We start from the raw sequence: 56,910 nt of genomic DNA, 5'->3' as shown, positions 1-56,910 counted from the left end.
GCGACGCAGCACCAGATACATGAGGATGCAGGCGACCGAAGCCAGAAACGAGGCCGAAATCTTCTCCATCATTTCGGCTGCCCGCCCAATGTGCGGTTGGTCCCAACCATTCGCATCCAGCCAGAAAACGGCAGGCAGATATAGTGGCGCCACCAGCAATGGGGTGACTACTGGATACAATGAGGCGAGTTGATTCTGACGCGTGCGGACAATCCAGTAAGCCCAAGGCTCGAAGTAAGTGATTTTGTTTTCAGTGCCTGCAGGCCGGTTCCGCGGTGCAAACATTGAATGACCATGAGCAACCAAGGGGGCGTTTCCGTCAAGTTTTAGGGTGCCTTTGCTCCAAAGAATCAGGGGGAGATATCGAGCAGGAAGGGTATCCCCAGCACCAATCTGCCGGAAATTTGCATTATAAACCAAAAGACAAAGTAATCCCAAAAGGATCGGTGCGGTAATGCGCTGTAGGGTGCTGGGTTGGATCGATTTTCTAAACAGGGAGGGCATGAGAATAGAGGTGAACAACATCGCGGACAGGTCTGATGTCCCGATGCGATTCGAACTCGACTGTTCATCGCCCGTTGAAGCCATGCAAGGCAAAGCCGTCACACAAATACACTTTAACCCACTGCGTAGACTAAACTTAGCCGACGGAAAGGCAGCAATTTTAATCGCCAGTCAATGATGCCGTGCCTTCGTAAGATTTTGGCTGATTTTCCAGTCTTGGAAGCTCAAGAGGTTGACGTGGTATTCGACGAATGGGGATTACTTGTTCTCTCTTGCGGGAAGCTATCCGGCGGTGCGGTCTCAGCCAAAATGTCGACCAGCAGGCGGCGATTGTTCCAATCGCGAACCCCGTTTTCAATGGGCATTAGTTCCCCGCCCAGCATGTAGATGCCGAAGCCTAAATATTTTGCATGGCTCAGCTGGGTGTTGCTCATGGTTGCGATGTCCACCCAAACCTGGCCCTGCCTGATGAAGCGGTTGTTTTCATCCTGTGGATGGTCTGCCCCTCCCAAAAGTTTTCCGTCATCTGCAACAAAGTGGATTGCCTGAATGGCATTCAGGCGTTGATCCAACAAGCTCTCCCAAAGGCAGATCAATCGCAGACTATCCGCAGCCCACTTTGGGATGATGCCTTTGAGCAAAAAACGATCTCCCACACGCACATCACGGCTGCCGGAAATTGTCTCATTGACCAGATCATCAAGAAGCGGGGGAGCGATGGTCTGCCCCTGTTTCATCGTGTGACGGTCTTGAGCAATTGGGTTCCCGGCGTATCCACCGTGCTCAACAGGCTGCGGACTCTGGCCATGCGTGGTCGAGGTTGTCAACAATTCCCCCCTGAGCCGATCATTTTCATCAGACAAGCGGCGGACGCTGGCAGTGAGGTGCGCCGAGTTTCTTTTCATCTCTGCCAGTTGCTTGATCAATCGGGGTTGATAGAGCTCGTAGTGTTTCTCGATCATGGCCGCGAACAACCTTTCAACCAACGCTGCATCATCAACCATTGATAGCAACGATTCAGGTCTTATCCGGTAGTCAAATGTGACTAGAGTAAGACGATGGAAACGCCACCCCTTTTCAGCTGCGCCAATCCACAGATCCCAATCTTCCAGGGGTGACATGTTTTGATCATAACCTTTACAATCGTCCCAGACCTGCCGTCTGAACACCGCGCAGGCGTCGATGTAATTAAATTTCAGCATTTCCTCCAAATTAAACTCCCCGACTTCATCGGTCCCTGTTTTCAACCCGAAGAATTGGCGGTAGCCATAAACGACTCCTGTAGTTGATGACGATTCGAGTTCTTTGATGGCAGATTCGATAAAACCAGCCCGCAGTCGGTTGTCGGCATCGAGAGGAAGAATGTAACACCCCGAAGCCTGGTGAATTCCCGCATTTCTTGCGGCTGAAAGCCCAAGGTTTTCCTGGTTGAGGATGCGATATCCTGTCTCTGCGAGGGTTTCGAGGATCTCCAATGTTACTTTTTCGTTTGAACCATCGTTTACTAAGATGAGTTCACAATTTTCAGGGGCAAACCTTTCAACGCTTGCAATGGCATCGATTAAAAATCGACCGTCATTAAAACAGGGGATAATAACCGACACCTTCACAGGAATGGAAGAGAGTTGGTCCTGGCTTGTCCCGGATATGAACTTCAGTGGATTCACCCGCCAAAGTCCATAACTCGAGAGATCGGCGAGATCATCAAGTTGCTCCAGCAAATTCGTGCATTGCGGATAGGTGGCTGCCACAAGATCAATCAGTGGATCTTCCGCATCGGTGCGGGCAAGCAAATCCTTTTCGTATAGGCCCGTCAAATCAACTGAGGACAACTCAAGTTTGAATTTATTGTGAATCAGGGTCGCCAATTGATTAGGATTCTGCTGAAGGGCGTTCACAGACACAAGCAGGCACTTGGACGAGTTCTTCCTATAAAAATCGAGAAGGTGTTGGTTATAAAATCTCCATATCCGATAGGCGTAATCCGGGTGACGAGTAAAGAGCGGTTCTCCTATCCTCTGGAGTGAGTCGGCCACATCCCATGGGAAACGATAGACTAGAATGTAGACAGCGTTGTCCAGCAAGGCGTTCCAGAAGTCGAGAAGAAGCGTCGTGCGAGGATCTTTCCAGCCCCATAATCCCCGACCCTCCGTTTGAGTAATCAGCAATTTTCTCGCGTATTCGCCATAAGCCTTTATGCCTTGTTGGTCCAACTGCTCACTCTCTGTCCAGCCCCAATCAGGATGACCGTTATCGTCTGGCAGACAATGGTCGGCAAGAAGTCTGCGCTGGAAATCAAGAAAATCCACATCCTCGAAATAGCCGCGAGGATTGCGCTCATCTGCTGCCAACAATTTCTGCCCCATGTTGGCACCAAGAGCAGATAATAGAGATGCCACCAACGAGGTTCCTGATCGATGCATTCCCGCTACAATGATTGGCGTGGATTTATTGGTCATATTTATAAGGATAAGGTCAGCAATGCCAGTTAGGTTTTATGTTTCGGCTGGCGGTGGTTTGGCTAAAGCCAGCGACCTATGCCGTATTTCAGAATAGCCCAAAAGGCATGGGCTCCGTCTTGCCAGACAATTTTTTTGCCTTCAGCATAACTCCGACCATAATAGGATATTGGCACTTCATAGACCCTCACCCCCAAGCCCGCCACTTTGGCAACCATTTCTGGCTCGATGCTAAAGCGAGATTCCTTTAGATCCAACCGCTCCAATACGTCTCTGCGGAACAACTTCATGCCACTTTCCATGTCTGTGAGGTTCAGGCCGGAAAAGCAATTGGACAGCAAAGTAAGAAGCTTGTTGCCCACGTAGTGCCAGAAGTAATGAACCCGGTGGGCCCCGCCTCCAAGAAATCGCGATCCAAAAACGACATCGGCGTGTCCCTGAAGAATGGGGCGGAGAACCTTTTCGTATTCGATGGGATCGTATTCGAGATCCGCGTCCTGAACGAGAACCACCTCACCAATAGCCAGGGCAAACCCTGTCCGCAATGCCGCTCCTTTGCCTTTGTTATGGAGGTGACGTTCCAACCGCACAGCAGGATATTGCTTGACAATGCTCTCCACTACAGACGCCGTCGAGTCCTGGGAGGCATCATCCACGACAATAATTTCTTTCACTGATGGTTCCCGGAGAACACGAAGAAGACATGCGTAGATGAAACGTTCTTCGTTATAGGCTGGCATGACCACGCTCAGCGAGCCGATGAGGGGAATTTCATTTTCGGGATGACCAGACATGGAAGCAGTTAATCCAGTTTGCGACGACCCGACAAGTCCTTTAGTCTCAGTAGGAAAAACGCCCCCAAGGGGGATGAAACCTGCGGTGAAATGATCATCAGAAAAGCGGGAAAGCGCTGATGTCTCCATGGACATTTTGAGGTAGAAAATCGGAGCTGAAATCGCCCAGGGTGACCGGGGTGAACAAGCTGGTTTGACGGACAGTGACAATCCAGGCGTTACGACCGACGTGATGGACGCAGAACGAGAAGACGCTGCTGATCGGTGCTTTAAATTCATTGGGTCCGATCCATTTAGCGACGAATTGGATCGATGCTTGCACCGGATGTTCTTTGACTGTGAATATAAAAAAGCCGGATAACCAGTCCGTCCCCTTCGCACACCGATAAACCTATGGACCAAGACATTGCCCGCCTGAGCCGCTGGTCCGAAGGCCGAAGGCCGCGCCCGCCACACCACCCGCCAGTTGGAACTGTGATTGCCTGGACAGACCAACACGCCACACAAAATCGCCCTTCCGATAATGGGAGGGCTTTTCTTTGGCCATCCCTTCATGCCACCTATGCCGTCCGCTCAAGCATCCAGCATACCCTTCTTCCGCGATTCTGAGACGTTTGTAGCGAGTCTGCGAGAAAGCGCTGACATCTTTGCTCCCTTCCCGCCTGAGAGACGGCGACGGAGGGGGCGGCAAAGTGCTGAATTGCCTTGCCAGGGCGACCACCTGACGTAGCGAGCTTTTTCTTTTCCACAAGAATCATGTTGTGGTAGTGCTCATCGCATGTTTTCCCGCATCGTTTTTGGTCTCGGCCTTTCCATGGTCTCTTCGCTGCATGTATGCGCTCCATTTGCCCGCGCGGGCGATGAGGATTGGTCGATTTATCTGGGTGACAAAGGGCGCAGCAACTACTCCCAGCTAAAGCAGATTGACCGCAGCAATGTGGCGCAACTCAAAGTCGCGTGGACTTACGAGACGGGGGACAAGGGCGAGTATCAGGCGAACAACCTCATCGTCGCAGGCGTGCTCTACACGGCGTCCCCGACCCGTAAGGTGATCGCGCTCGACGCAGTCACGGGGACTAAAATTTGGGAATGGAACCCGGCGGGCGAACGCTCCGGTGCTGGCAAGAGCCGGCAGCGCGGGCTTGTGTTCTGGCAGAACGACGAGGGCGGCGAGCAACGGATTTTTACGGCGGTGGGGAATTACCTTTTCGCCATTGATCCGAAGACGGGAAAGACGCTTGCCAGCTTCGGCGATAATGGGTCGATTCATCTAGGCACCGGACTCGATACCGAAAAACCGCCTGCCGTGGGACTGAACACGCCCGGGATCATCTACAAGGACACGATGATCATCGGCGGAATCGGCGGTCCGGGGGCCGTGCGGGCGTTGGATGTGCGGACTGGCGCGCGGCGCTGGATTTTCCATCTCATTCCGCGGCCAGGTGAAGCGGGTCACAACACGTGGCCGCCGGAGGCCTACAAGACAGCGACGGGGCTGATGCCATGGCCTGGACAGGCGCTCGATGAAAAGCGTGGGATTGTTTATGTCGCGACGAAGACCGCTGAGCCGGATTTTTATGGGGCAGATCGACATGGACAAAATCTCTTTGCCAATTCCATCGTCGCGCTCGACGCCACCACGGGCAAGCGGCTTTGGCATTTCCAGATTGTGCATCACGACTTGCTCGACAAGGACCTTCCTTGCCCGCCGATTCTTCTCACGGTCACGCATCAAGGCAGGAAGATCGACGCCGTGGCGCAGGGCACAAAGCACGGTTATGTCTTCGTCTTTGATCGCGTGACGGGTGAGCCGCTTTGGCCGATCGAAGAGAAACCCGTGCCAGCTTCCGAACTGCGCGGCGAACAGGCATGGCCGACCCAACCTTTCCCCACCAAACCTGCCCCGCTGATGCGGCAGAATTATACCTTGGAGGATATTTCCACGATCTCGCCCGAGGCTGCCCTACTTACGATCAACAAAGTGCAGAGCTCTCCGAATCACGGTCCATTCCCTGCGCCTAGCATCAAGGAGACGATCATGTTTCCCGGCTTTGATGGCGGCATGGAATGGGGAGGCGGCGCGGTCGATCCCGATGGCGTCTATTATGTGAACGTCAACGAGATGCCGTGGATCATGCAGATGGTCGAGACGCGCAACGCCGACGGCACACCGCTTCCACGTGGCAAAAAGGAATACATGCTGAACTGTGCTGCCTGCCACGGGCTGGATTTCACCGGTAATTTGCAGAGCGGGTTTCCACCACTCGTCGGGGTGCTCCAGCGCAAGACGCGCGAGCAGATGATGCAGGTCACCAAGCTCGGTGCCGGTCGCATGCCGGCCTTTGATCGCCTCTCGGAAGGCGAGCGTGAAGCGATTCTCGATTACATCCTCGGCATCGCTCCGCCACCCGCCACCGGCCGAAGTGACGAACCAACCGCAGCGACTCCTGCCAAGGCCCGCAAGGATCCACCTTATGCGTTTGCAGGATTCAAACGGTTTCTGGACAAGGAAGGCTACCCCGCCATCAAACCGCCGTGGGGCACGCTCAACGCCGTCGATCTCAACACCGGCGAGCTGAAATGGAAGGTGCCGCTCGGCGAATACAAGGCGCTCACCGAGCGCGGCCTGCCGCCAACAGGGACGGAGAATTATGGCGGTCCGGTGGTCACCAGCGGCGGCGTGATTTTCATTGCTGCAACCGCCGACGAAACGATCCGTGGTTTCGACAAGGACACCGGCGAAATCCTCTGGCAAGCTCCACTGCCGTTCAGCGGCAATGCGACGCCGAGCACCTACATGGCCGGCGGTCGACAATTCGTCGTCATCTCCGCGGGCGGCGGCAAATCCGGTCGCCCTGCGGGTGGCAGCATCGTTGCTTTCGCGCTTCCAGAACAGCCATCGGCGAGTGCGAAGTAGTTGGTCTACCCCCACACTAGAAGACTGCATGGAGGAAGATGAATTGATTCGAACCGCTGTAGAAGAGATGGATCGGGTTCAACATCACTTCCGGCAATGAAGATCTGCGTGCACCTTCGAGCACAATCGGGCCCCTCCTTCCCGAAGAATGGCAAGGTCGTGATCGAGGTTTGTTTCACTCGATCCCCGGGAACAACGGCCTTCGGCATTGGCAAGCAGGCTCCACAGGTTAAGTTTTCGCTCTTCCTGAAGACTGAGATGATAGTCTCGCCGATGACCGTAGAAGGCGAGAGTCACCAGGAGGAACGGAGAGGATCGAAGCACCGGGCTGTCGACACGAATTCCATACCCCGGCAGCAGCGCTTCCATGCACCTTGGAGAATAGGCAGAGGAAGACCGGCAACCGTCTGAAACCTCGATTGCCCCGTGGCAAAAGCGATGAGGTTCCTGAGGTGGATGCCCAGATCGAGATCAAAGCCATCTCTGCGGAATTGTTTTTTTTGAACTCGTGGAAGGTCGCCAGTGAATGACGCCACTTTGCCGTGATCTGAGCCAACGCCAGATCGGCACTACGCAACTTGGCTCCGAGAGAGTTCAAGCGGACGAAAATCTCCGTCACTTCGTCGTAATCTTGCGTGCACTCCAGCACATCAATGCGGCAAGCATAACGCCGAATCTCCCTCAATTTTGCGAGCCGTTGAGAACATTTCTCGTAACGGGGATCGTCAAAACCACTGATACCTTCCTTAGGGCTGATGAACTGATGCCTAAAGCGGTCGTAATTAGCGTGGTGCGCAGAGAGGGGATCGAACCCCCGACCAACTCGGTGTAAACGAGCCGCTCTACCGCTGAGCTATCTGCGCGGAATTAGAACAACATCTAACATCGGGTGTCCGGAAATGGCAAATGGCAAAATTCAGGAGTTGCATTAGAGGCATCTGACAGAACCTGGGGAAAGGGCCATCGTGAGTGACGGCATGCGACCAAATTGTCGCAGTTGATGAATTGACGAGAGAGCCATTCGAGCGTTTCGAAGGCTTGATTTCACGACCACAAACAAGTGCTTTGCATGCCCGAAACAGTTTTTCCAAACACGAACACAATGAGGCTAGAAACCGCATGGCACGGCGCTTGTGAAAAATTTCACAAACTTTTTGCACATTAACCTTGCGTGTTGTAGTCACTCCTATTAAATCAGGGTCCCGTTTCGCTGACCGCCGACTTTTCCGACTCCATGACTGGCTCTATTGATCACGTTCTCGCCCCGCTCCAAGTGCTCGCAGCCGTAAGCGGATCCGCGATGCCGTTGTTGAGCCAGGACAACCTGCTCTCCTTTGTCACCAACTCAACGGTGGTTGCTCTGGTGGTGTTGGGAGTGATCCTGTGGTTTTCCCGCAAGGCCACCACCAACATGCAGTTGGTGCCGCACAAGGCGCAGAATTTTTTCGAGTTGGTCATCGAATTTTTGTATGCCCGCGTGGAGGCGATCGTGGGCTCCAAAGTGGCTCCAAAGGCATTTCCGTTGCTGGCCACCCTGTTCATCTTCATCCTGATCTCCAACTGGTTTGGATTGTTTCCCGGCATTGGCACCATTGGCTGGGGCGAGAGTCACGGTTTCTTTTCCGTCAGCTACGTGGAACGACCACTGTTGCGCCCGCCAACGGCTGACATGAACATGACTCTGGGCATGGCTCTTTGCTTTGTGTTGATCTGGCTGGCAATCACCATTGGTGAGTTGGGCGTGTGGGGTTTCATCAAACACACCTTTGGTCCTAAGGGCGGCCTGCGAGGTCTGATCGGGATTTTCGTTGCCTTGGTGTTTTTTGTGGTTGGTGTCATTGAGGTGGTGTCGATGGTGTTCCGTCCAATGTCCCTTTCCCTCCGTCTTTACGGCAACGTGTATGCCGGTGAAACGCTGCTTCACACCATGGGCGGTCTGCTGGACGGTAAGGGTCCTGTGCTTGAAATGCTGGGCTCGATCCTGTTTCCGATTCCCTTCTATTTTATGGAACTGCTGATCGGCCTGTTGCAGGCGGTGGTGTTCACCCTTCTCTGCGCGGTCTACATCCAGCTTTCCACCACCCATGACGAGCACGAGCACGAAGGCGAGCACGCACACGACGAAAAACATTGATTGCTGAACCCTTTGCCGCTGTGACCATGGCTATGACTGTGGGCGACGGTAGAACAACGAAACACCAAATACACTACTACTACTAATATGATGATGGACCTTATCTCGATGGGCGCAGCTGCAGCAGCTGACGCTCCGGTTGTCGCCCAAGGCATTAACGGCTCCCTGACCCTCGCGGTCGCTGGTGCTGGTGCAGCCATTGGCATTGGCATGATCGGCGGCAAAGCCGTTGAAGCGGTTGGCCGTAACCCGGGTGCTTTCGGTAACATCCTTACCCTTGGCATCATCGGTATGGCGCTCGCAGAAGCGGTTGCCATTTACGCTTTGATCATCGCTTTCGGCGGTCGTTAATTTAATCTGTCCCTCTTCGGGAGGCGGTGCAAGCAATTCGCCGCCTCCCCACTCTCATCTTTCACCACTTCACATCATGACGGAAATCGCAGGACAATTCGGACTTCAATGGGGCAAACTGATTGCTCAGGTCATCATTTTTGCTCTGGTGTATTTTGTCCTCAAGCGCAACGCCTTCGGTCCCATCCAGGCCATGCTTGAAGCACGCCGTAAGCGCATCGCTGATGGTGAAGCCAAACTCGAAAAAATCGCCCGCGACCTCGCGGCTGCTGAAGAGAACGCGAAAGCGATTCTTGAGAAGGCCAATGCCGAGTCCACCCGTTTGATCAAGTCCGCCAGCGAAGACGCCGCGTCTTTGGCCGAGAAGAAAAAGCAGGAAGCTGTCGCCGAAGCCAATGGCATCATCGCCAAATCCCGCGAAGCTTCCAAGCTCGAACAGGAGCAGTTGCTTTCCCAGCTCAAGCGTGAGTTCGGTCGCATGGTGGTCGACGCCACCAGCCGCGTCACCGGCAAAGTGCTCACCAACGACGACCAGGACCGTATCAACCGCGAGACGGCCGCCCAAGTCGCCCTTTAATCTTATTTTCGTTCCGACTCCACCCACCCGATGAAAATCAGCAAAGATGCCCTTCGCGCCGCCCGGCAGTTGTTTCGCGCCTGTTCCGACGCAAACGGCAAGATGCATGGCAGCCGCATCAAGCGCGTGGTGAAATTGGTCGGAGAGAAAAAGCCTCGCAACTATCAGGCGATCCTCACGGCGTTTCTTCGCCTGGTGCGCTTGGAAGTCGAAAAACGCTCGGCCCGTGTCGAGAGCGCGGTTGAGTTGACCACGCCGGTCCGCGACCAGCTTCGCGCCGATCTTCAGCGCAAGTTTGGAGACGACCTGTCCATTGAATTTTATCTCAACCCGGCTCTCCTCGGCGGCATGCGCGTTCGCGTTGGCAGCCAGGTCTGGGACGGCAGTGTCCGCGCCAAACTTGACGCCCTGCGCGAAAAAGTCGCCTAAGTCGAATCGAGTCGAATCGACCCCATTTAAACAATCATCAACATCCCACACCTTATTAGCACACCATCATGAGCAGCATCCTCCAGGAGATCGAAACCGAGATCGCAGGCCTGCGCACCTCCGTCACCAAGTCCAACGTCGGCGTCGTCCGCGAAATTGGTGATGGCGTCGCCAAAGTGGAAGGCTTGAGCGATGTCATGCTCAACGAAATGATCGAGTTCCCCGGCGGTCTCTACGGTCTGGCACTCAACCTTGAAGAAACCGAAGTCGGTTGCGTGCTTCTTGGCTCCGGCGAAACCATCAAGGCAGGTGACGAAGTCAAAACCACCGGTCGTCTTCTTTCCGTTCCCGTTGGTAAATCGCTGCTTGGCCGCGTGGTCAACGCACTTGGTCAGCCTATTGATGGCAAAGGCCCAATCAAAGGTGAAGCCGAATACCCCGTTGAGAAACTCGCTCCTGGGATCATTACCCGTAAGTCGGTTTCTGTTCCGGTGCAGACCGGCATCATGGCCATTGATGCGATGATTCCGATTGGTCGTGGTCAACGTGAGTTGATCATTGGTGACCGTTCCACCGGCAAAACCACCATCGCGGTCGACACCATCATTTCTCAGGCCCAGCAGAACAAAGCGGCTGAGCAGGGCAAACTCGAAGGCCATAAGCCTCTCTATTGCATCTACGTCGCCATCGGCCAGAAACAATCCAACGTCGCCCGTGTCGTCAAGACCCTCGAAGACGCTGGCGCCATGGAATACACCGTCATCGTCAGCGCCTCGGCTTCTGACTCCGCGGTGAACCAATACCTTTCCCCCTACACCGGTTGCGCCATCGGCGAATGGTTCATGGATCAAGGTCAGGACGCCCTGATCGTGTTTGATGACCTTTCCAAACAAGCCGTTGCTTATCGTCAGGTTTCCCTCGTGTTGAAACGCCCATCCGGTCGTGAAGCTTATCCTGGTGACGTGTTCTATCTCCACTCCCGCTTGCTGGAGCGTTCCGCTCGTGTGAACGAGAACTACGGTGGTGGTTCTTTGACCGCTCTGCCGATCATCGAAACCCAGGCGGGTGACGTTTCGGCCTACATTCCTACCAACGTGATTTCGATCACCGATGGTCAGATCTTCCTTGAAACCGACCTTTTCTATCAAGGCATCCGCCCTGCGATTTCCGTCGGTCTTTCGGTGTCCCGTGTGGGTTCCGCTGCACAGACCAAGGCGATCAAAAAAGTGTCCGGCACGACCAAACTCGATTTGGCCCAGTTCCGCGAACTTGCTGCTTTCGCCCAGTTCGGTTCCGACCTCGACGCCGCCACCAAAGCCAAGCTTGATCGTGGCGCCCGCATTGTGGAACTCTTCAAACAGCAGCAGTATCAGCCGAAGAGCCTTCCGATCATGGTTGCTTCCTTGTTCGCGATGCAGAACGGTTACTTCGATGACGTCGCTGTCGACCGCATCAAAGAAGCGCAAGCCGCTCTTGAAGACTATTTGAATACCCGCAAAGAGCCGCTCCTTGCCAAGATCGCCAACGAGAAGTCCCTTGATAACGTCACCGACGATCTCAAGTCAGCCCTCGCCGATTTCAAAGGTTCCTGGAAGTAAGTAACTGAGTTTTGAATCTCAGCTTTAAAGTTTCTAATTTCAAATCCTAAGCGATGCCTTCCACCCGCGACATCAGACGTCGAATCAAATCGATCAAAAACACGGCCCAGATCACCAAGGCCATGCAGATGGTTGCGGCTGCGAAGATGAAGAAGGCTCAGGATCAGGCCACCTTTGGTCGTCCTTATGCCGAGCTTCTCAACAAGGTGCTGGTCAGCCTTAAGGACGGTGTTGAAGAAGGCACCCATCCTTTCTTCGGAGAGAACGAGTCCAAAAAAACGCTCGTTCTGGTGATCGCCAGTGACAAGGGTCTTTGCGGTGCGTTTAACACCAACCTTATCAAGAAGCTGATCGCTGAAAATCTCGGCGAAGAAGTCGATTATGTGACCATTGGTCGCAAGGCCGCCCAGTCGCTAAGCCGTTTGCGCAAGAAACTGGTGGCAGATTTCACCGTCAAAGATCCCGCCAAGTTTGCGGAACTTCGTCCGGTCGGCAACTACGTGCAGGAAAAGTTCCTCGCTGGCGAATACAAACGCGTGCTGGTGGCCTTCAACAACTTCGTCAATACCGTTACCATCGTTCCAACCGTTGAGCAGGTGCTTCCGGTGAATCCAGTGACTCTTGGTGGCAAACGCGATTTCGAAGGCATGGGCAGCGCGCTCACCGTTGAGGAAACCTCGACTGAAGTCACCGAATACCTTTTTGAACCCAGCGCGAAGGAAGTCTTTGCCGTCATTCTGCCACAATACGTGAACAACACCATCTGGCAGATGTTGCTTGAAGCCCGCGCTTCCGAACATTCCAGCCGGATGGTGGCGATGAAAAACGCCACCGACAATGCCAAGCAGATTCTCAAGGATCTTACCCTGGAATACAACAAGCTGCGTCAAGCCGCCATCACCAACGAACTCCTCGAAATCACCACCGCCAAGATGGCACTCGAATAACTAAGTTTCGGCCATCAACCTTCAACCAATATCAATCAACCCAGTATGAGCAACATCGGCAAAATCGTCCAAGTCATCGGTCCAGTGGTGGACGTGGATTTCTCCGCGACCGGCAAACTTCCAGAAATCTACAACGCGCTGGAGATCATCAATGACATGGGCGGCAAATCCGTCCGAGTGATTTGTGAAGTTCAACAACACCTTGGCGACGGCTGGGTTCGCAGCATCGCGATGACCTCCACCGACGGCCTTCGTCGCGGCATGAGCGTTGCTGACACCGGCGAAGCGATCACCGTTCCTGTGGGTGAAGAAGTTCTTGGTCGTATTTTCAACGTCACTGGCGATCCCGTGGATGACCAGGCGGCTCCCGTGGTCAAAAAACGTTATCCGATCCACCGCAAAGCTCCTTCGCTTACCGATCAGGATCCTTCTGCGCAGATTCTTGAGACCGGCATCAAGGTGATCGACCTCATCTGCCCTTTCACCAAGGGTGGTAAAGTCGGTGCGTTCGGTGGTGCGGGCGTCGGCAAGACCGTCGTCATCATGGAACTCATCAACAACATCGCCAAAGGCCACGGTGGTTTCTCCGTGTTTGCCGGTGTGGGTGAAAGGACTCGTGAAGGGAACGACCTTTACTGGGAAATGATTGAGTCTGGCGTTATCGCGACCGAGAAAGTCAAAGACGCAGAAGGCAAAGAAACCCATGACGTTCTTAAAGACGACAAGGGCCGCCCGGTGCTCAAAGAAGGTTCCAAAGTGGCGTTGGTTTATGGACAGATGAACGAGCCTCCAGGTGCCCGTCTTCGTGTCGCTCTTTCCGCCCTTTCGATGGCCGAATACTTCCGTGATGAGAAGAATCAAGACGTGTTGTTCTTCGTGGATAACGTGTTCCGTTTCTCCCAGGCCGGTTCCGAAGTGTCCGCACTGCTTGGCCGCACGCCTTCCGCCGTGGGTTACCAGCCAACGCTGGCGGCTGAAATGGGCGCGATGCAGGAACGTATTACTTCCACCAAGTCCGGTTCCATCACTTCCTTCCAGGCCGTTTACGTTCCTGCGGATGACTTGACTGACCCTGCTCCTGCCAACACTTTCGCCCACCTTGACTCCACCGTGGTGCTTGAGCGTTCACTTGCTGAGTTGGGCATTTACCCTGCGGTTGATCCTCTTTCCTCCGTGTCGAAGGCGCTTGCTCCTGAGATCGTTGGTGAAGAACATTACCGCGTCGCCCGTGGCGTGCAGCGTGTGCTTCAGCGTTACAAAGATCTTCAAGACATCATCGCGATTCTCGGGATGGATGAATTGAGCGACGACGACAAACTGATCGTGTTCCGCGCTCGTAAACTTCAGCGTTTCTTGAGCCAGCCGTTCACCGTTGCGGAGATCTTCACCGGCACCAAAGGCGAATACGTTCCCGTTAAAGACACCGTTCGCGGTTTCGCAGAAATCCTTGATGGCAAACACGACGATGTGCCTGAGTCCAACTTCTACATGAAGGGTGGCATCGACTCCGTCAAGAAGGCCTAAAGTAGCAAAGGTTTCAGGGTTCAGTTTTCAGTGTTCAGGGAATGCCCTGGCTGCGGAAACTACCCGAAACCTGAACACTGAAACCTGAACACTTTTATTCCATGTCCCTTCAACTTGAAATCGTCACTCCAGAAAAACGCGTGCTCTCTGAGACCGTGGATATCGTGGTGCTTCCCGGTAGTGAAGGGGAACTGGGCATTTTGACCAGTCACGTGCCCTTGGTCACCGCGCTCAAGCCTGGTGAGCTGTCCTACACGAAAGCCGGCAAGACCGAATCGCTCGCCGTTGGCACCGGATTTGTGGAAGTGTCTGGAGACAAAGTTTCCGTGCTGACCGACATGGCCATGGGTGAAGGTGACATTGACGAGAAAGCCGTGGAAGAAGCCCTTGCCCGTGCGCAGGAGCGTTTGGAAAATCTCAAACACGACACTGGCAGCGAAGAGCTGGCGATGGTGCAGGCGATGATTCAGAAATCGATGGCGCAGTTGCATATCAAGCGTCGTCGGACCTCGATTTAAGTGGGGTTTGGGGCGACTTTGTCGCCGCAGCTTGATTGAACCGGAAAAGAGTGTCCGCGCTCCTTTTCAGGGGATGCAGCCTTCAGGCGTTAGTCAAAATGGGCAGGTAAGCGCAGAGACCAGATTCAATGAGAATGAATTCGTCCTATCGGGACGACTCATAATAGCCCGGCACAAGGTGCCGGGATCCGAGATTGAAGGGCATGCGTCCTGTTGGGACGCCTCATGGACAAGGATTCTCCATCGCATCGTGGGACGCTCATCGCCCATGAATCGTCCCTACAGGACGAATTTGTTTCGGTATCGTCCACCCGGCACTGTGTGCCGGGCTATTATGAGTCGTCCTTTTCAGGACGCGGGTTTTTGGGGCTCCGAGTGATGCGACCTGATATGGAAGCTGGACTTTCCGGGTTCGGTGAAGTGGCATTTGATGAAGATCATCGATCATGTTTGCAACATTCCCTCAACAACTCCCTGGATGTTCACGCATTCTCATCACACATTCGTAAATGAGGTAAAACGGTCTGCGGGGGCTTCGTTCGGTGAGTTGTAGTCCGGCACGTGTGAGGACGCCGCGCGACTGCAAATTCTCTTGATGCACCTCTGCGAAGAAACCTCGGAATCCGGCTTCTAGCCCTAGTTCGAGCATGGCCTGAACGGCGTTGGTCATGATGCCCCGGTGCGCGGCACCCGACCAGTATCCGATCTCGGCGGAATCACGGTTGGTATCTTTGATGTCACAGGCAGCGGCGACTCTGCCTTCAGCATTCAACACGGCAAAGGCAAAATGCGTTTGGTTGATCCATCCATCCGCTCCCCAGGAAAGCCATTCGGCTGCTGAGGACCCGGGGTAGGGCTGGCCGGAATACCGACTTTCAAAGAGCCAACGGTAGACCGCAGGCTCGTTGCAGATCGAAGTGATCCTTTCTAGTTGGTCGTCCGTTGCATCGACCGAATCCAGAGACTGCAAAAAATAAGGCGCTCCGGTCAGGGCGTTTTGGATCGGTTTCGATTGGCGCTTGAACCACATGAATAAAGCAGACGAGGCGTCGGCGGATTTGTAAGGACCTTATTTGTTCAAGACCTCGTCGAGGTTCATGAGCTGGTTGCAGACCATGGTCCAGGCGGCGATGGAGGCAGGGCTGAGGGTCTTGTCGGGCGGGGATTCACCGATTTTAACGAGAGCTTCGGCATCGGCAGGGTTGGCTTGATAGTGTTTCAGCAGGTCGGCGTGGCTGGCTTGCAGGATGCTGGTTTCCTGGGCGGTGAGGGGTCGGCAAAGGATCCTGGACGCGATGGTGTTGAGGGCGGCGTATTCGTCACCACGAGTTTCCCAAAGCGTCTGCACCGCGAGATGGCGGGCGGCTTCGATGAACTGCGGGTCGTTGAGGGTGACGAGGGCTTGAAGAGGCGTGTTGGTGCGTTCGCGACGGACACAACTGACTTCGCGGCTGGGAGCGTTGAAAGTGTCGAGGCTTGGCGGTGGGGCCATGCGTTTCCAGAAGTTGTAGATCGTGCGGCGGTAAAGGTTTTCGCCATTGTCCTGGACGTAATTGCGGGTGTCGCCGCCGGGGAGTCCGACGACATCCCAAACGCCTTCGGGTTGATAAGGTTTGGTGCCGGGTCCGCCCATTTTGGGGGATAGAAGACCGCTGGCGGCGAGAGCGTAGTCGCGCACCATTTCGGCGTCCATGCGGAAGCGGGGGCCGCGGCTGAAGAGGGAGTTGTCGCGGTCCGTGGCGAGTTTGTCCGGGGTGATGGTGGGCGACTGCCGGTAGGTGGCGCTGGTGACCATCAATTTATACAGGTGTTTGACGTCCCAGCCGCTGTCGCGGAATTCGACGGCGAGCCAGTCGAGCAGTTCGGGATGGGAGGGTTCGCTGCCCATGATGCCGAAATCTTCAGAGGTGTAGACGAGGCCTTTGCCGAACAGTTCCTGCCAGAAGCGGTTGACGACCACGCGGGCGGTGAGAGGGTTGTTGTCGGCGATGAGCCATTGGGCGAGTCCGAGCCGGTTTTTTGGGGCACCCTCGGGAAGAGGCGGGAGCGCGGCGGGTGTCGCGGCGGTGACATCTTCGCCGTGGTTGTCGTATTGACCACGCAAGAGGATCTTGGCCATGGGTTCCACATTGGGCACCTCTTCCTGGATGTGAGTCAGGGGGCTGCGCTGGCGGATGGCGGTTTGTTCGCTGGTCAATTTGGCGGAGGCCTGAAGGAGCGCAGGGAATTCGGTATCTTGAGTGTGGAGGTAGTGATCGTAGAGGGCGTTCTGCTGTTCGGGAGTGCGTTTTTCGCTGGCGGCGGCGAGGGCGTTTCGCAGGGAGCTGTGGCTGGCGAGTTGTTTGACCTCGGCAGGTTTGAGGGAGCGGCTGTAGATGCGAACGTCCTGGATGGATCCGCTGTCGAAAACGGAGACATGGCTGCGCTGGCCGATCCGGGTGGGGGTGGTGGTGCGCAGGGTGCTGCCAGGTTTGTAGCTGGCGTTGTCGGCGTTGAGATCTTGCTCAACACCGTCGAGGTAGATTTTGACGCCAGCGGGTTTTCCGGTGCCGTCGTAGGTGACAAAAACATGCTGCCAGGTGCCGGGTTTGAGAACGGCCTTTTTGGTGGTGACCTTGAGGGCGTTGTCTGGGAATTTGTGGATGAGATGGACGCCGATTTTGCGATCCTGCTGCCAGAGGTCCCACCCGCGATAGGCGTCTTTTTCGTCCATGCGGGCAAGGATGGCGGCGGTGAGGCCGTCGCGTCCGGCTTTCACCCAGGCCCCGTAGCTGAATTTGTCGGTGCCTTCGAAGTCGCCGGAGTTGCCGATGTCAAAGGTGGAGTCGGGCTTGATGACGGGGGCGGGTCCGAGTTTGCCGTTGGGGCTCCAGGAAACCTGACCGGTGGTTTTGATTTTGGCGGGCGGACCGCAGATCGCGGTGACTTCATTGCCAGCGCCTTCGTTGAGGGGGATGTGGGCGATGAGGCCTTCGTCGCTGAGCGATTTGTCGAAAGCATCAGGCGTGGTGGCGGCAAGCCATTGTTCGAACTGGGGTTTGGCGTCGGCGCGACGTTGTTTGATTTGGGTGTCGGCGGCGGCGAGTTCGGCGGGGAGGGCGGTCCAGCGGGTTTGATCTTCGGCGGAGGGAAGGACGAGAATGGGACCGGGGTCCTTTTTGTTGCCGTCTTTGGCGGGCTGGGTCGTGTTGCGGAAGAAGGCAGTGAGGGCGTAGTAGTCGTGAATGGAGATGGGGTCGAACTTGTGGTCGTGGCACTGGGCGCAGTTGACGGTGAGGCCCATGTAGACCCAGCCGAGGGTTTGCACGCGATCGGCGGCGTAGTTGGCCAAAGTTTCTTCGTCGATCGTGCCGCCTTCGTTGGTGGTGATGTTGCAACGTTGGAAGCCGGTGGCAATGAGTTGCTCGGTGGTTGGATTGGGGAGCAGGTCGCCGGCCAGTTGTTCGAGGGTGAACTGGTTGAAGGGCTGGTTGTTGTTGAAGGCGCGGACCACCCAGTCGCGGTAGGGCCACATTTCGCGGTAGTTGTCGAAGTGGAGGCCGTGAGTATCGCCATAGCGGGCGGCGTCGAGCCAGTAGCGGGCGCGGTGTTCGCCGTAGGATTTCGATTGGAGGAGCTGGTCGACGAGCTGGTCGTAGGCGTTGGGGTTTGGGTTGTTGACGAAGGTTTCGACGAGGTCTGGAGACGGCGGCAGGCCGGTGAGGTCGAGGGAAACACGGCGGGCGAGGGTGCGTTTGTCGGCCTCGGGATTGGGGGTGAGCTTGGCGTCTTCGAGTTTGGCGAGGACGAAGTGGTCGATGCCGTTGCGCGCCCATTCCGGGGTTTGAGTTTTCGGAGATTCGGGACGCGTGGGGTTGATGAGGCTCCAGTGCGGCTGCCAGTTGGCCCCCTGTTCGATCCAGCGTTTGATGAGGTCTTTTTGCTCGGCGGTGAGGGTTTTGTGGGAAGATTCGGGAGGCATCAACTCATCGGGATCGGTGGAGACGATGCGTTGGTAGAGGGGACTATCCTGCGGTTTGCCTTTGAGGATGGTGGGGCCGCTGTCGGAAGAATCGGAGAAGAAACCATCTTCCTTGTCGAGCCGGAGGTCGGCTTTGCGGGTGCCGGAATCGGGTCCGTGGCAGTGAAAGCAGGCCTCGGCGAGGATGGGGCGGATGTCGCGGTTGAACTGGACGCTGTCGGCGTTGGGGGCAGTGCTGGCGGCGAGGATCGATGTCGTCGTTGCAGCGGCGATCAGCGTGGTGAAGCCGAGGAGCGCAAGGCGCGGGTGGGTGAGAATGGTGAGATCCATGACGCGGCGGGACTGACTGGTTTGAGCGGAGAGAGGCGGAATGAGTAAGTAAAACGTTCGAAGCGAGGAAATTCTAGCATGGGGCGGGTGCTTGGGTCACGCTGAATTGGGGGCGGGATCGACGGAGATTTGGTGTTGTCGGCGTCTCGGTGGCTTGATAGGCTGGTGGAACTTATGAGAACGCTGCTTTACTCCGCGGGCATTTTGCTGCTGTCATTGAGTTCGGTTTTCGCCACGAAACCGGGATGGGACGATGATTATGAGAAGAGCCTCGCAAAGGCGAAGGAGGAAAAGAAGATGGTGTTGCTGGATTTTACGGGGTCGGACTGGTGTGGGTGGTGCATCAAGCTGGACAAGGAAGTTTTTGGGAAGCAGGAGTTTAAGAAGATGGCGCGGGAGCACCTGGTGCTGGTGGAACTGGATTATCCGCAGGGGAGACGGCTGGTGCGGCGGACGGCGGATCAGAATGCGGAGCTGAAGAAGAAGTATGAAGTGACGGGGTATCCGACGGTGATTTTGTTGGATTCAGAAGGGAAGATCGTGAACCGCTGGGGCGGGTATTCGGAGACGTTTTTGGAGGAGTTGAAAGGCAAATTGCCTGGGAGTGCTTCGGGGGCTTCTGAGGAGAAGAGGTAAATCCCCAGGGAAAATTGTATGCAGACGACTGGAATTGTATTGGCTGTCCTGGGTGGACTGCTCGTTGGCATCAGCACGTTGGCAATGTCTTGTCGAGCAACGGACAAAGCCTCGTCAGCAGCTGAAATGTTTGACATCTTCATCCTCGGGGGGCTGGTTTCCGGGATCCGAAATTTTTTTACATCGGTTTCGGATGGGATGAAGAATCGTTCCAGTCGTGAATTTCCACTGGTGGTAATTCTGGGGATCGGGACTGTTCTCCTCACCACCGGGTTTCTATTGATGTAAACAATAACGGCGTTTCGAGACTACTTCTCCCGTGTGGGATTTGAACTAGGGAAATGTCAGGTGTTTGGTCTGGGTGAGGATGATACGGATGGCTTGTTTTTCGGTGGGAGGTAGGTAGGCGTAGGCGGGGTGGGGGTTGGTGAGATTGAGGGCGGAGGCGAGGTGATGGTGGACGCGGTCTTTGAGAGGGGCGGGCATTTGGTCCCAGAGTTCAGTGTGGATCATGTAGCTGCAACGGAAGCGCAGGAGTCGGGTGCGGAGGTCGAGGTCGCGTAGGGAGGCATTGTGGTGGTTGGGGAGGGCGTGACGGTTGAATTTTTGGAAGGCGGTTTTGTAGGCCGGATCGCCGGCGATGCCGCCGGGGGGCAGGGGGACTTCGTCGGCGAAGAGGATGTAGCGGACGATTTTTTGAGCGTGTTGATCGAGGAGGGATTGTTGTTCCTGGGTTAGCTGGCCGTTGCTCAGGTGTTGGGCGTGGCGGGCGCGATAGGTGCCTTCGATGACGAGGTTGATGAAGCCGGCCTGGTGCTCGTGAAGGAGGTGGGCGAGCATGTCGCTGGTCTGCACGGGATAGTTGCTCCAGTTGAAGTGCTCTCCGGGTCGGAAATATTGGGTTTGCAGGCCTTTCGGGGACAGTTTGCCGACGAGGTTGCCGTGGTGTTTTTTGATGGAGCCTTCGCCGGTGATGTGCCAGCCTCCGAAACGTTCCTCAAAGGGGATGCCATGGCCAAATTGGTTGCGCCGGAAGGCTTCGAGGGTGCCGCCAGTGATGCTGGGAATGGCGGATTCGACGGCGTGGCTGGGGACGAAGTTCTGGCGTTCGCCGGAGTGGCAGTTCATGCAGCGGGTGGAGCGATCGATGACGGGCAGGCGGCCGTCACGGGGGATGTCGAAGATGTAGAAGATGGCGCCGAGGGCCGGGTCGATGGAGAGGATTTCGAATCGGCCACCGGGAACGTAACCGACGGAGGTGTCGTCGTTGAAGTAGATGGCGCGGGGGCGGTTGGCATTGATGAGGCCGCTTTGCAGGCTGGTGGCGGAGAAGACGAGAAGCTGAGAGGAGACGGGGATGTCGAGCTCGTCGAGAAGTTGATGAAGGACGGAAAGTTCGTCTCCAGGCGTTAGAGAGATACGACCGGCTTCGATGGCGTCGGCGAGCTGGGTGAAGCGGTCTTTAGGGTGAGTTTCCCAATAAAGATGGGGGGCGGTGTCGAGGTCGGCATGCGCGTCTCTTTCGGTCGCTTGGACTGGGGCGAACGAAAGGAGGGCGAGGATGGCGAGGAGACGCATGAAGACAGAACGTGGCCAGCGGGTTCTGTTTAGCTACGAGTTGGAGCGGCGGGTTGGGTCGTCCGGGTGGCTTTTTACGCCAGAAAGTCGAAAGCTCGGCCCGAGCCTTGGGTTAAATGCACAGCAAGGCTCGGGACGAGCCTTCTACTTTGGCTAAACGGGAAGGCCGAAGGCAATCGCGAACATGTCCTCGGCGATGTCGGGGCTGAGGCGCAGCATGTCCTGCATGATCTGCTCGGAGGTGAGCTCGTTCATGGGGGTGTCCCAATTGGGGCCGAAGGCGAGGGCGGCAGCGGCGGAGACTCCCGATTCGACTTCAGGGGTGAAGTTGAGGGTAGGGGGCCAGGGGGAGATGTCGGCGATGTTGAAAGTGGTGGTGGAGACGGTGGTCGTGGTCATGACGTTACTCAGCGGTGTCGGGTTGAGGGGACGAATCGACGATTTCCACCTTGCCTTCTCCTAGGGAGCGCCATTGCACGGGCTGAAGGAGCTTGTCCTTCACGAGCTGCTGAACGGCGTTGTTGACCAGGTAACGCACCACGTCTTGCGGGGTGCCGCCACCGTAGAAACCCTCCATGGCGAGCACCTCAAGGTAATGCTTCAACTGAGGCGTGAACGCAATCGTCATGCTCTCGGTTTCGACACTGTTTTTGGGGCGGGCCATGGATTAAGGCGGGATAAAAACCGAATTACAATCCGGTTTTAATCGCGCTGGCCCCAAAGAGCAAGTTTTAATCGGGTTTTAATCCGATTAAAATGGCTTTTATGGTCGGTTTATCAAATTTGAGACTGAATTATGGCGTGTGGAACGTGTTTTGCGTGGGTTGAATATTAAGATTATTGCTTCAATGATGGTTGTGAATCAAGAAATTGTGGGGATGGGGGGATGGTTTGTTCAAGGAAAAGCGCAGAAATGGAGTGTTTGCTGGCCAACGCGGGGCCTTTTTGTGGGCCGAGGATGAGCAGGATGGTGGCCCAGGCATCGGCTTGCAGGGCGGATTTGGCTTTGACGGTGACGGAGCTGAGCGGGTGGGTGATGGGGCGACCGGTGCGGGCGTTGATGAGGTGAGAGTGGCGCTGGCCGTTTTGTTCCCAGTATTGCTGGTAGACGCCGGCGGTGGCGATGGCTTCGTTCTGAAGGGGGGTGGTGCTGGCGATGGCGGTGCGGTCGGGGCCGGGGGTTTGGATGCCGACGGTCCAAGGGGTGTTTTTGGCACTGAGACCCGAGGCGATGATTTCGCCGCCGATTTCGAGGAGAAAATGTTGATGGCCGGTTTGTTGGAGCCGGGTGGCTAGGTGGTCGAGGGCGTAACCTTCAACGAGTGAGGAGAGGTCGATGCGGAGGGCGGGATCGGATTTACGCAGGGCGGGTGGGGTGGTCTGGATGTGGAGTTTTTGCCAGTCGACGTGGGCTTTGGCGGCGATGATGTCGGTTGCGGAGGGGATCTGGCGGGGTTTTTTGTCAGGTCCGAATCCCCACAGAGTCAGAAGGGGGGGAATGGTGATGTCGTAGGCGCCGTCAGTGATTTGGGAGAAGTGCTGGGATTGCTGGGCGAGGTCGGCGAGTTCCTGAGGGACGGGGATCCAGTCGGTGCTGGGAGATTGGTTGAAGTTGGTGATGGCGGAATCGGTGCGCCAGGTGCTGAAGATGGATTCGAGTTCGTCGAGGCGAGATTGGATGAGGTCCTGAACGTTGGCGGGGTGGTCGGTGAAAATTTTGAGGGTCCAGGTGGTGCCCATGGTTGGGCCGCCGAGGGTGTGGAGCTGGGTGGCTGGCTGGCAGGTGGTGAGGACGAGGGTGAGTAGGAGTAGGAGAAGTGACGCGGGCTTGTAGCCTGTGATGGAACGGGTTGGGGGCGTGGAGACGTTCGGGATGACAGGCAGAATGCCTGTCTCACCCACAGGCTGAAAGCCTGTGTCACGTTGATTAGTTAGGTCCATGCGAGTTGCCAGTGGAGGAGGGCGGCGAGGAGCAGGAGGGCGAGGGCGACGGCATCTTTTTTGCCGAAGTGATCGCTGGCTCCGGCGTAGCGGACGAATTTTAACAGGGCTCCGGTGGGGCAGCCGTAGCGGCAATAAGCCATGGGGGTGAAAAGGGAGAAGATCAGTCCGGCAATGGCGGTGAGGAGGATGCCCCAACCGGCGACGGTGACGAGCCAGGCGTCGAAGGCTTCGAGTTTGTTGATGTCAATGTTGAGGCCGAGCATGACGATCACCAGGATGAAAGTGAGCAGCAGCAGGGGGATGGTTTCGAGCAGCCGGTTGAGCGGGGCGGGGATGCGGAGATGGTTTTTGTTTTTGAGGCGTTTTGAGAGCCATTGCTGGAGGGCTCCATGGGGGCAGTAGTGATGGCAATAGAATTGGCGTCGGGTAAACAGGGGAAGGGCAAGAGCAAGGGCGGTGAGGAGGAGCAGGACGGGGGCGGATTGCCAAGGGACACCGTGTCGCGACCAGCCGGTGAGAAGACCTTGGGAGATCATGGCACCGGAGTAGAGGCCAGCGTAACCAATGAGGGCGATTTGATGCAGCGCTCGGGCCCAGCGTTTGCCGCGCAGGGAGGTGAAGGTCATCAACACGGAAAAAGCGATGACGGCGAGGAGGCCGTAGTCGGCGGGTTTAAGGGTGGGGAGTTGGATTTGGAGGGAAGCGCTTGGAGGGGGCTCGATGAGGGCGGCGGCGCGGCGTTTCATCCCTTCGGACATGGCCCAGCTGGTTTGGGTGGCTCCGGTGGCTCCGGCGATGCCAGCGGCGTTGAAGTCGAGAGTGGCAAGCTGGTCGAGGGTCATGCCGGTGAAGGTCTTGGCGAAGAATTTGTCGCCGGTGGCATAGGCCACGTATTCGGCGTTATCGAAACTTTTGCGCAGGTGGAAGCTTTCGATTTTGGTGCCGGTGGGATCGAGGACAATGAGGGTGTCGCTGGGGCCTTTGTAACCGACGATGGCATCGCTTTGAGGGGCGGTGCGGGTGACTTGGGCGAGGATGTTTTGTTGGGCGTCGAGGACTTGGAAGATGTCGGGATGTTTTTCGAGGGGTTGGAGTTGGGCGGCGTCGGGTTTGAGTTTTTGGATCTCGGCGAGGGTGAGGGGTTCGGGGAAGCGCAGGGAGGGGGCGTTGCCGCCGAGGCGTTTGAGGATGCCTTGGGCGATGGCGTCGCTGGTGAGGGTGGCGCCGCTGACGAGGTCGATTTTTTCGGGGGGTTGGAGGTCGCCGAGTTTGAGGTTTTTAAAGGTGTTGAAGAAGGGGCGATTTTTGAGGACGGTGGCGAGATGGTCGCTGGTGTCGTCGCTGTGGAGGATGCGGATGCCGATGACGCGGGCCTGGGGATCAAGAGCGATCAGGGAGTTGGTGGGACCGGAGTAACCGATGATGTTGTCGGAGACGGGCGAGGTTTGGGTGACGAGGCCGAGGGTGTCGCCGTAGGTGTTGAGGACTTTTTGGATGCCGGACTGGGGGTCGCGCGGGCCGAGGGAATCGGCTTCAGGGAAGAAGTCGCGGATGCGGTCCGGGGTGAGGGTGGCATCGCGCTGGGCGCTGAGCCAGTCGTGTTGTTGGTGGATGAGCCACGCAATGGCCACGAGCACTCCGGCGCGCCAGGCGCGGAGGAGGATGGAGTGGGCGGCGGAGTGAAGCATGGGTAAGTGCCTACTTCAAGGCGGGATGGGACGGTGTGCAAGTGGGAGGTTTGAAAGTAGAAGGGCCGCCCCGGCCCTTTTTGATGGATGAAAGGCTCGGGACGAGCCTTCTACTTTCGCTGACTCAGTGCCTTGGTGACTTGTGCGTGGGTGGGGATGGCTTCCTGGGCACCGGGTTTCAAGGTGGCGAGGGCAGCGGCGGTGTTGGCGTGTTGAAGGCAGATGGGGAAGTCGAGTCTTTGGGCGAAACAGGTGGCGTAGGTGCCGGCGAAAGTGTCGCCTGCGCCCACGGTGTCGAGGGGGTCAACCGGGAATGCGGGCATTTCGATGTGGGCTTCGGGGGTGATGCCGAGAGTTGAGTTGGCTCCTCGTGTGATGATGAGGCGGTTGATGCGATGGGTGGCGAGGGCTTTTTGGAGAGAGGAGATTTGTTTGAGGGTTTTGGGACCGAACAGGGCGGCGGCTTCGTGCTGGTTGACGACGAGGGTGTGGATGGGGTGTTTGCCCCAGGGGAATTGATCATGCCAGGGTGAAGGGTTCATGATGACGGGCACACGATGTTTTTCGGCGAGGCGCAGGGATTCAACGATGGCGGGTTGAGGGACTTCCCATTGCAGAAGAAGGGCGCGGGATTGGGCGATGAGGGTTTCATGCTGGCGGAGGTGCTGGGGTTTGAGATGGGCGTTGGCTCCGGCGTTAACGATGATTTGGTTTTCGGCGGAGTCGTCGACAGCGATCATCGCGCTGCCGGTGAACTTTTTGGAGAGGGTGAGGATGGCCTCGTGGTGGATGTGATGATTTCCGAGATGGTTGAGGTAGGCGATTCCGGAGGGGTCGTCACCGATGCAGCCGATCATGGAGATCTGCGCACCTTGGCGGGAGGCGGCGATGGCTTGGTTGGCACCCTTGCCACCGAAACGTTGGATGAGGCTGGTCGAGGCAATGGTTTGACCGGGTTTGGGGAGCTTGGGGACGCGGGCGATCCAGTCGATGTTGAGGGAGCCGACGACGGTGATGTGGGGCTTGGGTGGGCTCATGAAGGGCGAATGGTGGGTAGGCAGGCAAGACCGACGAAACGTCGTTGGTTCGTTGGTTCGATGGGTCGTGGGCTTATGGCTGCTTGAGTTCTGCGGGTGGCTCGCTGGAGAGTTGGACGCAGGCTTCGCGGACGCGTTCGGCTTGCAGGGGATCCATGATGAGGAATTGGCTGAGGCCGGTTTTTTCGTCTTTTTTGGGTCTGACGAAGCGGGTGAAACCGTCGTCATCAATGACGACGGTGCCTTTGGGGGAGCGGGTGAAGTAGTTGCGGTCTGGATGAACAACGGCGAGGACGGAGGTCAGGTCCCAGGTAGGGCGGTCGTGGGGAGGGGGGTTGTAGAGATAGTAGGCGTCTTTAAGAGGGTGATGGGGGACGTAGTTGTAGTCGCGTTCGATGCTTTGATGGGGATAAGCGGCGGCGCGGCCGATTTCGTATCCGCTCCAGAGCATGGGAGTGGGCCATTGGGTGGCGAGTTTTTGGGCGGAAGGGATGTCGATGCGAACGTTGTATTCGGAGTAGGCATTGTTGTAATCGATGGTCTGGAAGGATCCGGCCATGAGGCTGAGGAGTTTTACTTTTTGTTGGATGAGATCGCGACCGTTGAGTGGCGAATGTTCGTCGGGCGGGGTGTCGAGCAGGCGGGCGAGATTGGTAAAAAAACCGACCTGGACGATGACGACTGAGCGATCAGGTTGGGCGGCAAGGGTTTGGCGGAGGACGGTGAGGGCGTCGGGAATGGGGCCGGTGCTTTTGAGGTCGTGGGGGTATTTGTCGGGCTGGTCGGCGAGGATGTTAAATTTGCCGTCTTCTTTGGTCATGCCGTCGCGCACGATGCCGATGGGGAGGTTGGGTTTGCCGTAGAAGGTGTTGATGACGTCGGTGAAGGCGGCGGCTTTGGGGTTGTCTTTGGTGATGGTGACAGCGAGGAGTTTGCAGGCACCGCGTTTTTCGAGGGTGTGGATCATGCCGAGCGCGAGGGCGTCATCGACGTCATTGCCCATGTCGGTGTCGAAGATAATGGAGACCGGCTGCGCGTGAACGAGGGTGGCTGCGGCGAGGAAGGGGAGGAGGAGGGCGAAAGCGAGAAGTGGTATTTTCATCAAGGGAATTCTCGTTGGTGTTGGTGTTGATTGGGTGTTGTGCTAGTCTAGCGCAATGGATCAAGGTGGATCAGTGATCAATGTTGAGGAGTTTATTGGGAAGACCGTGGGAAGACGTCGTCCTTCTGCCGACGGATTGGCGACGGGATTTGCGATGCAGAAGACGCTGAACCAGTTTTTGAAGAGTGGCGGCCATGTAATGGCGCGGCGTGGAGTCTATAGGTTTCGCAGTCATGAGGAGGCAAATGCATGGACGATGAAGACGTTGAGTCCGAAGAAGGGGAATTGATTTCGCGGGCTCCGACCCAGGAGGATGTAGTCGCGTTGTGCCGGGCGTTGAATGAGCTGGGTGTCAGGTATGTGATCGTGGGTGGGTTTGCGATCATCAATGCGGGTTATCCGAGGACGACTGGTGATGTGGATGTGATGATTGATGCGAGCCTGGCGAACGAGGCGAAGGTGTTTCAAGCATTGGAATTTTTGCCGGACAAGGTGGTGAGGGAGTTGAAGCCGGGCGAGGTTTCCCAGTATGTGGTGGTGCGGGTTTGTGATGAAATTGTGGTCGATTTGATGGCGTCGGCTTCGGGGATTGATTATGCGGAGGCGAGCTTGCATACGGTGACGCGGGTGATTGATGGCGTTTCCATTCCGTTTGCTTCGCCGAAGCTGCTGTGGCGGATGAAGTCGAAAACTTACCGGGAAAAGGATGCGGCGGATTTGGTGTTCTTACGTGAGCACTACAGCAAGGAAATTTTTGGCGAGGACGGGATGGGCAGTTAAGTTAAGGTTGGGGTTGGCGGGGTGGTTGGACGACAAACTGGACGATGGCTTCGAGGACGCGGGCGGTTTGGGTGGGGGTCATGGTGAGGTGGCGGTCGCGACCGGGTGGCTGACCTGGGTCTTTTTTGTCGGGGATAAATTTGGTGAAGGCGTCGTTGGCGACGCTGACGCGGCCGGTGGGGGAAAGGCCGAAATAGTTTCGGTTGGGGAAGACGGCGTAAAGGACGCTGCTTTGGTCCCAGCTGGGTCGGTCTTGATCGGGGCCGGGGTAGAGGAGATAGGAGGCTTTGACGATGTGATGAGGGAGATAATTGAAGTCGAGTCGGATACTGTCGCGGGGATAGGGGAGGGCATGGCCGATCTCATAACCGCTCCAGATGATGGGGACTTCGTTGGGCCATTGATTGGCGACGGTTTGCATGGCGGGGATGCCGTTGTAGATGTTGGCTTCGAGGTGATAGTTGGTGTCGTGGACGTTGGTGAAGGCTCCGGCCATAAGGGAGAGGATCTTTATCTTTTGGCGGATGAGGTCGGGACCGTTGAGTGGGGAGTGTTGGTCGGGTTTGGATTTGATGAGGTTGGCGAGGTTGGAGGCGATGCCGACGCTGATGAGGGTGACGCTGTGGTCGGGCTGGGCGGCGAGGGTGCGGCGCAGGAGGTCGACGGCTTCGTGGGCTTCGTCGTTGGATTTCAGGGTGTGGGGAAAGTGACCGGATTCGATGGCTTTGAGGAAGCGGCTGTCACGCTTTTGAGCGGTGGGGTCGCGGGTGACGCCGATGGGGAGGTTGGGACGGCCGTAAAAAGTGTTGGTGGCGTTGACGAAGGGGACGGTGAGGGGATTGTGTTTGGAGATGGTGACGGCGAGGAGTTCGCAGGCGCCGCGGTCGGCGAGGGTGTGGCACATGGCGAGGGCGAGCACGTCGTCAACGTCACCTGTGATGTCGGTGTCGAAGACGATGCGCGGGTTTTCGGCTGCCTGCAGGAAGGAGAGGGAGGCCAGGGAAAGGAGGGAAAGGAGTATGGATTTCATTGATCGATAAGAGGTGCGCCTTTGAAGGCCGTTAGATGATAACGGCAAGGCGGATTCCTTTTTTGCTGGCTTCGGTTTAACGATCAGGCCGGAAGTTTACTGGCCTGGAGGAGGAGGTCGCCGTTGGCGAGGTTGCCGTTCATTTTGCGGCGGTAGATGTGGTGGTTGGGGGGAACCATGTGGTGGGTGAGGCCGCATTTCATGAATTGGATGGCGATCCCGGGGGATTCCTGCCAGTCTTTGGCGTTGATGTTGCCGCCCTGGCAGTAGAGGGTGTGGTCGAATTCGGCTTTGGCGTGGACTTCGCCGTCGTGGATGTGGACGGTGGGGAAGAAGAGTTGCTGGGGATGGGCGCTGGGGAAGGTGAAGGCCATGGGATGGACGGGGCCGCGGGTGGGTTTGAGTTTGAAGACGGCAAATCCATAGTTGGCGTAGCCGGGGAGTTTTTTCCAGGTATCAGCGGGGAAGCGAAAACGTTCGTCGAGGCGGGTGAAGTCGGCGACGGTGGGGACGAAGCTGGCGTCGTAGCTGCCGACGGAAACGACTTCGAGCTTGGCGGCGCGGGGCGTGGCGCGGTCGGTGGAGAATGGTCCGGCTTGTTTTCTTCTGAGTGCAGGGAAGCCGCTTTCCATGTCCTCGAAGAAGCGGGGATATTTGCTGAGGTCAATGAACTTCATGGCTTTTTCGCCGGAGTTGGGAACCACGGGGACGGGTAGGACCATGGCGAGTTCTTCGTTAGCGCCGATGGACATGGCGTAAGCGATGAACTGATTCACTCCGTCACCGAGGCGGGCGAAGATGCGGGTGTTGTTGACGTAGTCGACGGGTCGGGTGAAGCAACACATGAGGGGGAGTTTGCCTGATGTGATTGCGAATGGAAAGGGCGAAATCGTGGAAACGAGCGGGGGATTTTATGTCGCCCTTGCAGGGCTCGGGATACGGCTGTGGGATACCCAGGGTTGCACCCAGGGCTAACTTAGATTGCGCCTTCGGCGCTGATGATGGGATCGGTTGAGATGGGGCGGACTTTGTTGAGGGGCGCAGCTACGCCCCCGGGGCCTCGGCGCGGAGGTTGCGGTTGGCGGTCGGCGGAATCGAGCCTCCTTACGTCGGCTGCTACTCTGGATTAAATGCGGGCTAGCAGCCAGGGGAGGAGGTCGGCGATGGGGACGCGGTGTTGGGCGGCGCTGTCGCGTTCGCGGACGGTGACGGTGTCGAGGAGCTCTGGACCTTTTTCGCCGAGGGTGTCGAAGTCGATGGTGACACCGAAGGGGGTGCCGGCTTCGTCTTGACGGGCATAACGACGACCGATGCTGGCGGTTTCGTCGTAAAAACAGTTGAGGTGCTTTTTGAGGGCGTTATAGACGCTGCGGGCTTTGGCGACGATTTCGGGTTTGTTTTTCACCAACGGAAACACGCCGACTTTGATGGGGGCGATGCTGGGGTGGAATCGCATGATGGTGAGGGTCTCGGTTTTGCCTTTGTCGTCGGTTTTCTCGACTTCGTTGTAGGCAAGGGAGAGCACGGCGAGGGCGAGTCGGTCGAGGCCGGCGGAGGGTTCGATGACGTGGGGGACGTAGTTGCCTTTGAAGAGGCGTTCAAACCAGGCGCGGACGGCGGGTTCGGGGAGGGGTTCGCCTTTGGTTTTGGAGGCCTCGGCGGCGAGACGTTTCTGGATGAGGGCTTCTTTTTGGTCGTCGCTGAGTTTGGCGGCGGCGGCTTTGAGTTCGTCGTCAAAAAATTCCTGGGGGCGGCCGCTGTGTTTTTGGTGCTGGCTCAAGTCGAAATCGCCACGGGCGGCGATGCCTTCGAGTTCTTCGGTGCCGAAGGGGAATTTGAAGAGGATGTCGACGCAAGCGCGGGCGTAGTGGGCGAGGTCGTCGTTGGTCTGCCAGTAGTAGTCGAGGACGTCGGTGCCGAGGCCGATGCTGGCGTAGAATTTGGTGCGTTGGTCGACCCAGTAGCGGTGCCACATTTCCCAGCCCCAGTTGGGTTGGGGTTCGCTGAGGTCGGCGGATTCGGACCAAGGGGCGACGGCACCGTGGATGATCTCGATGGCTTCATCGGGTTTGATGAAGAATTCGAGTTCCATTTGTTCGAATTCGCGGGAGCGGAAGGTGAAGTTTTTCGGGGTGACTTCGTTGCGGAAGGCTTTGCCGATCTGGCAGATGCCGAAGGGGACTTTGACGCGTGAGGAGTCGAGGACGTTTTTAAATTGGGCGAAGATGGCCTGGGCGGTTTCGGGGCGCAGGTAAGCGACGTCGGCTTCGGTGGCGGTGGGGCCGACGTAGGTTTTCAACATGAGGTTGAAAGGTCGGGCCGGGCCGAGGGCGGCACCGGACTCGGGGTGAAAGTCGACGGAGATTTCGACGGTGTCGAGTTTGGTTTCGTCGAGGAGTTCGATTTCTTCAGGCTTGCCTGCGGCATCACCAGCGTTTTGGGCGATGAGTTGGCGGACGCGTTTACGGAAGCTTTCGATGTGCTCACCGTTTTTGATGAGGACCTGGATGGTGCGGGCGATTTTCCAACCGGTGGGCGATTGCGCGCCGCTGAACTGGATGATGGTGCCGGATTGGGGATCGACATGATCAGCGCGGACGCGTTTGTTGGTGAGGGTGCACTCGCGCATGAGGTCGGCGAAGGTAGCGGTGTGGCCGGACGCTTCCCAGATCTTGGGGTGCATGATGATGGTGGCATCGAGACCGACGACGTCTTCGCGGTCGCGGGTCATGGTGCGCCACCAGGCTTCGCGGAGGTTGCGTTTGAGTTCGGCACCGAGCGGGCCGTAGTCCCAGAAGCCGCCGATGCCGCCGTAGATTTCGCTGGATTGATAGATGAAGCCGCGGCGTTTGCAGAGGCTCACGAGCTTTTCCATGGAGGCGGTATCTTTTTTGTCGGCGGACATAGGTGGGTGCGGTTGGAGGGATGGGGGGTGCTTAACTAGCCATGGATGGGCGAATGTGCAAGGGAGTTGAAGGTTGAGAGTTGGGAGTTGAGAGTTGAGAGTGTGTTGATGAGGGTGTTGATTTTTGGTTTGTTGATTTTGATGGCGGTGTCCGGGTGCCGGGAGGTGCCGACGGAGGTGGTGCCGTTGGATGCGGCGTTTCTGCGATTGTCACCGATTGAGGCGGCGGAGTTGCCGCTGGCGACGCGGTTTGAAATGCCGATGGGCGGGGAGAATGGGGCGTTGGTTTACAATGCGCAGCCGTTTCGGGTGACGCGGCATTTGGGGGACGATTGGAATGGCATTGGAGGATGGAATTCAGACAAAGGGGATGCGGTTTTTGCTAGTGGGACGGGAAAGGTGGTTTATGCGGGGGTTCCGGGACCGGGCTGGGGAAACATGGTGATCTTGGCGCATCGGGTGGCGGATGAAGGTGCGGTGTTGGGATGGTCGGTTTACCAGACGGTGTATGCGCATCTGGAGTCGATGGAGGTGAAGTCGGGAGAAGTGGTGGAACGTGGGAAAAAGATCGGGACAGTGGGGACGGCGGATGGTCAGTATTGGGCGCATTTGCATTTTGAGGTGCGACGCAGTGATGCCGTTTATCCGGGGGTGGGTTATGCGGATGCTCCGCTGGATCGGGTGCCGCCGGATGCATTCATCAAGGCGCACGGAGGACTGGCCGGGAAGATTTTTGCGCCTGCGCCAATGGAGGTGGGCGAATGAGGAGTGGATGTGGTAGGGTTGGTTTATGAGCAAACGTGTGTTGTGTCTTTTGGCGAATGGATTTGAGGAAATTGAGCTGGTGAGTCCGGTGGATCTGCTGCGCAGGGCGGGGGCGGAGGTGGTGCTGGCTTCGGTGGAGGATTCGCTGGATCTGACCGGGCGCAGCGGGATCAAATTGCAGGCGGAGGTGCTGCTGGATGAGGTGGCGGGAGAAATGTTTGATTTGCTGTTGTTGCCGGGTGGGCCGGGGGTGAAGGTGTTGCGCGAGGACGGCAGGGCGGCGATTTTGGCGCGGGAGTTTTATGAGGCGGACAAGCCGGTGGCGGCGATTTGTGCGGCGCCGACGATTTTGAAGGATGCGGGGATTTTGCCGGGCCGGCGTCATACTTCGCACTCAAGCGTGACGGATGAGTTGCCGGATTCTCTGTTGGAAGAGTTGGTGGTGATTGATGATCACGTGATCACCTCGCGGGGAGCCGGCACGGCGCTGGAGTTTGGGCTGGTGTTGGTGAATCAGTTGTTTGGGGAGGAGAAGCGTCGCGAGATTGCGGTGGCGATCATGCATTGATGGATGGATGCAAAGATATGAGATGATTTTCTTCTTGGCATTTGGCGCTTTCATGAGAACAAACGGGATGCCGTCGCCTGAAACTTTGCCGCCCGGGAAATCTGAGTTTGATGAATACGCGGATGACTATGATGCCGCGTTGAACAAGGGACTGGCGATCACGGGTGAGGCGAAGGAGTATTACGCGGAGGGTCGGGTGAAGTGGCTGAAGCGGGTGTTGGGAGAGCAAGGGTTGGCGATGCCGGAGAAAGTGCTGGATTATGGTTGTGGAACGGGGACTTCGGCGTCGGTGTTGTTGGAGGGTTTGGGGTGCCGGGAGTATGTGGGATATGATCCTTCGGCGGACAGCATTGAGCAGGCGCGCCATTTGAATCCCGGGCTGCCGGTGCGGTTTACGAATGTGGCGACGGAGGTTCCGGAGGGGGTTTTTGATCTGGCTTTTTGTAATGGGGTGTTCCATCACATTCCGTTGGAATATCGGGCAGAGGCGGCGTCGATGGTTTGGAAGAGTCTGAAGCCGGGCGGGGTGTTTGCGTTTTGGGAAAACAATCCGTGGAATCCGATGGTGGTGTGGATGATGTCGCGGGTGCCGTTTGACCGGGATGCGATCATGCTGTTCCCGGCGAATGCGATGCGGTTGCTGCGTGGGGCGGGGTTTGAGATTGTGGCAAAGGACTACCAGTTTGTATTTCCGAAATCGCTGGCGGGGATGCGGGGGCTGGAGCCGTCGATGAGGAAACTGCCGCTGGGGGGGCAGTATTTGGTTTTGGCGAGGAAGTGAGGGGGAGTGGGGGAGCTTGGGCGCCTGAGACCGACGGAACGTCGGTGGTCCGACGGGGTTTGCCGACGACACGTCGGCGCTCCATGTTGGCCGACGATGCGTCGGAGCGTTGGGCTAGGCTTGTTCCTGGATGGCTTTGACGAGGCCGGGGATGCTGTGTTCTTTGGCTTCGATGTCGATGCGCAGGCCGTTGTCGCGCAGGGTTTTGGAGGTGATGGGACCGATGCTGGCGATGCGGGTGGTTTCGGCCAGGGGGAGGTTCAGCTTCAAGAAATGTTCGACGGTGGAACTGCTGGTGAAGGTGATGATGTCGGGGGCTTGTTCTTTGAAACGCTGCACGGCATCGCTGTCGGCAGATTCGGGAACGGTGCGGTAGGCGATGGCTTCATCGACGATGGCACGCAGGCCGGTGAGTTCGTTGCCGAGAACTTCGCGGGTTTGCTCGGCCTTGACCCAGAGCATGGTTTGGTTCTCGACGTTGATTTTTTTGAAGGCGGCGACGAGGCCTTCGGCGACGATTTTTGCGGGGATGAGGTCGGTATCGAAGCGGTAGCTGCGGATTTTTTCGGCGGTGCCGGGTCCGATGGCGGCAATCTTCACACCGCCGATGGCTCGGGCGTCTTTGTAGAGTTTATAAAACATGTCGAAGAATTTTTCGACGCCGTTGGGACTGGTGAAGACCAGCCAGTCATAAGTGTGGCAGTCCATGACGAGCTGGCCGAAGGCGTTGAGATCTTTGGGGGGCTCGATGCGGATGGTGGGGAGTTCGAGGACGTCGGCACCGAGGCTGCTGAGGCGATGGCTGAGGTCGCCGGCTTGCTGGCGGGTGCGGGTGACGACGATGCGTTTGCCGAAGAGGGGGCGTTTTTCGAACCAGTTGAGGGTGTCGCGTTCGAGCACCACGCTGCCGATGACGCAGACGGCGGGGGCCTTGAAGCCGGTGTCGGCGATGATTTTTGCGATGGTCGACAGATTGCCTTCGATGGTTTGCTGTCGGCCGGTGGTGGCCCAGCGGGTGAGGGCGACGGGGGTGGAGGGATCGGCGCCGTGTTCGATGAGTTTGCCGGAAATTTCGGCGATGCGTTCGACGCCCATGAGCATGACCTTGGTGCCGTCGGCTTGGGCGATCTTGGCGTAGTCGAGGGAGCTTTCGGGTTTCGTGGGGTCTTCGTGGCCGGTGAAGATGGTCAATTGGGAACAGTGGGAGCGATGGGTCACCGGGATGCCGGCGTAAATGGGTCCTGCGATGGCGGAGGTGATGCCGGGGACGATTTCGAAAGCGATGCCGGCGTCATGCAGTTCGCGGGCTTCCTCGGCACCGCGACCGAAGAGGACCGGGTCGCCGCCTTTGAGTCGGGTGACGATTTTTCCCTCTTTGGCTTTGGCGACGATGAGGGCATTGATCTCGTCCTGGGTGAGGGTGTGATCCTTGGCTTTTTTGCCGACGTAGATTTTTTCAGCGTCGGGTTTGGCGTAGCGGAGGAAGTCGGGGTTGCTGAGATAGTCGTAGAGAAGGACGTCGGCGATTTCGATGCATTCTTTGGCGCGTAAGGTGAGCAAGCCCGGATCGCCGGGGCCGGCTCCGACGAGGTAGCAGATGCCTTGGGTTTCAGTGGAAGATGAGATTGAGGAAGAAGCGGACATTTTGAAAGTGGGAAGTCGGAAGTCGGAAGTGGATAGATTAGCGCGTGACTTCGGCGGCGGCCTGGGAAGCGGCGAGGAGGGGTTGGGTGAGGGGCGCGCTGGTGTTGATGACTTGAGGGGGGGCGTCGGGCGTTTGTTCGTCGAAGACCCAGGCGGTGAAGGTGAGGGTGTCTTCGATGATTTCGGTGTGGGCTCCGATGGGGGTTTGGCAACCGGCGTGGAGGAGATGGAGGAATTCGCGCTCGGTGCTGATGCGGGCGAAGGTCGGGGCGTGGTTGATGGCGGCGAGGTAGGCTAGGGTGACGGAGTCGGTTTTGCGGGCTTCGATGCCGATGGCTCCCTGACCGGCGGCGGGAAGGAATTTCCCGCAGGGGAGAATGGCGGCGGGGAATGTGATAGGGAAGTCGGGAAGTGACACAGACATTTTGTCTGTGGGTGAGGCAGATATGTTGTCTGCCAGGGATTGAGGTGAGATTAAGGCTGAGGTTGGGGGCGTGGAGTCGGAAGGGACAGACAGGATGTCTGTCTCACCCACAGGCTGCAAGCCTGTGTCACTGCTTAGAAGTCCAAGGCGGACGAGGCCGGCTTTGGCAAGGAGAATGGCGTCGAGGTCGCTGGGAAGTTGCAGTTTTTTGATGCGGGTGGGAACGTTGCCACGGATTTCGACGCATTCAACGTCGGGGCGAAGCCAGTGGATTTGACGGATGCGGCGGACGCTGCTGGTGCCGATCTTGGCGCCGGGGGGAAGGGTTTCGAGGGTGTAACCATCGCGGCTGATGAGGACGTCCTCAATCGGGGCGCGTTCGAGAACGGCGGCAATGAGAAAGGCTTCGTCGAGAACGGTGGGGACGTCTTTGAGGCTGTGGACGGCGATGTCGATGCTGCCGTCGTGCAGGGCGAACTCGAGTTCCTTCGTGAAGATGCCTTTGTCGAGGCGGTCGCCGTCGGTGAATTCTTTGAAGCGCAGGTCGGGGCGTTTGTCGCCGGTGGTGGCGATGACGACGCGTTCAACGTGGAGTTCAGGATGGGCGGCGCGCAGGGTGGCTTCGACCATTTCGGCTTGTTTGAGGGCGAGTTCGCTGCCGCGGGTGCCGAGGCGCAGGGTATGTGGAGTCAAGGGGCGGGCGGGTCAGGGATGAGAGTTGCGTGCGGTGGCGGTGATGGGAACCAGGGCGGGAGCTGAGGCGGGGTTGCTGGGGGTGCTGAGATAGCCGAATTTGTGAAGTTGTTGTTCGATAAGTTCTTCGCACTGGATAAGGGAGCGTTCGCGTTCGCGGCGGCCTTCGTCGGCGATGACCTGCAGGGAGTCGATGTCGTAGAGGTAGACTTCGTCGAAATCATCGATGGCGGGATCGACATCGCGAGGAACGGCGATGTCGATGACGTAGAGGGGGCGGCCATGGCGTTTGCGCATGACGGGTCCGATGAGCTCGGGTTTGACGACAAAATGGGGGGCGCTGGTGCTGCTGATGATGATGTCAACATCATGGACCGCGCGTTCCCACTGGTCGAAGCGCAGCGCTTCGCCGCCCATTTCTTCGGCGAGCAGGACGGCGCGATCGTGAGACCGGTTGGAGACGATGATGCTTTTGGCACCACGGGAGAGTAGGCTTTGGGCGCAGGTGCGGCTCATGTCGCCGGCACCAATGAGAAGGACTTTGCTGTCGCGGAGGTTGCCGAAGATTTTTTCGGCGATTTTGACGGTGACGCTGCCGATGGAAGTGGTGCCGCGCTGGATGTTGGTGTCGTTGCGGACCAGTTTGCCGACGGTGAAAGCGCGTTGGAAAAGCTTGTTGAGGGAGCGCCCGGTGGCCCCGGCTTTGAGGGCGGTGTCGTAGGCGCTTTTGACTTGTCCCAAAATTTCGGTTTCGCCGAGGACCATGGAGTCGAGTCCACTGACGACGCGGAACAGGTGTCGGGCAGCGGCATCTTCGCTGAGCTGGTAGGTGGTGAGGGCCTGACGCTGGGCGGGGCTGAGGGCGAAGTGGTCGACGAGGTATTGGCGGAGCTTTTGCAATCCTTCCTCCGGGTTTTCGTCGTTGCAGGCGGAGTAGATCTCGACGCGGTTGCAGGTGGAAAGCACGACACTTTCCTCAAACCCGGGCAAGGCGGTGACCTGGCGGGCGGCTTCGGGGAGGTGGCTTGAGGCAAAGGCCAGCCTTTCGCGCAACTCCAGGGGAGTCGTGCGATGGTTCAGGCCAAGGCAAAGGAACATTCAGAAAAGCACGGGTGAGGGGGTCAGCGGGCAAAAGCAACACTGGCCTGAACAGATTACTATGCCAGACGACGTTTCTTGCGCAAGCCTGTGGTGGGGCGACCTTTGCAGGCTTTCTGCGAGGGGCGACGGCATGGGAACCTGCCAGTATTGGCTACGTCGGCGGGGACCCGGCAGGTCAGGAGTATTTGACGTCCTTGCGGGGGTCCATTTCAAAAGTGAGGACCTGGCGTTTGTCGACCGAGGGATCGAGAACTTCGCGGACAAACTTAAAATATTGGGCGTCGTCCTGGAGGATGGCGAGTTTGTCGAGGCTCTCGGCTTCGATGCTGAGGAACCAGTCCCAAGGATCGCTGTCCTTGATGCGTTTGCCGACGTTGAGGTGCAGCACTTCGCGAATGCGCAGCAGGCTGGTGCGTGAAGTCCACATCATCTCCTCCAAACGTTCGGCGGTGATTTCGGGTTTGAGGGTGAACAGGGAGACCTGGCAGATCATGATAAAATCTCGAAAACCGTCCTAGCGACCACCGGCCTATGAGCTCCAGTCGAGCGCACGCTTGCGCCAGGCATAGATGAAGGCGACGAGCAGGATGCCGACAAAACCGAGCATGGTGAAAAGGATGTCGGCACCGTAGGCAACCAGATAATCTTTATAGATGACGGCCCAAGGATACATGAAGACAACTTCGATGTCGAACAGCACGAACAGCATGGCGACGATGTAAAATTTCACGCTGAAGCGTGGCTGGCCTTCGGTAATGGGGAGCATGCCGCACTCGTAAGCGGAGTCCTTCATCGAATTGCGTTTGGCGGATCGACCGAAGAGCACGCTCAGGAGCAGGGTCATTCCAGCAAAACCAGCGGCGAGGAGCGCTTGCAAAAGAACGGGCGAGTAGTTTTCGAGCATGACGGGCGGGGCGGTTCGAATGGAGGAGGGAGGGGAACGACGAGGGCAGAGTAAGTGGAGGGACGGTGGTGTCAAGTGGGCAGTCGGAGGTCGGAGGTCGGAGGTCGGAGGTCGGAGGTCGGAGGTCGGAGGTCGGAGGTCGGAGGTCGGAGGTCGGAGGTCGGAGGTCGGAGGTCGGAAGGCGGAAGGCGGAAGGCGGAAGGCGGAAGGCGGAAGGCGGAAGGCGGAAGGCGGAAGGCGGAAGGCGGAAGGCGGAGGTGGATTGGGGTGGCCTGCTCGCGAACTAGAAGCCAAAAAAAGACCGCCCGGTGTGCGGGCGGCCTTTTTGAAATGAACGGTGAGTAGAAACTAAACGACTTAATTAACGAGCGGCTGCGGCTGCGGCTGCAGCGGCTTCGGCACGGGCCAGAGTAAAAGTGCTGGCGGCTTGTTCGATGCCTTTGAGGCCACGATAGCTTTTGAGCTTTTTCTCAACCAAACCACGACCGACGAGGTTTTGAAGTTTTTCGTAGGAGCGGAGGCGTAACATTTCTTCGCCACCACTTACCGCATTTTTTAGTTTGAGATTTTCGTAAACCAAACCAAACAAGACATTGAATTCATAAGTCTTGCTTTCCGAGAGAACGTTCACCAATTCATCTGTTACATGATCAGGAACCCTACGTGAAAAACGTGTCTTTCTTACGGTAGCCATAGACAGCTAGAATAGCACAGCATCGGCATTTGGCGAACGGTTTTGTTGGCCAATGTGCAATTTTTTCCTGTAAACAGGCGGTTTGCAGCCTTTTTGTAAGAAATTAGCAGCAAATCCGTTTGTGACATTTTCCTGCGGTTTTTTCGTTGCGCATGACCTGTTAGCATGGATGGCAGGTGGTCTTTGATGCCGTTCCCCGACTCGATTCTCGACCAAACTTTGCTAACCAGTGGCAGCGCTTTGTTGCTCGCGCTGGTCGGAGCCTTGTTCATCGGCATGGCAAAGGCGGGCCTGGCGGGCTGTGGATTGGTGAGCGTGGTGTTGTTTGCGGAAACTTTGGGAGCGAAAGCTTCGACGGGTGTGGTGCTGCCTTTGTTGATCGCGGCAGATTTGATGGGCTTCTGGCTGCTGCGGCGTGGTGGCTCCTGGAAACAGGTGTGGCCGTTGGCGCCGCCTGCCATTTTGGGGGTGGTGATCGGATGGTGGCTGCTCGACAAGCTGGACAATCTGCTTGCCCGACAGGCGATTGGATGGGTGATTTTAGCGCTTCTCGCGCTGAAATTGCTGTTGGATTGGAAGCGGGATCAGCTCGCGCACCTGCATCGGCATGCGATTTTCACATGGGGAATCGGCGTGGCGGCGGGGGTGACGACCATGCTGGCAAATGCGGCAGGGCCGGTGATGGCGGTTTATTTGCTGGCTCACCGGCATGGAAAGGCGGATTATCTGGGCGTTTTCACGCGCTTTTTCCTTTTCATTAATTTGGTGAAGGTGCCGTTTAGTGCGCAGATCGGACTGATCAATGGGCCGTCTTTATGGACCAATGCCCTGCTCTTGCCGGCGGTGGTGGGAGGCATTTTTCTTGGCTGGCGGGTGGTGAAAGTGATGTCGCAGAAGGTTTTTGAGTGGGCGATGTTTGTGTTTGCCCTGCTGGCTGCAATCCGGTTGGTGGCTTGAGTGGAAATTGGATAGATTGCGCGGTTGATCGCGTTTCAAGGGACTCATGCGCGCGCCCGCCTGCCTCACTTATTTGTCTGTATCTATAGCGTTTCTGTCCGGTTGGGCCTGGCTCGAGCCATGTTCAGCAGCGACGGTTAAACCGAATGTGCTGTTCATCGCGATTGATGACCAGAATGACTGGATCGGAACGATGGGGCATGCGGCGGCCAAGACGCCAAACATTGATGCATTGGCCGCACGTGGGACGGTTTTTCTTAACGCCCATTGTCAGTCTCCGCTCTGCAATCCATCGCGCACCAGCGTGATGTTGGGGCTGAGACCAACCTCAACCGGTATTTATGGATTGTCGCCTTGGTTTCGAAATTTGGATGAGTTCAAAAATCGGGTGGCGTTGCCGCAACATTTCAAGGCGAATGGATACCAGACGCTGACAGCGGGTAAGATCTACCACGGGAATCCAGGTGGACCGGCCAAACGGGCGGCGGAATTTGGTGTTTGGGGGCCAAATGGCGGCATCGGTATCAAGCCTGACACGAAACTCATCCCGGCGACGCCCATGGGCGATCATCCGTTGATGGATTGGGGAGTTTTTGATCATCGCGATGAGGACAAGGGCGATCATCAAGTGGCTACTTGGGCGGTGGAGAAGATCAAGACGGCGAAAAAAGGGGAGCCGTTTTTCTTGGCGGCGGGTTTTTTCCTTCCACATGTGCCGTGTTATGCGACACAAAAATGGTTCGATCTTTATCCCGATGATGACAGTCTGCTTCCTCCGGTGAAAGCCGACGAGCGGGCCGGCACTCCGCGATTTTCATGGTATCTGCATTGGTCGCTTCCTGAACCGCGCTTGAAATGGGTTCGCGAGAATCAACAATGGCGGAATCTGGTGCGCAGTTACCTCGCATGCACCAGTTTTGTGGATGCGCAGGTCGGTCGACTGATGGCTGCACTGGAGGAGTCGGGTCAGGCTGACAATACCATCATCGTGCTTTGGAGCGACCACGGCTGGCATCTTGGCGAAAAGGAAATCACCGGAAAGAATACCTTGTGGGAACGCAGCACCCGGGTGCCATTGATTTTCGCCGGGCCAGGGGTCGCGGCGAATGGTCGCTGCACGCAGCCAGCGGAGTTGCTCGACATTTATCCGACGCTGATTCAGTTGTGCGGACTGCCTCCCCGGACCGACCTCGAAGGACAGAGTCTTGTCCCGCAACTGGCGGATGAGAAGGCGCGTCGCGAACGTCCGGCGATCACCAGTCACAATCAGGGCAACCACGCGGTTCGCAGTGAACGCTGGCGTTACATTGTTTATGCGGATGGCAGTGAGGAACTCTACGACCTTGAGGCTGATCCTAACGAATGGAACAATCTGGCTGCCGACAAGGATTCGCAGCCAATCATCGCGGAACATCGTCGTTGGTTGCCGACGATGGATCGTCCGCCGGCGCCCGGCAGTGCCCATCGGGTGCTGACTTACGACAAGACCACCCGCAGCGTCATTTGGGAAGGCAATCCTATTGGTGACAACGACGCCATTCCTGAATAAGAATTAAATCCAACGACCATGTTGATCCTCAGATACCTATTCCTTTGCAGCTTTCTGACCGGGGCACTGCATGCCGCCACCGACAAACGACCCAACATCCTGTTTATCTTCGCCGATGACTGGGGCCGTATTGCCAGCGCCTACGCTAAACTTGATGGACCGGGCACCATCAGCGATGCCGTTCATACGCCCAATATTGACCGCATCGCGGCATCGGGAGTTTTGTTTCGTCGTGCGTTTGTATCATCCCCAAGTTGCACGCCTTGTCGAAGCGCGTTGATTTCAGGTCAGCATTTCTGGCGCACTGGTCGCGCAGCGATTTTGCGCGGAGCCGTCTGGGACGGAAGCAATCCTGCCTATCCGCTGATGCTGCGTGACGCGGGATATCACATTGGCAAAAGCTACAAGGTTTGGGGCCCGGGAACAGCCGAAGTCGATCCCTACGGCGGTCGCGCGCACAGCTATGAAAAAGCGGGGGGCAAGTTCAACCAGTTTTCGCAGCACGTGACGCGGATGGTGGCCGCGGGAAAAGGTTTGGAAGAGGCTAAACAAACCCTTTACGATGAGGTCTCCAGCAACTTCGACGCTTTCTTAAGCGACCGCAAAAAGGATCAGCCCTTTACGTTTTGGTTCGGTCCCACCAATGTGCATCGCAAGTGGATCAAGGGTTCTGGCAACGCGCTGTGGAACATTGATCCAGAGACGCTCAAAGGCAAACTTCCCGCTTTCTTGCCTGATGTTCCCGAGGTGCGCGAAGATGTGGCCGATTATCTTGGCGAGATCCAGGCGCTTGATGCTGCGGTGGGGCTGTTGTTGATGAAACTTGAGGCGATTGGCGAGCTGGATAACACCTTGATGGTGATCTCCGGCGATCACGGACCTCCCGGATTTCCGCACGGCAAATGCAACCTTTACGACTTCGGCTCCGCCATTCCGCTGATCATCGCCGGACCCGGGGTCAAGGGTGGTCGGGTTGTTGATGATCTCACCAGCCTCACCGATCTCGCGCCAACCTTTCTCACGCTGGCCAATGTGCCGGTGCCGGAGGTGATGACCGGTCGTAATTTGCTGCCGTTGTTGCAATCGACCCAAAGCGGCCAAATTGATCCAGCCCGCGATGCGGTTTTTATTGGTCGGGAACGCCATGTCGAAAATGCCCGGGACGGTTTTCTTCCCTATCCCCAACGAGCCATCCGGACGGCGGATCATTTGTATGTGATCAATTTTGAACCCGACCGCTGGCCATTGGGCGAGCCCTACCGCCTTGATGGACCGAATCCGCCCTCCCTCGAAGAGCTTACTGAAGATACCCGTGCCACCATTCCCGATGAAGATTCCGGCCCAACGAAAGCCTGGTTGGTCGGTGCGCGTCACGATCCGCAATGGAAACCCTATTACGAACGGGCCTATGGCAAACGCCCGCGGGCAGAACTTTACCATCTGAAAAACGATCCGCATCAAACCAAGAACCTCGCGGGAGATCCAGCACACGCTGCTTTGGAAAGTCAGTTGGAGAAGCGGCTGATGGATGAGTTGAAGAATACCGGTGATCCACGGGTGATCGACAACGGCAAATTTTTCGAAACCCCTCCGATGGCGGGGCCCACCAAAGATGTGGAAAAACGCGGCGGCGGCAAAACGCCCGAAGACCTCCGTCGCGGCCCCAGTCTCAACACCGTTCCCTGATTTTTGCTTCACCTTATGAAACGCATCGTCTTCCTTCTTTCGCTATTGGTCTCAGCGTCGCTGCATGCAGCGGAAAGCAAACCTAACATCATTTTTATTCTTGCCGATGACCTTGGTTATGGAGACCTGGGGTGTTATGGTCAGCAACGCATCAAGACGCCGAATCTTGATCGCATGGCGGAAGAGGGGATGCGGTTTACGAGTGTCTATTCTGGCGCGACCGTGTGCGCGCCTTCGCGTTCGGTTTTGATGACAGGCAAACACACGGGGAACACGCGGGTTCGTGGCAATGCCGGTCAGAACGAACCAGCAAGACAGGCATTGCGTGATGAGGATGTCACAGTGGCGGAGGTGTTGAAGGATTCTGGCTATTACACGGGCTTGATTGGCAAGTGGGGCCTTGGTGATGTCGGCGGGGCGGAGTCTGGATTGCCCAGGAAGCAAGGGTTTGATGAATTTTATGGATATTTAAATCAACGTCATGCGCACAACTACTATCCGACTTTTTTGTGGAGAAATGAGACGAGGGAGAAGTTACGCAACACGGTGCCGGATGAAACGCCTGAGGGGGCGGGCAAGTCAGACAACAAGCTGGATTACACGCATGATTTGTTTGCTGAAGAGGCGTTGAAGTTCATCAAGACTCACGGTGAGAACCAGAAGCAGCCATTCTTTCTTTATCTGGCTCTAACAACGCCTCATGCCAACAACGAAGCCAAACAAGAGGGGATGGAAGTCCCGGATTTTGGTGATTATGCAAAAGAGGATTGGCCCGATGCGCAGAAAGGTTTTGCTGCGATGGTTTCGAGATTGGATCGTGATGTGGGACGGGTGCTCGATCGGTTGAAGGAGCTCGGCATCGACAAAAACACCCTGGTGATTTTTAGCTCTGACAATGGCCCGCACAAAGAAGGTGGACACATTCCTGCTTACTTTAACTCGGCAGGTGAGTTCAGAGGAATCAAACGCGATCATACCGATGGCGGGATTCGCGTTCCGACGATTGCGTGGTGGCCAGGCAAGGTTCCTGGCGGAAAGGTCAGTGATGCGGTGTGGTATTTTGCAGATGCGCTACCGACGTTCGGCGCGCTTGCCAGCGGCAAGATACCGGATGGATTGGATGGTCTGGATGTCACACCGACTTTAATGGGGGAAGCGCAGCCGGAGTTGGCGGAGCGGTTCCTCTATTGGGAGTTCCATGAGCGGGGATTTGTGCAGGCGTCGCGTTGGAAAAACTGGAAGGCGATTCGCCCTGAGCCGAACGCGGCGTTGACGCTCTATGATTTGAGCAAGGATGTGAAGGAGGAGGTCAACGTGGCCTCTGAGAACCCAGAGGTGGTGGAGGCTTTCGAAAGCTATTTGAAGACGGCGCGCACGGAGACGGCGGACTGGCCGATTACAGCACCGAAACGAGGGAACAAGAAAAATTAGAGATTGATCTGCGCGCGGGATTTCGGCAGGTTGTGGGGCATGCCATCCATTGAATCCAATCGTCGTTCGTTTCTTAAAGCCTTTGCTGCCACGGCGGCTTCCAGTCTTTTACCTGGAGGGGCGGGGTTGCTGGCTCAGGAGAAAAAGGCGGGGCTGAAGTTGTCTTTGGCGGAGTGGTCGCTGAATAAACGCATTTTTAAGAAGGCGGGAGCGGAGCCGTTGGATCATTTGGATTTTGCTAAAACGGCGAAGTCGATGGGGATCGATGCGGTGGAATATGTGAGCCAGTGTTTTGACGACAAGACAGCGGGGGCGGATTATTTGAAGGAGATGAAGACGCGGGCGGATGGCGAAGGCGTGAAGAGCTTGCTGATCATGGTGGACCGCGAGGGGAATCTTGGAGAACCGGATGAGGCGAAGCGCCAGCAGACCGTGGAGAACCATTTGAAGTGGCTGGATGCGGCGAAGTTTTTGGGATGTCACAGCATCCGGGTGAATGCGGCGAGCAATCCGAAGCTGACCTGGGAGGAACAGGCAAAGCTGGCGGCGGATGGGTTGCACCGGCTGTGCGTCGAGGGTGACAAGCGCGGGTTGTTTGTGGTGGTGGAAAACCACGGTGGGTTGTCGTCAAACGGCAAGTGGCTGACGGAGGTGATGAAACTCGCGGATCATGCGCGGGTGGGGATTTTGCCTGACTTTGGCAATTTTTATACCGATCGGGCGAAGGGCGAACTTTACAATCCTTATCTGGGATTGCGTGAGTTCATGCCGTGGGTAAGGGGCTCCATGAGCGCGAAGGCGTTTGATTGGGATACCGGCGCGGGCAAGTTTTACACGGAAGACCGTCGTGAAGGGCGTGAGTTGACGCTGGATTTTGAGAGGTTGATCAAGATTGTGGTGGGCGCGGGATACTCGGGTTATGTGGGGATCGAGTATGAAGGCGACAAGCACCCCGAGGAAGAGGGGATCAAGCTTACCAAGCAGGTGCTTGAGGAGTTGTTTGCGATGGTAGGGTGATGGTGGCCTGGCTTGTCCGGTCGTCTAAAATCGGGCGACTGGTGAAGTGGGGATGGGGTTATCAGTTTTTTGTCTCTTTGTGAGTTGGGGGGCGATTGTGTTTGGAGGGGAAGAGAGCGCGGATGACTTGGGCGCGGGTGGTTTTGGTGTCGGCGGTGAGATCGAATTGGGCTTCGGGGTTGTTGTGGGTTTTGGCGAGGGCGATCCAGCGAGGGAGGAGCGCGGTGTCGATGGGTAGGCTGAGTTGAACGTCGTGCAAGGGCATGGGGTGGGCGTATTGACCGAACCAGCGGGGCCATTCGGCATGTTTGCCGTCGGCGGGTTTGTGGAGACTGTGGAGGCCGCCAAGCATGCCGAGGGTTTGCACGGAGATGAAGTCGGGATGGTCGGGTGGGACATCGCCGACGTAGATGGTGGCAGCGCGGTGATGATGGAGGAGTTTTTGGAGTTGGGGGACGTCGACTTCCTGAAGGTTGGGGGTTTCGGATTTTAGGGCGAGGTGGACGGCGAGTCCGGCGGCCTGGCCCATGGCGGTCCAGACGGGTTCGAGTCGGAGGGCCCCGAACCCGACATGACTCGCGCTGACGGCGACGGGGACGAGGAGGTTGGTGACTTCGTTGGGGACGATGGTGCCGTAGGCGACTTGGAAGGGCGCGTTGGGGACGTAGAATTCGCCGAAGTGTTGTCCGTCGAAGCGGGTGCCGGTGCGGCCGCTGCCGTGGCAGTTGTGGGAGTAGTCGCCGATGGCGATGCTGTCTTTGATGAGAGTGATGCGCACGTCGTCGGCGGTGAGGCGGGTGTCGTTTTGGGTGAAGACATGCTGGCCGATCATGCGGCGGGCTTCGCGGATGTAGAGTTGTTCGGGGAGGTGCTGGTGGTTGGGCCATTCGTCTTTGCAAAGGCCCCATGAGCGGGCGTCGGCGCGGATGTTGGCTGGGACGGCGTCGTCGTTCTGGAGGAAGTAGAGCATGCCGACCTGGTAACGGGTGTGTCGGTCGATGATGCGCTGGCGTTTGGTTTCGTCGGCCTCGGGGTAGTCGTCGTTGATGTCGGGCATGGAGAGGCGGACGATGCCGCGTGACATGTCGTTGATGTCGGCTTTGGAATTGGGGAGGAGTGGGGGTTGGAGTTTGTAGATGGCTTTGCTGGTGACGGCGACGAGGTCTTTGGGGATTTCGAGTCCATTGGCGTGCTGGATGCCGAAGACGTGGGTGAGTTTGCCGCTGGCGAAGAGGTCGAGGAGGGGGAGGAAATCTTCGCGGTTGTAGCCTGCGGGTTTGGGTGTGGGGGCGATGTTGTTGGGTTGGTTGGTAACGGCCCATCGGTAGTTGTAACCTTGGACGAGGAAGTCGCCGCCTTCGGGAACGTCCTTGGCAACGGGTTCGTTGTAGGTGGCCTGATCTTCGCGTCCGACGATGTATTTGACGGCTGCTTTGGCCATGAGGTCGCCTTCGTAGGTGGCGTCGATGTAGGTTTTGGCGCGGAAGGTTTGTGTGTTGGATTCGGTTTCGGCGGGTTGACCGCTGGGGTGGAAGGTGGCGGAGAGGATGCGGGAGGGGAGCGAGCGCGTGCTGGCGAGGCCGCTGAGGGTGTGGCGGGTGAGGACGGTGATGGTGGGGTGTTCGGCGAGCATTTGCTCGAAGACGAGCTGATTGACTTTTGGCTCGGCGAAGTTGCCTTCGAAGGTGGCTTTGGCCTGGGGGGAGTCGGGGCCGTAAGTGTCAGCGTAGTGTTTTTTGATGCGTTGGTTGAAGTCCCACCAGAAGCCGGTGAGGGAGGGGAGGGAGCGGAAGTCAGCGTGGGTGAGTCCGTTGGTGACCATGCCGCCGACGAAAGAATAGGGCTCGACGAGGAGGACGGTGCGGCCTTCAGCGGCAGCGGAGCAGGCGGCGGCGATGCCTGCGGGGGTGCCTCCGTAAACAAGGAGGTCGTGGATTTTTTCCTGCCCGGGGAGTCGGTGGGTGAGGAGCAGCAGGAGAAGGAGGCTGAGCAGGGCGAGGCGTTTCATGTGGGATTGAGGAAACGCGGTGCCGATGTCGATTTTTACATCGGAAGGAACGCAGGGGAGGTCGGCGAATTTGGCCGGGTTGAATGCCGTGGCTCCAGGGAGCGTTGGTTACTCGATGGAGGGCTTTCCGGTTTCGGCGGCTTTACTTGTGACGGCTTGGGCTTCAGGGGAGAGGGCGGTTGCTTTGAAATAACGTCCGTCAAAATGGGCGCGGTTGCCGTGGTAATGGTCGGCGTTGGCGGTGATGATTTCAAGATACAGGCCACGGTGGATGAAGGCGATGCTGGTCTCGTCGGGCTTGTCGGCGTCGCGTCCTTGGTCGCTGAACCAGCCGATGGGAGAGTTCCATCGGGCGATGCCGGAAAGGGCACCGAGGTCGAAGGATTCGCCGCGAACGACGTTGAATTCGAAGAGGAGTTGATCGGGTTTTTCGACGATGGAGAGAGTGCCGCCTTTGCCGTCGATCCAGAATCCGGCGAGAGTGTTGCCTTCGTTTTTGAGGAGGCTTTGCAACCATTTGGTGCGTTCTTCGGTCAACTCTGCGGCGGCGATGAGGGAAGTTGCGTTGGTTTTTGGGTTGGTGTCTTCGCCGGCAGCGACTTCGGCTTGTTGATCACGAAAGATGACCCAATCGCGCTGGATCTGTTTGAGGTCGTTGAAGGTGGATTCAGCGAGCCGGGATTTGGCTTTGGCCCAGGTGGCGTTGAGTTCGCGATCAGCTTTGGCGAAGCGGGCTTTCGCTTCGTCCAATGATGAAGTGATGGCAGCTTGAGAGATGGCCAGGCTGATGAACCACAGGATGAAGGGGAGGATCAGTCTGGACATGAGCAAGGAAAGGACTAATCGCCGAGGAGTTTGTTGGGGGCGAGGTAGTTTTGGACGTAGTCGCGCACGGCTTCGGTGAGCACATAGGTGGTGCCGTTGTAGCCAGCGGACTGGAGTTTGTTGATGTCGGCGCAAGTGTAATACTGATACTTGGCCTGCAAGGTGGCGGGCATGTCGATGAACTCGATGTTGGGGGGGAGGTTGAGGGCTTCGAAGATGGCGTTGACGAGTTGCAGCCAGGTGTGGGCTTTGCCGGAGCCGAGGTTGTAGAGTCCGCCGGCGTCGGGGTTGTTGCCGAGAAAGAGGGTCATGGCGACGGCGTCTTTGACGTAGAGAAAGTCGCGCATTTGTTCGCCGTCCTTGTAGTCGGGATGATGACTTTTGAAGAGCTGGACTTTGCCGTGGTCGCGGATTTGATCGAAGGCTTTGTTGACGACGGAGCGCATGTCGCCTTTGTGGTTTTCGTTGGGGCCGTAGACGTTGAAGTATTTCAGTCCGACGATGTCTTTGTCGATCCCGGCGCGCTGGGCGTAGAGGTCGAAGAGGTGTTTGGAGTAGCCATACATGTTGAGTGGCCGGAGATTGGTGATGTCGGCAATTTTGTCATCCATGCCATGGGCACCGTCGCCGTAGGTGGCGGCGGAGGAGGCGTAGACAAAGCGGGCACCGGTATCGAGCGCCCAGTGGGCGAGGATTTTGGTGTATTCGAAATTGTTCTTCATCAGGTGATGCGCGTCGCGCTCGGTGGTGGCGGAGTTGGCACCGAGATGGTAAATGAAGTCGAATTTGCCGAGGCCTTCCGGATCGTTGATGACGAGTTCGAGGAGGTCGCTGGCGTCGAGGTAGTCGGCAAATTTGAGGGCGACGAGGTTCTTCCATTTTTCGTCGGTGCCAAGGGAGTCGGTGACGAGGATGTTTTCGTGACCTTGCTGGTTGAGAGCCCAGATGAGGGCGGAGCCGATGAAGCCGGCGCCGCCGGTGACGAGAATGCGTGGTGAGGACATGGTTGAGTTGCGGAAACTAGACGGGGGTTGGGAGGTGGGCAAGGATGGGGTGTCCTTGACAGGTAGAATTCCGAGAGGCTACTTTACAGCAGAGGTTGCTTCCTTCAGGCAAAGAAGGATTTCTTCGGCGTGTTGGGCGGCAAAATTGTAATAGAGAACTTTTAGATCTCGGCTCTTGAGGTTTTCTTGATATTGCATATCCATGATGGAGGAAAAGATGAATCCATCATTTTCGTCCATGCGGTCTGCGCGTTCTTTGAAGTCGATTGGAATCCCGGCGGGGCCGAAGAGTTCAATGCATTGCTGAAGTTTCCAGAGCAGTGTGTGCTTGCCCATTATTTGAAGGGTTTCGATGGCGAATTCGACACGGTGGCCGCCCTGTAAGATGTATTGCTCGATGCCCGAGTAAGTGTAGGCATCCAGTTCGATGGCAACAGCCAGATTTTGGACGGGTTTGGAGAGGCGATCCCAAGGGAGTTCGTAGTGGATCTCGATGATCCGGGAGACAAAGTCGTGCGGAAGGCCTCGGACAATGCACTTTGCTTCAGCAGCACCTACCTGTGCGTCGCTGTAATAGGGGAAATTCTTTTCAACGTCTCTTGTGTGTTCTTGAAGGGATGGATGGTTATGATGAGCGAGCGAGCACAGCAGTTCGCTATAAATATTTGGGTAGGGATAGGTATCGGAGACGGCAGCTGGACGAATGGTTTTTAGCCAGTCGTTGATGTCAATCCTGACGGCACCCGGAAGAACATTGAGGGCCTTTAGGACCTCGGTTAAGTCTGGATTGGTCAAGCGCAAGATCTTTGGATCATTGAGCAGCGAGATTGCTTTTTCTCCATCTATCTGAGGAAGGATTTGGATGGCTTTCTGGCATGCGAATTGGGCATCCTGGGGCTGGTCTCTTTTCTTTATCGTGAACGGATGCTTTAGTATGGCCGCGATAGGATCTGCCAAAGCCTCCATAAATTTGGGCGTTGCCCTGTGTTTCTTTATGGCTGCGCGGATGCCTGTGAGTGCTTTGTCGCGCAGATTCCAGCTTTTGCTTGTCAATGCAAGTGTTAGGGCATCGACGGCGTTGGAACTGCCAGAGCTTCCCAGTTCTTCGGCGGCTGAGCTTTCACCTTCTCTGATGAGATTGGTTAGCTGAGCGAGTTTCTCTGGAAGTAGATCGACGTTGTAGGCTTTTTCCATAGCGTTTCAAGCCTTTATAAATTTTCGCCTGGAGAATTACGATGCGTATTCGATGAACATTTTCGGTTTATCGCGAGATCGTTTCATAGGTTTGGGAGAGGTTTCTGGGTATTGGTGAGACGGTCCACGACTTGGGGTGGATTTTGCACCTTGCCGATCGGAAAGGCGTTGGGAAGGGCCCTGTGGATGGGCATGGGGAATGGTGACCGACGAAACGTCGGTGGTCCGAGGGGACCGTGATCAGACGTCCATGCCGAAGTAGGTGTGGGCGTTGCCGTAGGAGATGCGCTTGACCATGTTGCCGACAAGTTCGAAGTCGTCGGGGAGGAGGCCGTTGTCCATGTCCTTGCCGAGGAGGTTGCAAAGGATGCGGCGGAAGTATTCGTGCCTTGGAGGGGAGAGGTAGCTGCGCGAGTCGGTGAGCATGCCGACGAAGTGGCTGAGGAGGCCGACGGAACTGAGGGCGTTGATCTGCCATTCCATGCCTTCAAGGGTGTCGAGGAACCACCAGCCGGAGCCGTATTGAAGGCGACCGGCGATGCCGTTTTCATTGCCTTGATAGTTGCCGATGATGGAGGCGAAGATGTAGTTGTCCTTGGGGTTGAGGTTGTAGAGGACAATCTTGGGGAGGTGGCCGCGTTGTTCGAGGGTGTCGAGGTAGAATTTCAATCCGGCGGCATGGGCGACGTCGTCGGGGGAGTCGCAGCCGATGTCGCGTCCGAGCTGGTTGAAGAGGCGGGTGTTGGTGTTGCGCAGGGCTCCGAGGTGGAGCTGTTTGGTCCAGCCTTTTTCGGCGTCGAGCTGGCCGAAGAACAACATGATATAGCTGCGGAAGCGGGTGATGTCGGACTGGCTGAGGGTGTCGAGGTGGCGGGCTTTGCTGAAGATGGTGGCGGCTTCGTCGTCTGTGGCGGTTTCGGTGTCCATGGCGGTGAGGCCGTGGTCGGAGAGGCGTCCGCCATTGTCATGAAAGAAGTCGTGACGCTGACGGATGGCGGCGAGGAAGGACTCAAGATTGTCACAGGGCTGGCCGGTGATGTTGGAAAGTTTGTCGGTCCAGGTGTTCCAGGCGGCGGGGTCTTCGAGTTTCATGCCGGCGTCGGGCCGGAAGGTGGGATACGCTTTGGTGGTGAAGCCGTCAATTTTGGCAACCGCTTGATGAGCTTCGAGGGTGTCGGTGGGATCGTCGGTGGAGCAGACGAGGCGGACGTTGGAGCGGGTGAGGAGGCTGCGGCAGCTGAAGTCGGAGGTGGCGAGTTGTTCGTTGCACTGGTCCCAGATTTTGGCGGCATTGGATTCGTTGAGGAGTTCGTCGATGCCGAAGAAGCGTTTCAGTTCGAGGGCGGTCCAGTGGTAGAGGGGGTTGCGCAGGGTGTGGGGGATGGTTTTGGCCCAGGCGGTGAATTTGTCTTTCCAGGGGGCGTTGCCGGTGATGTGGGATTCGGGGATGCCGTTGGCGCGCATGGCCCGCCATTTGTAGTGGTCGCCACCAAGCCACAGGTGGCCGATGGTTTCATACGACGTGTTGCTGGCGATTTCGTCGATGGGGAGGTGGGTGTGGTAGTCGTAGATGGGTTCGTTTTCGGCGAACTCATGGTAAAGGCGGCGGGCGGCTTTGGTGGTGAGGAGGAAGTCGTCGTGGATGAACATGGGGAGGAGGGGAAGGGGAGGAATGACCAATGGTCAATGACCAATGTCCAAGGAAAGTCCAAAGGTTAAAGGATGGCTTGAAAGGCGTTTGGGTGGTTGGGCATGCCCTTGGTCATTGGGATTTGGTCAATGGTCATTTAAAACAGGAGCGGGGCGCATCTCAACCTTTAATCAATTGCAGGTAGGTTTGTTCGAGGGTGGCGAGGTTTTGGTCGCGGTTGAAGGTGGTTTCGATGGTCTGGCGGGCGTTTAGGGCGAGGGTTTGGGATTGGGTGGGGTTGGAGAGGAGGGTTTGGATGGATTGGGTGAGGGCGGCTTGATCGTTTTCTTCGATGAGGAGGCCGCTGTGGTTGTGGGTGATGGCTTCGGGGATGCCGCCGTGGTGGGTGGCGATGACGGGGCAGCCGCTGGCCATGGCTTCGAGCATGGAGTTGGGAACGCCTTCGCGATTGCCGTCGGTGCCGGTGCGACTGGGGTGGAGGAAGAGGTGGGCGCTTTGGACGAGTTGGCGGAGGGGCTCTTGTTGAAGGAAGCCGGTGAAGTGGACGGAGTCGGCGATGTTGAGGGTTTGGGCGAGCTGTTGGAGTTCGGCAAGGAGGGGGCCTTCACCGGCGATGGTGAGGGTGGCTTTCGGGTAGGTTTGTTTGATTTGCGCGAAGGCGTTGAGGGTGAGGTCGAGGCCTTTTTTGGGGATGAGTCGGCAGGTTTGGATGAGCTGCCAGGCTCCGTCATCGGGAGGGGTGCGGGGTTTGAAGTGCCATTCGTTCAGGGGGATGCCGGTGCGTTGGATGTGGATTTTTTCGGGAGGACAGCCGAGGGCGATGAGGTCGTTGGCGAGGCTGTTGGAGCGCGCCTGGATCTGGGTGGCGAAGCGGAAGACTTCGCGCATGGCGGCGAGGCGGGCGGGTTTGTGGGTGTCGATGCCGGCGTCGGCACCGTGGTAGGAGACGACGACGGGTTTCGGAAAGGTTTTTATTAGGGGGAGGAGGTGCAGGGCCATGTGGCCGAAGTAAATGTGCAGGAGTTTGGCGTCGGTGCGGACGAGGGTAAGGAGAAGGTGATGGAGTTCCCAGCGGTAGATTTGCCAGGGGGCGGCGATGAAGTGCTTGTGGACGAGTCGGCGCCACCATCGCAGGCGGGTTTTGGGAAAGACGACGAGGCGTTTTTCGGGGAAGGGGAAGTATTCGGCGTTTTCGCGTTTGTGGGTGAGGACCCAGGGGGTGACGTTCTTTTGGCCAGCGATCTGGCGGTAGATGTGGAGCATCTCGGGTTTGAGAAAGTCCACGACGTAGCTGGCGACGGAGGGAGGCAAGGAAAGGCTAAGGGCTAAAGGCTAAAAGATAAGGGCTAATGCGGTGGGAAGTGGCAGTAGACAGCGGGTGGGATTTTTAACCACGAATGGACACGAATCGACACGAATGTTTTTGAGTAGGGAAATTTGCAGCTTTTTTTGGGTTGGGGAATCGGTGTTTATCGGTGTCCATCTGTGGTTGTTCTGAATTTTTAAACCACAGATGGACACAGATGAACACGGATAGTTTCTATTTGATTTGAGTTGGGGGTGGTGTGTGGTGGGGTTTGGATTTTAACTTTTTTGACTGTGAATTATTCTGAACTGGCGCGGCGTGTGATTGAGATTGAGATGGCTGAGTTGAATCGGCTGGGGGCGCGTATTGGGGAGAGTGGCAGTTTTGAGCAGGCGGTGGATTTGTTGAGGGATGCGCTGTTAGTAACGCGGAAAATTGTGGTGTGCGGGGTGGGCAAAAATGGCAGCATTGCGCGGAAGTTTGCGGCGACGTTGAACAGCACGGGGGCGACTTCGGTGATTCTGAATGCGCAGGATGCGTTGCATGGGGATCTGGGGATGGTGGATGAAGGGGATGTGGTGGTGTTGATGAGCTACAGCGGCGGGACGCGGGAATTGGTGGATTTGCTGCCGCATTTGAGGCGGTTGAATGTGAAGATCATTGGGATCACGGGCAATGCGCAAAGTGTTTTGGCGCAGCATGCGGATGTGGTTTTGGATGTGCAGGTGGAACGGGAGGCCTGTCCCTTGGGCCTGGCGCCGACTTCGAGCACGACAACGATGCTGGTGTTGTGTGATGCCTTGGCGATGGTGTTGCTGGAGGTGCGGGGGTTCCAGGCCGATGATTTTGCGAAGTATCATCCAAATGGGGCGATTGGCCGTGCGTTGTTGACGCGGGTGAGTGATGTGATGCGGTCGGGCGATGCGCTGGCGTTGGTGGGGCCGGGGGACACGGTGGGGCTGGCGCTGGAGGTGATCACCAAAGCGCGGGCAGGGGCGGCGGTAGTGGTGGATGAAGTGGGGCGTTTGGTGGGGATTTTTACGCACGGGGATTTTGTCCGGGCGTTTCAGATGGAGCCGATGATTGCAGGGAAGGCGGTAGAGGCCTACATGACGAGGCAGCCGTTGACGATTCGGGAAGATCGCCTGGCGACGGAAGTGCTGGCATTGTTGGAGCAGCGTCGGGTTGATGAGCTGGTGGTGGTGAACGAGGTGGGGGTGCCGGTGGGGCTGGTGGATACTCAGGACCTGACGCGGTTGAAGTGGGTGTGATCGAAAGGCTAAAGGCTAAAGGCTAAGGGATAAACCAGAGGGGAGGCTTTTTGGGAAGTTGTAAAAACTGAGTGACAAAGGGGGATTTGGTTTTATAGATTGTTTCTCTTAGGCATTTTGTATTGCCGCGCCGATGTAGCTCAGGGGTAGAGCAGCTCATTCGTAATGAGCGGGTCGCCGGTTCGAATCCGGCCCTCGGCTCCATTCATTAGCAACATATGAAGAGTGGACTACGTAAGCGAAGAAAAACCGATCTGGCCGCTTTTGCGAGTCTTGACGATCTATCCCCTCAATCGCCACCGTGGCACCCTCGGCTTGAATCGAGGCATGGACCTTCAATTACCAATTCGACCCGATCCTCTATTTGCCAATAATATAGAAGGTGATCCCCTTGGCCCACGATGATTGCCGATCCACATCAGCAGCAGTTCCGTCTGGGTTTAGGAAAACCGACACTATCAGTGAGTAAAGCCCAAAGCTCCAGGCGAGGGAGGCACTCATCGGCTCATCAGGACTTTGCCCCATGGGGTAAAGATAGACATAAGGGCAGTCTGCATCAAATCGTGGGAAGTTGGAAGGCCACTCATTCCTAGTTGTTGTGCTCTCCACTCCCTGTGGATTCTTTTTTAGCTGAGTAAAAACCCAGGATCTCAGTTCGTTCGCGTCGACGATGCGCTGAAATTCAGCACAAGCATTTTCAGCCTCCCGGGCTTGTGCTCGCATTTTCAGAATGAGCCCTATAAAAGGAGTCATGAAAACAAACACAAGGATTGCGCAGCCGATCGCTGGCAGGCCCGAATTGATTTTTTCTTTCGTTATCGGGATCACAATGGGACTTAAAAGTGTTTGAAGTCAGTGTCCGGGACGTGATCATCCTATACAGCCCAGGAAAAATTCACAAGCCCCATCCACCCTCTGGAATTTGGCAATTGTCGCGATGAGAAGTCTATCTGAGCCAAGTGTGACATAAAGGCGCTTTCGAATAATGCTTTAATGCGCCAGTTGAGGCATTATGGCATAAATCAAGGGACCTTAAAATTGAAATTATCGATGTAATTTACTCATTATGAGCAGAATTGTGAACAAATTGTGTTAGGCTCAGTTAATGCACCGATTTGATGCAGCACCAGAAAAATACATTATCTTTTTTTCCTTATGAATCCCGAACGCTTTACTCGCAAACTTCAAGAGGCTTTGGCCTCGGCTCAGGGCATTGCTGCTCGATTTGGGCATCCGGAAATCAAACCTTCGCATTTGGTGTTGGGGTTTTTGGAGCAGGAGGATGGGTTGACGGTTCCGCTTTTGGAGAAGGCGGGGATTGCGGTGGCGGGTCTGAAGGCGGGGGTGGAGGGGTTGCTGGAACGGCAGCCGAAGGTTTCGGGTGGGAGTGGGCAGGCTTATCTTTCGAGTGATTTGCGGGAATTGATCGCGAATGCGGAGAAGGAGCAGAAGGGGTTGAAGGATGAATATTTAAGTGTGGAGCATGTGTTGCTGGCGCTGCCGAAGACGCGCACGGATGTGGAAGGGACTTTGAAGCAGGCGGGGGTAACGGAGGTGGCGTTGCGTAAGGCGTTAACGGAGGTGCGTGGGGCGCAGCGGGTGACGGATCAGGATCCGGAGGGGAAATATCAAACGCTGGAGAAGTATGGGACGGATCTGACGGCGCGGGCACGGCGTGGGAAGATTGATCCGGT

At 56.9% G+C, this 56,910-nt stretch carries 52 protein-coding genes and 2 tRNA genes (2 of these 54 running past the window's edge); 25 read left to right on the top strand and 29 right to left on the bottom strand.

The genetic code is table 11. The features are described 5' to 3' along the window. The 3 genes from FEM03_RS11915 to FEM03_RS11905 all read right to left on the bottom strand — a co-directional run. On the bottom strand, positions 1-504 hold the 5' portion of the coding sequence (locus tag FEM03_RS11915) for a DUF2339 domain-containing protein (protein WP_138086490.1). Its footprint begins 2,250 nt before the window's first position; only the first 504 of its 2,754 coding nucleotides appear in the window; it begins with the start codon at positions 502-504; the stop codon falls past the left edge of the window. A gap of 224 nt (positions 505-728) precedes the next feature. Next, positions 729-2,963: a glycosyltransferase gene (locus tag FEM03_RS11910; protein ID WP_138086489.1), complete on the bottom strand. Its 2,235-nt coding sequence runs from the start codon at positions 2,961-2,963 to the stop codon at positions 729-731. Between the two features lie 62 nt (positions 2,964-3,025). Further along, the gene (locus FEM03_RS11905; protein WP_240772753.1) at positions 3,026-3,886 is read right to left on the bottom strand and encodes a glycosyltransferase family 2 protein; all 861 of its coding nucleotides are present in this window, start codon (positions 3,884-3,886) and stop codon (positions 3,026-3,028) included. A 649-nt stretch (positions 3,887-4,535) separates the two neighbouring features. On the opposite strand from FEM03_RS11905, the gene FEM03_RS11900 reads away from it, so the two are divergent. Next, positions 4,536-6,674 (top strand): outer membrane protein assembly factor BamB family protein, encoded by a 2,139-nt coding sequence (locus tag FEM03_RS11900; protein WP_138086488.1) that lies wholly within the window; start codon positions 4,536-4,538, stop codon positions 6,672-6,674. Between the two features lie 788 nt (positions 6,675-7,462). Here the strand turns inward: FEM03_RS11900 and FEM03_RS11890 are convergent. Next, positions 7,463-7,537, bottom strand: a tRNA-Val gene (locus FEM03_RS11890). A gap of 371 nt (positions 7,538-7,908) precedes the next feature. Here FEM03_RS11890 and atpB point away from each other — a divergent pair. The 8 genes from atpB to FEM03_RS11850 all read left to right on the top strand — a co-directional run bounded on the left by atpB (position 7,909) and on the right by FEM03_RS11850 (position 14,752). Beyond that, a complete protein-coding gene (gene atpB / locus FEM03_RS11885; protein ID WP_138086487.1) occupies positions 7,909-8,808 on the top strand; it encodes a F0F1 ATP synthase subunit A in 900 nt (299 codons plus the stop codon). A gap of 108 nt (positions 8,809-8,916) precedes the next feature. Beyond that, positions 8,917-9,159, top strand: coding sequence for an ATP synthase F0 subunit C (atpE, locus tag FEM03_RS11880; RefSeq protein WP_138086673.1), 243 nt, complete (start codon positions 8,917-8,919; stop codon positions 9,157-9,159). Positions 9,160-9,235: 76 nt separating this feature from the next. Beyond that, entirely contained in the window at positions 9,236-9,736 is a 501-nt protein-coding gene (locus tag FEM03_RS11875) for a F0F1 ATP synthase subunit B (RefSeq protein ID WP_138086486.1), read from the top strand. 30 nt (positions 9,737-9,766) lie between these two features. Beyond that, positions 9,767-10,165, top strand: coding sequence for a F0F1 ATP synthase subunit delta (locus tag FEM03_RS11870; RefSeq protein ID WP_138086485.1), 399 nt, complete (start codon positions 9,767-9,769; stop codon positions 10,163-10,165). A 68-nt stretch (positions 10,166-10,233) separates the two neighbouring features. Further along, complete coding sequence (gene atpA / locus FEM03_RS11865; protein WP_138086484.1) at positions 10,234-11,763, top strand: F0F1 ATP synthase subunit alpha; 1,530 nt, start codon at positions 10,234-10,236, stop codon at positions 11,761-11,763. Positions 11,764-11,816: 53 nt separating this feature from the next. Beyond that, the gene (gene atpG / locus FEM03_RS11860) at positions 11,817-12,710 is read left to right on the top strand and encodes an ATP synthase F1 subunit gamma (protein WP_138086483.1); all 894 of its coding nucleotides are present in this window, start codon (positions 11,817-11,819) and stop codon (positions 12,708-12,710) included. 45 nt (positions 12,711-12,755) lie between these two features. Beyond that, a complete protein-coding gene (gene atpD / locus FEM03_RS11855) occupies positions 12,756-14,234 on the top strand; it encodes a F0F1 ATP synthase subunit beta (RefSeq protein ID WP_138086482.1) in 1,479 nt (492 codons plus the stop codon). A 101-nt stretch (positions 14,235-14,335) separates the two neighbouring features. Further along, complete coding sequence (locus tag FEM03_RS11850; protein WP_138086481.1) at positions 14,336-14,752, top strand: F0F1 ATP synthase subunit epsilon; 417 nt, start codon at positions 14,336-14,338, stop codon at positions 14,750-14,752. A 463-nt stretch (positions 14,753-15,215) separates the two neighbouring features. Here FEM03_RS11850 and FEM03_RS11845 read toward each other — a convergent pair whose 3' ends face one another. Next, positions 15,216-15,782 carry a GNAT family N-acetyltransferase gene (locus FEM03_RS11845; RefSeq protein ID WP_138086480.1) on the bottom strand — a complete coding sequence of 189 codons (567 nt, stop codon included), beginning with the start codon at positions 15,780-15,782 and terminating at the stop codon, positions 15,216-15,218. Between the two features lie 39 nt (positions 15,783-15,821). Next, positions 15,822-19,043, bottom strand: coding sequence for a DUF1553 domain-containing protein (locus FEM03_RS11840; RefSeq protein ID WP_138086479.1), 3,222 nt, complete (start codon positions 19,041-19,043; stop codon positions 15,822-15,824). Between the two features lie 174 nt (positions 19,044-19,217). Here FEM03_RS11840 and FEM03_RS11835 point away from each other — a divergent pair, with 174 nt between their 5' ends. Both FEM03_RS11835 and FEM03_RS11830 read left to right on the top strand, forming a co-directional pair. Beyond that, a complete protein-coding gene (locus tag FEM03_RS11835) occupies positions 19,218-19,679 on the top strand; it encodes a thioredoxin family protein (protein ID WP_138086478.1) in 462 nt (153 codons plus the stop codon). 18 nt (positions 19,680-19,697) lie between these two features. Further along, positions 19,698-19,967, top strand: coding sequence for a hypothetical protein (locus FEM03_RS11830; RefSeq protein WP_138086477.1), 270 nt, complete (start codon positions 19,698-19,700; stop codon positions 19,965-19,967). A 45-nt stretch (positions 19,968-20,012) separates the two neighbouring features. Here FEM03_RS11830 and FEM03_RS11825 read toward each other — a convergent pair whose 3' ends face one another. The 7 genes from FEM03_RS11825 to FEM03_RS11795 form a co-directional block, all read right to left on the bottom strand. Further along, positions 20,013-21,257: a hypothetical protein gene (locus FEM03_RS11825; protein WP_138086476.1), complete on the bottom strand. Its 1,245-nt coding sequence runs from the start codon at positions 21,255-21,257 to the stop codon at positions 20,013-20,015. Positions 21,258-21,410: 153 nt separating this feature from the next. After that, entirely contained in the window at positions 21,411-21,656 is a 246-nt protein-coding gene (locus tag FEM03_RS11820; RefSeq protein ID WP_138086475.1) for a hypothetical protein, read from the bottom strand. 4 nt (positions 21,657-21,660) lie between these two features. Next, positions 21,661-21,921, bottom strand: coding sequence for a hypothetical protein (locus tag FEM03_RS11815; RefSeq protein WP_138086474.1), 261 nt, complete (start codon positions 21,919-21,921; stop codon positions 21,661-21,663). A 173-nt stretch (positions 21,922-22,094) separates the two neighbouring features. Continuing rightward, positions 22,095-23,198: an FAD:protein FMN transferase gene (locus tag FEM03_RS11810; RefSeq protein ID WP_138086473.1), complete on the bottom strand. Its 1,104-nt coding sequence runs from the start codon at positions 23,196-23,198 to the stop codon at positions 22,095-22,097. Further along, positions 23,189-24,889 (bottom strand): FMN-binding protein, encoded by a 1,701-nt coding sequence (locus tag FEM03_RS11805; RefSeq protein WP_138086472.1) that lies wholly within the window; start codon positions 24,887-24,889, stop codon positions 23,189-23,191. The genes FEM03_RS11810 and FEM03_RS11805 overlap by 10 nt, the downstream gene beginning before the upstream one ends. 110 nt (positions 24,890-24,999) lie before the next feature. Continuing rightward, on the bottom strand, positions 25,000-25,926 hold the full coding sequence (locus FEM03_RS11800; protein ID WP_138086471.1) for a ribokinase: 927 nt from the start codon (positions 25,924-25,926) through the stop codon (positions 25,000-25,002). A 73-nt stretch (positions 25,927-25,999) separates the two neighbouring features. Continuing rightward, the gene (locus tag FEM03_RS11795; protein WP_138086470.1) at positions 26,000-27,028 is read right to left on the bottom strand and encodes a nucleoside hydrolase; all 1,029 of its coding nucleotides are present in this window, start codon (positions 27,026-27,028) and stop codon (positions 26,000-26,002) included. 55 nt (positions 27,029-27,083) lie between these two features. Between FEM03_RS11795 and FEM03_RS24410 the strand changes: the two genes are divergently transcribed. Next, positions 27,084-27,317: a hypothetical protein gene (locus tag FEM03_RS24410; RefSeq protein WP_166442806.1), complete on the top strand. Its 234-nt coding sequence runs from the start codon at positions 27,084-27,086 to the stop codon at positions 27,315-27,317. After that, on the top strand, positions 27,278-27,808 hold the full coding sequence (locus FEM03_RS11790) for a nucleotidyltransferase (protein WP_138086469.1): 531 nt from the start codon (positions 27,278-27,280) through the stop codon (positions 27,806-27,808). Before FEM03_RS24410 ends, FEM03_RS11790 begins: the two co-directional genes overlap by 40 nt. 1 nt (position 27,809) lies before the next feature. On the opposite strand, the gene FEM03_RS11785 is transcribed toward FEM03_RS11790, so the two are convergent. From FEM03_RS11785 to FEM03_RS11775, 3 genes are all read right to left on the bottom strand, one after another. Beyond that, positions 27,810-28,838, bottom strand: coding sequence for a nucleoside hydrolase (locus FEM03_RS11785; RefSeq protein WP_138086468.1), 1,029 nt, complete (start codon positions 28,836-28,838; stop codon positions 27,810-27,812). Positions 28,839-28,921: 83 nt separating this feature from the next. Beyond that, a complete protein-coding gene (locus tag FEM03_RS11780; RefSeq protein WP_138086467.1) occupies positions 28,922-29,683 on the bottom strand; it encodes a hypothetical protein in 762 nt (253 codons plus the stop codon). 281 nt (positions 29,684-29,964) lie between these two features. Next, positions 29,965-31,743 carry a glycine--tRNA ligase gene (locus FEM03_RS11775; RefSeq protein ID WP_138086466.1) on the bottom strand — a complete coding sequence of 593 codons (1,779 nt, stop codon included), beginning with the start codon at positions 31,741-31,743 and terminating at the stop codon, positions 29,965-29,967. Positions 31,744-31,788: 45 nt separating this feature from the next. On the opposite strand from FEM03_RS11775, the gene FEM03_RS11770 reads away from it, so the two are divergent. The 3 genes from FEM03_RS11770 (at position 31,789) to FEM03_RS11760 (ending at position 33,857) form a co-directional block, all read left to right on the top strand. Then, on the top strand, positions 31,789-32,508 hold the full coding sequence (locus tag FEM03_RS11770) for a murein hydrolase activator EnvC family protein (RefSeq protein ID WP_138086465.1): 720 nt from the start codon (positions 31,789-31,791) through the stop codon (positions 32,506-32,508). 25 nt (positions 32,509-32,533) lie between these two features. After that, positions 32,534-33,076, top strand: coding sequence for a DJ-1 family glyoxalase III (locus tag FEM03_RS11765; RefSeq protein WP_138086464.1), 543 nt, complete (start codon positions 32,534-32,536; stop codon positions 33,074-33,076). A 67-nt stretch (positions 33,077-33,143) separates the two neighbouring features. Then, positions 33,144-33,857, top strand: a complete 714-nt coding sequence (locus FEM03_RS11760) for a class I SAM-dependent methyltransferase (RefSeq protein WP_166442805.1) — start codon at positions 33,144-33,146, stop codon at positions 33,855-33,857. A 114-nt stretch (positions 33,858-33,971) separates the two neighbouring features. On the opposite strand, the gene cobA is transcribed toward FEM03_RS11760, so the two are convergent. From cobA to FEM03_RS11735, 5 genes are all read right to left on the bottom strand, one after another. Next, positions 33,972-35,501, bottom strand: coding sequence for a uroporphyrinogen-III C-methyltransferase (gene cobA, locus FEM03_RS11755; protein WP_138086462.1), 1,530 nt, complete (start codon positions 35,499-35,501; stop codon positions 33,972-33,974). A 37-nt stretch (positions 35,502-35,538) separates the two neighbouring features. After that, entirely contained in the window at positions 35,539-36,618 is a 1,080-nt protein-coding gene (gene hemC, locus FEM03_RS11750; protein WP_138086461.1) for a hydroxymethylbilane synthase, read from the bottom strand. Positions 36,619-36,630: 12 nt separating this feature from the next. Continuing rightward, positions 36,631-37,716 (bottom strand): glutamyl-tRNA reductase, encoded by a 1,086-nt coding sequence (gene hemA, locus FEM03_RS11745; protein ID WP_138086460.1) that lies wholly within the window; start codon positions 37,714-37,716, stop codon positions 36,631-36,633. Between the two features lie 178 nt (positions 37,717-37,894). After that, positions 37,895-38,212 (bottom strand): Dabb family protein, encoded by a 318-nt coding sequence (locus FEM03_RS11740; protein WP_138086459.1) that lies wholly within the window; start codon positions 38,210-38,212, stop codon positions 37,895-37,897. A gap of 36 nt (positions 38,213-38,248) precedes the next feature. After that, positions 38,249-38,623, bottom strand: coding sequence for an NADH-quinone oxidoreductase subunit A (locus tag FEM03_RS11735; RefSeq protein ID WP_138086458.1), 375 nt, complete (start codon positions 38,621-38,623; stop codon positions 38,249-38,251). A 68-nt stretch (positions 38,624-38,691) separates the two neighbouring features. On the opposite strand from FEM03_RS11735, the gene FEM03_RS11730 reads away from it, so the two are divergent. Beyond that, positions 38,692-38,910, top strand: coding sequence for an AraC family transcriptional regulator (locus FEM03_RS11730; RefSeq protein WP_138086457.1), 219 nt, complete (start codon positions 38,692-38,694; stop codon positions 38,908-38,910). Between the two features lie 74 nt (positions 38,911-38,984). On the opposite strand, the gene FEM03_RS11725 is transcribed toward FEM03_RS11730, so the two are convergent. Further along, positions 38,985-39,317: a hypothetical protein gene (locus FEM03_RS11725; protein ID WP_240772752.1), complete on the bottom strand. Its 333-nt coding sequence runs from the start codon at positions 39,315-39,317 to the stop codon at positions 38,985-38,987. Positions 39,318-39,503: 186 nt separating this feature from the next. Here FEM03_RS11725 and FEM03_RS11720 point away from each other — a divergent pair, with 186 nt between their 5' ends. Genes FEM03_RS11720 through FEM03_RS11700 form a run of 5 tightly spaced genes read left to right on the top strand, consistent with a single transcriptional unit; the run spans position 39,504 to position 45,957 of the window. Next, on the top strand, positions 39,504-40,274 hold the full coding sequence (locus FEM03_RS11720; protein ID WP_166442804.1) for a sulfite exporter TauE/SafE family protein: 771 nt from the start codon (positions 39,504-39,506) through the stop codon (positions 40,272-40,274). Between the two features lie 46 nt (positions 40,275-40,320). After that, entirely contained in the window at positions 40,321-41,823 is a 1,503-nt protein-coding gene (locus tag FEM03_RS11715) for a sulfatase (RefSeq protein WP_138086455.1), read from the top strand. An 18-nt stretch (positions 41,824-41,841) separates the two neighbouring features. Next, positions 41,842-43,509: a sulfatase family protein gene (locus FEM03_RS11710; protein ID WP_138086454.1), complete on the top strand. Its 1,668-nt coding sequence runs from the start codon at positions 41,842-41,844 to the stop codon at positions 43,507-43,509. 15 nt (positions 43,510-43,524) lie between these two features. Next, entirely contained in the window at positions 43,525-44,940 is a 1,416-nt protein-coding gene (locus tag FEM03_RS11705; protein ID WP_138086453.1) for an arylsulfatase, read from the top strand. Between the two features lie 39 nt (positions 44,941-44,979). Further along, complete coding sequence (locus FEM03_RS11700; protein ID WP_138086452.1) at positions 44,980-45,957, top strand: TIM barrel protein; 978 nt, start codon at positions 44,980-44,982, stop codon at positions 45,955-45,957. 61 nt (positions 45,958-46,018) lie between these two features. Here FEM03_RS11700 and FEM03_RS11695 read toward each other — a convergent pair whose 3' ends face one another. The 6 genes from FEM03_RS11695 to FEM03_RS11670 form a co-directional block, all read right to left on the bottom strand. After that, positions 46,019-47,965: an FAD-dependent oxidoreductase gene (locus FEM03_RS11695; protein ID WP_138086451.1), complete on the bottom strand. Its 1,947-nt coding sequence runs from the start codon at positions 47,963-47,965 to the stop codon at positions 46,019-46,021. 108 nt (positions 47,966-48,073) lie between these two features. Continuing rightward, complete coding sequence (locus FEM03_RS11690) at positions 48,074-48,790, bottom strand: lysozyme inhibitor LprI family protein (protein ID WP_138086450.1); 717 nt, start codon at positions 48,788-48,790, stop codon at positions 48,074-48,076. A gap of 14 nt (positions 48,791-48,804) precedes the next feature. Beyond that, positions 48,805-49,794 (bottom strand): ADP-glyceromanno-heptose 6-epimerase, encoded by a 990-nt coding sequence (gene rfaD / locus FEM03_RS11685; RefSeq protein ID WP_138086449.1) that lies wholly within the window; start codon positions 49,792-49,794, stop codon positions 48,805-48,807. 78 nt (positions 49,795-49,872) lie between these two features. Next, on the bottom strand, positions 49,873-50,988 hold the full coding sequence (locus tag FEM03_RS11680; protein ID WP_138086448.1) for a HEAT repeat domain-containing protein: 1,116 nt from the start codon (positions 50,986-50,988) through the stop codon (positions 49,873-49,875). A 240-nt stretch (positions 50,989-51,228) separates the two neighbouring features. Further along, positions 51,229-52,638 (bottom strand): glucuronate isomerase, encoded by a 1,410-nt coding sequence (gene uxaC / locus FEM03_RS11675; RefSeq protein ID WP_138086447.1) that lies wholly within the window; start codon positions 52,636-52,638, stop codon positions 51,229-51,231. Positions 52,639-52,798: 160 nt separating this feature from the next. Next, positions 52,799-53,950: a glycosyltransferase gene (locus tag FEM03_RS11670; RefSeq protein ID WP_138086446.1), complete on the bottom strand. Its 1,152-nt coding sequence runs from the start codon at positions 53,948-53,950 to the stop codon at positions 52,799-52,801. 288 nt (positions 53,951-54,238) lie between these two features. Between FEM03_RS11670 and FEM03_RS11665 the strand changes: the two genes are divergently transcribed. Both FEM03_RS11665 and FEM03_RS11660 read left to right on the top strand, forming a co-directional pair. After that, positions 54,239-55,216, top strand: a complete 978-nt coding sequence (locus FEM03_RS11665) for a KpsF/GutQ family sugar-phosphate isomerase (protein WP_166442803.1) — start codon at positions 54,239-54,241, stop codon at positions 55,214-55,216. Positions 55,217-55,345: 129 nt separating this feature from the next. Beyond that, positions 55,346-55,420, top strand: a tRNA-Thr gene (locus FEM03_RS11660). Between the two features lie 156 nt (positions 55,421-55,576). On the opposite strand, the gene FEM03_RS11655 is transcribed toward FEM03_RS11660, so the two are convergent. Then, entirely contained in the window at positions 55,577-56,044 is a 468-nt protein-coding gene (locus FEM03_RS11655) for a hypothetical protein (RefSeq protein ID WP_138086445.1), read from the bottom strand. A gap of 327 nt (positions 56,045-56,371) precedes the next feature. Between FEM03_RS11655 and clpB the strand changes: the two genes are divergently transcribed. Next, on the top strand, positions 56,372-56,910 hold the beginning of the coding sequence (gene clpB, locus FEM03_RS11650) for an ATP-dependent chaperone ClpB (protein ID WP_138086444.1). It continues 2,026 nt past the right edge of the window; only the first 539 of its 2,565 coding nucleotides appear in the window; the start codon lies at positions 56,372-56,374; the stop codon falls past the right edge of the window.

The organism is Phragmitibacter flavus (genome assembly GCF_005780165.1).
Classification (GTDB): domain Bacteria; phylum Verrucomicrobiota; class Verrucomicrobiia; order Verrucomicrobiales; family Verrucomicrobiaceae; genus Phragmitibacter; species Phragmitibacter flavus.
Note: the sequence above shows the minus strand (reverse complement) of the source record. Positions and strands in the feature narration are given on the sequence as shown.

Bases quoted from the DNA above. Each gene is read 5' to 3' on its own strand.
- FEM03_RS11845 (WP_138086480.1), bottom strand. From the start codon at position 15,782: ATGTGGTTCAAGCGCCAATCGAAACCGATCCAAAACGCCCTGACCGGA.
- FEM03_RS11775 (WP_138086466.1), bottom strand. From the start codon at position 31,743: ATGTCCGCCGACAAAAAAGATACCGCCTCCATGGAAAAGCTCGTGAGC.
- FEM03_RS11720 (WP_166442804.1), top strand. From the start codon at position 39,504: ATGCCGTTCCCCGACTCGATTCTCGACCAAACTTTGCTAACCAGTGGC.
- FEM03_RS11900 (WP_138086488.1), top strand. From the start codon at position 4,536: ATGTTTTCCCGCATCGTTTTTGGTCTCGGCCTTTCCATGGTCTCTTCG.
- FEM03_RS11695 (WP_138086451.1), bottom strand. From the start codon at position 47,965: ATGAAACGCCTCGCCCTGCTCAGCCTCCTTCTCCTGCTGCTCCTCACC.
- FEM03_RS11830 (WP_138086477.1), top strand. From the start codon at position 19,698: ATGCAGACGACTGGAATTGTATTGGCTGTCCTGGGTGGACTGCTCGTT.
- FEM03_RS11780 (WP_138086467.1), bottom strand. From the start codon at position 29,683: ATGTGTTGCTTCACCCGACCCGTCGACTACGTCAACAACACCCGCATC.
- atpG (WP_138086483.1), top strand. From the start codon at position 11,817: ATGCCTTCCACCCGCGACATCAGACGTCGAATCAAATCGATCAAAAAC.
- FEM03_RS11815 (WP_138086474.1), bottom strand. From the start codon at position 21,921: ATGGCCCGCCCCAAAAACAGTGTCGAAACCGAGAGCATGACGATTGCG.
- FEM03_RS11875 (WP_138086486.1), top strand. From the start codon at position 9,236: ATGACGGAAATCGCAGGACAATTCGGACTTCAATGGGGCAAACTGATT.
- FEM03_RS11910 (WP_138086489.1), bottom strand. From the start codon at position 2,963: ATGACCAATAAATCCACGCCAATCATTGTAGCGGGAATGCATCGATCA.
- FEM03_RS11785 (WP_138086468.1), bottom strand. From the start codon at position 28,838: ATGAAATCCATACTCCTTTCCCTCCTTTCCCTGGCCTCCCTCTCCTTC.
- FEM03_RS11790 (WP_138086469.1), top strand. From the start codon at position 27,278: ATGGACGATGAAGACGTTGAGTCCGAAGAAGGGGAATTGATTTCGCGG.
- atpA (WP_138086484.1), top strand. From the start codon at position 10,234: ATGAGCAGCATCCTCCAGGAGATCGAAACCGAGATCGCAGGCCTGCGC.
- atpE (WP_138086673.1), top strand. From the start codon at position 8,917: ATGGGCGCAGCTGCAGCAGCTGACGCTCCGGTTGTCGCCCAAGGCATT.
- atpB (WP_138086487.1), top strand. From the start codon at position 7,909: ATGACTGGCTCTATTGATCACGTTCTCGCCCCGCTCCAAGTGCTCGCA.
- FEM03_RS11680 (WP_138086448.1), bottom strand. From the start codon at position 50,988: ATGGAAAAAGCCTACAACGTCGATCTACTTCCAGAGAAACTCGCTCAG.
- FEM03_RS11805 (WP_138086472.1), bottom strand. From the start codon at position 24,889: ATGCTTCACTCCGCCGCCCACTCCATCCTCCTCCGCGCCTGGCGCGCC.
- FEM03_RS11840 (WP_138086479.1), bottom strand. From the start codon at position 19,043: ATGGATCTCACCATTCTCACCCACCCGCGCCTTGCGCTCCTCGGCTTC.
- FEM03_RS11870 (WP_138086485.1), top strand. From the start codon at position 9,767: ATGAAAATCAGCAAAGATGCCCTTCGCGCCGCCCGGCAGTTGTTTCGC.
- FEM03_RS11740 (WP_138086459.1), bottom strand. From the start codon at position 38,212: ATGATCTGCCAGGTCTCCCTGTTCACCCTCAAACCCGAAATCACCGCC.
- FEM03_RS11835 (WP_138086478.1), top strand. From the start codon at position 19,218: ATGAGAACGCTGCTTTACTCCGCGGGCATTTTGCTGCTGTCATTGAGT.
- FEM03_RS11690 (WP_138086450.1), bottom strand. From the start codon at position 48,790: ATGTCCAGACTGATCCTCCCCTTCATCCTGTGGTTCATCAGCCTGGCC.
- FEM03_RS11800 (WP_138086471.1), bottom strand. From the start codon at position 25,926: ATGAGCCCACCCAAGCCCCACATCACCGTCGTCGGCTCCCTCAACATC.
- uxaC (WP_138086447.1), bottom strand. From the start codon at position 52,638: ATGTTCATCCACGACGACTTCCTCCTCACCACCAAAGCCGCCCGCCGC.
- FEM03_RS11820 (WP_138086475.1), bottom strand. From the start codon at position 21,656: ATGACCACGACCACCGTCTCCACCACCACTTTCAACATCGCCGACATC.
- FEM03_RS11765 (WP_138086464.1), top strand. From the start codon at position 32,534: ATGAGCAAACGTGTGTTGTGTCTTTTGGCGAATGGATTTGAGGAAATT.
- FEM03_RS11760 (WP_166442805.1), top strand. From the start codon at position 33,144: ATGCCGTCGCCTGAAACTTTGCCGCCCGGGAAATCTGAGTTTGATGAA.
- FEM03_RS11725 (WP_240772752.1), bottom strand. From the start codon at position 39,317: ATGGCTACCGTAAGAAAGACACGTTTTTCACGTAGGGTTCCTGATCAT.
- FEM03_RS11700 (WP_138086452.1), top strand. From the start codon at position 44,980: ATGCCATCCATTGAATCCAATCGTCGTTCGTTTCTTAAAGCCTTTGCT.
- FEM03_RS24410 (WP_166442806.1), top strand. From the start codon at position 27,084: ATGGATCAAGGTGGATCAGTGATCAATGTTGAGGAGTTTATTGGGAAG.
- FEM03_RS11850 (WP_138086481.1), top strand. From the start codon at position 14,336: ATGTCCCTTCAACTTGAAATCGTCACTCCAGAAAAACGCGTGCTCTCT.
- cobA (WP_138086462.1), bottom strand. From the start codon at position 35,501: ATGTCCGCTTCTTCCTCAATCTCATCTTCCACTGAAACCCAAGGCATC.
- FEM03_RS11905 (WP_240772753.1), bottom strand. From the start codon at position 3,886: ATGGAGACATCAGCGCTTTCCCGCTTTTCTGATGATCATTTCACCGCA.
- hemA (WP_138086460.1), bottom strand. From the start codon at position 37,716: ATGTTCCTTTGCCTTGGCCTGAACCATCGCACGACTCCCCTGGAGTTG.
- rfaD (WP_138086449.1), bottom strand. From the start codon at position 49,794: ATGTCCTCACCACGCATTCTCGTCACCGGCGGCGCCGGCTTCATCGGC.
- FEM03_RS11770 (WP_138086465.1), top strand. From the start codon at position 31,789: ATGGGCGAATGTGCAAGGGAGTTGAAGGTTGAGAGTTGGGAGTTGAGA.
- FEM03_RS11735 (WP_138086458.1), bottom strand. From the start codon at position 38,623: ATGCTCGAAAACTACTCGCCCGTTCTTTTGCAAGCGCTCCTCGCCGCT.
- FEM03_RS11705 (WP_138086453.1), top strand. From the start codon at position 43,525: ATGAAACGCATCGTCTTCCTTCTTTCGCTATTGGTCTCAGCGTCGCTG.
- FEM03_RS11810 (WP_138086473.1), bottom strand. From the start codon at position 23,198: ATGGACCTAACTAATCAACGTGACACAGGCTTTCAGCCTGTGGGTGAG.
- FEM03_RS11715 (WP_138086455.1), top strand. From the start codon at position 40,321: ATGCGCGCGCCCGCCTGCCTCACTTATTTGTCTGTATCTATAGCGTTT.
- FEM03_RS11795 (WP_138086470.1), bottom strand. From the start codon at position 27,028: ATGAAAATACCACTTCTCGCTTTCGCCCTCCTCCTCCCCTTCCTCGCC.
- atpD (WP_138086482.1), top strand. From the start codon at position 12,756: ATGAGCAACATCGGCAAAATCGTCCAAGTCATCGGTCCAGTGGTGGAC.
- FEM03_RS11825 (WP_138086476.1), bottom strand. From the start codon at position 21,257: ATGCGTCTCCTCGCCATCCTCGCCCTCCTTTCGTTCGCCCCAGTCCAA.
- FEM03_RS11710 (WP_138086454.1), top strand. From the start codon at position 41,842: ATGTTGATCCTCAGATACCTATTCCTTTGCAGCTTTCTGACCGGGGCA.